Here is a 54,009-nt window from a genome sequence, read left to right on the forward strand (position 1 = left end):
CCGCATCGCGGGCCACGATGTGGATCAGATCCGACGCATCCGACTGATTGTCTCCAATACTGAAGGCGGTGAACGAGCCAGCGCCCGCGGCGGTGGACTGACCGATGAGCGCGGTGAGAAGGCCGTCCGAGAACACTTTGACGGTGCTGCCGCTTTCGACCGCGCCTGCGGAACCGGAAAGCTGGTCTGCCGTGCCCGGCAGATTCATGGTAACTGTGAGCTTCGTAGGGTCCGGCGCGGTGGGGGCTGTGGTGTCGGGAGGCGTACAAACAGCTCCCTCGTCCGTGAGGCCGTCGCAATCGTTGTCTTTTGAGTCGCAGATTTCTGTTGCGGGAGATCCGGCAACGGCATCGCAGACCGTGCCGGCTCCGTCCGTTTTGCACACGTTCGTCCCCGCCCTCCCACATTCCCCGACACCCGCCGAGCACACCTGCCCTTTGTTCGTGAAGTCCTCGTCCGTTTTCGCGTCGCAGTCGTTGTCGGCGCCGTCGCAGGACTCGACGCCGGGCGACACCGTGGACGCGCAGGTAAGCGCTCCGGATACGCATACTTGTTTGCCGGGCGCGCAGACGCCGGGTTGGGAGGAGGTACAGGAAGCGGAGGGGAGGTCTTCGTCTGTTTTGCCGTCGCAATCGTTGTCCTTGCCGTCGCAAACCTCGGCGGCGGGGACTGAGGGGAGAGCGGAGCAGCGGGTGCCCAAGCCATCGGGCTTGCAGATAACCGTTCCGCTGGCCTGGCAGGCACCCACGCCAGCGGTGCAAGGTTGGCCGAGGGAGGCCCCCCCACCCACACCCTCCCCCGCCAAGGGGGAGGGGGCAATTATGAAGTCCTCGTCGATGAGCTGATCGCAGTCGTTGTCTTTGCCGTCGCAGATTTCGGCGGAAGGGGCGCACGCGGGCAGGACGGTGAAAGTGACGGTCGCGGGCGTGGAATCTTTGTTGCCCAGCGCGTCGCTCGCGGCTACGTTCAATGTGTAGGACCCGTCCTTCGACAATCCGCCTGAGGCGGACAGGACGAATGGGGTGGAGCACGGTTTGGGCTCGAACGATTCGGGGCCTGTGAGGGAGCAACGGAATGTGCATGACGCCTCGTTGCACGCGAACGCGAAGGTGTACGGGTCGTTCGACGTGCGACGTTCGACGTTCGACGACACCACCGTCTCCGGTGGTGTGAGGTCCATTTCCTTGATCTCGATCTTGACCGCTGCCGGCGGCGTGACGCCCGCGGCCTTGAAGTCTTCCTTCACCTTCGTTTCCAGCTTCGTCGCGAGCGACTGGAAGGCCGCTTGCGCCTGCTCCTGCGTCGGCTTGGCCTGGGACGTTGCATCGGAAGCAATCTGAACGGCCTGGTCGAGCGTGATCTTCTTGGCTCCCTCAAGGGCCGGCGTGGCCAGAACCGTGGCCACTTCCACCAAGGTGGAGACTCCATTCCCATCCAGATCGGGAAGATCCACGTCGTTGAGGGCGATGGAGGTCTCCTCGATTTGGATCTCGAAGGAGACCGAGCCTGAAGGCTCGGCTACGGAACCTGCGGAAGGTTGACCTGCGGAGCCTGAAGGCTCCGCTACGGGAGGAGGAACCTTCATCTTCACGGTCGTCCTGACCTCGACGAGCGGGACATCCTGGTGCCGGCCGGGACGGACCCGCGTGCGGAAGGTGTTCTCGCCATCACGGGCGGCTTTCTTGGGTAGAAAGAAAGTGACCTCAAACGCAAAGGCAAGCTCGCCCTCTTCTGCCTGGCGACGCGCCGCCCCCCTGACACCGCCCCTCACGCCTCCGCGGACACCGGATGCCTCCGCCGCCCGGATGCCTCCTTGAACATCACCGCGCACTCCGCCCCGGATGCCCCCGCGGATCCCCTCGGCCACCAACTCGTCGTTGACCAGGATGTCCGCCACCACCTCATCCTGCTCGGCCACACCGTTCAGGGCCGCAGCGACCTCGGTGGAAAGAGGCACGGAAACCGCCATCGGAACGGCGTCCTCAACAGCCGCATCAAGCGTGGCAGATTGCTCGGTTTTTCTCAGGCAAGACGATAGGATTGCTGACACAACAAGGAAACAAATCCCCCGTGCGAACAGGCGGTCCCTTCGCTCTGGTCTTCCCGCCCTCCCGTGCATTCCGTCTACTCTACGCCTGCCGGCCCATAGGTCAAGCATGCCAGCCAGGACGGTGCGGTACTCGGCTCCAGAGCCGAGCCACGAAGGTGAGGCATACTTGGCCGAGTGCCCCGGGGGCCGATTCCATGTGGGTTGGGGCCGAACAAACCGGTCATGCAGAATGGGGGCGCAACCGTGGCTCAAAGAAAGATCACCTATGGGAATGATATGGCGGATGGTGATGCGACGTCCTTTGACGATCACGCGGTCCACCAGGAGGCGCAGGATGTTCACCTTTTGCTCGAAGCTCGGATTCTGAAGAGCCTTGACAACTTCCTCGCACAAGCCTTTCACGCCTTCGATCAAGTGTAGCTGTTTCCGTTCCTCTTGGCGACGCGCTTCGAGCTCGGCGAGACGGGTTCGCAGGTGCGTCTTCTGATGGGCGATCCGCTCTTTTCTTTCTTTGAGCCGGTCCATCTCGATCTGGCCGCTCTGGTACGCATCGAGCAGTCTCTCCTCCTCCTTCTCCAGCATCCGGAGCCGGATGTCGATGCGATTGTGTTCGCGCTCTTCGACCGTCTGGTGCATGGGGTCCGGGAGGCCCTGGGCCGCGTACTGAAGGATGAGATCCGGTCGGCTCAGGATCTTTTGGAGGGACTGCCACACGATCCGCTCGACGGGATCGGCCGGCACCCCGGGGGCCTTGCATCGATCGGGACGGTCCAGGGGATACCTCGCCGGGCAGAGGTAGAGATGCTGATCTCCGGTGCTGGGGTGGCCCACCAAGCGGCGCCCACACCCACCACAGATGAGCAGGCTCTTGAGGAGATAGGCGTGCTGGGTGTTGTGCCGCCGGGAGAACCGAGAATGCTTGTCGAGTCGCTCCTGCGCCTCCTGCCAGGTCTTCTCGTCCACGATCGCCGGACAGGGCACCGCGATCCACTCTTCCTTCGGGCGATGCGTTCGGCCCCGTTTGAGACCCGGCCGGATGTCCTTCCATCCCTGCCGGCCGATCGGATGCACTCGGTCCGAGAACGTCTCGCGGTTGGCATACCGCCGCCCCTTGTAGCACTCCTTCCGAAGCACGGTGGAAACATACCCCGACGACCAGTACCCCGGACCTTTGCGCATGGGCATGCGGCGTTCATTGAGGCGCCGGGCGATCTCGCGGGTGTTCAAATCCTGTTCCACCAACCCCGTGTACATCAACCGCACGGCTTCGGCTTCCGCCTCATGGATCTTGATCGCCCCGCCGATGCCGTCGTCGCTTTTTCGGATAAAGGCGTACCCAAAGGGGGCCCGACCGCCCGTGATCCGACCCTGCTTGGCCGCCAAGATGAGGGTACGTTCATACTGTGCGAACACCCCTTGCATCTGGAGAAGCATCTGGTCCTCCGGCCGGTCCGAGTACCGATGGTTCAGGAAAACCACTTCAACTCCGGCCTTCTTGAACTCATCCAAGAGGACCATCTGGACCACGAAGTCGCGGGCCAACCGGTCCGGCTGATAGACGTAGAGGAGTTCCATCCTCCCCTCGTGGATGTCGTCGCGAAGCCGCTCCAAGGCCGGGCGGTGGAGCACCGTTCCGCTCTGGTTCACATCCACATACTCGCGTTCGGACTCCACCTCGTTGCCATCGGCCTTCGCCCGCTCCCGCAGGGCATCGACCTGACTCTCAATCGTGTGACTCTCGTCCTCCGGACGAGGCGAAATCCGGGCGTACAAGGCGCTAATCTTCATCGTATCCTCCTGAGGCTTTGAGCAGGGGTTCCGTCTCGACGCATCTTCCCGTCATCGACGGATCGTTCGTTTTCCTCCGGTTCATCCCAGGAGGGGAGCGCAAAATCCGATAGGCCCGCCTCAAATACGCCTCCGCCTCGCGGTGCCGGATCTCTTCCCATTCCATCTCCCACGCAGTCTCCTTCTTCCTTGACGCGATCCGAGGCATGGAACACTCCTCCCGCCCCCCCGAACCCTCACCTCTTCCTTTTCTTCTGTGAGTCGGTCAGGGGAAGGGGAAGATTCGGCGGGCGTTCGTTTCAGGCGCGGGGGGAGAAACTTCTTCTGATACAAAAGGGGGTAGATACAGCCCCGCGCTCCTTCACGAAGAGATCGCCTCCAACGGTAAGCGATGTGATGCCGACACTGGCACACATCCCAATAAGGCGCTTTACATTTGTTCGGCGGGAAAACCAACTTCTGAGGATGCTTGAAGATCTCGAACTCGATATAGGTTTTTATTGAGCTAAGATTGGGGGCGTAATCCGCACAAACTCGGAATTCGAGGGCCTCCCGGCCTGTAGGACCCGTTTGCAGCGTTTCCGCAGTTCTCAGGATGTCGACCCATTACGCTCAGTGTGTCATGCGACCGATCTTGTACCAGTTCCCACCCACGTCAGAATTTCAGCGTGAACTGGAATCGGAGGGGATTATTCAAGGGGTCAACCAGGAATAGGGTGGTGCCGACCGCGATGTTGTACCAGAAGTGTGCGGCCACGACAGGCGCAAGACGGTGTGAGCGCTTGTCGAAGAGGAGTCCCAGGTAGAGTCCCCCAAGAGTGCCGTTCAGAAAGCGATCCGTTTTTTCCGTGGACGTGCCTGAGGGGAGGGTGTGGGCGAATCCAAAGAGGGCGGAGGCGAGGAGTATGCCCGGCCAACGACCGGTACTGTCCTGAAGTTCTTCCTGAACCATACCTCGCCAGAAAGCCTCCTCGGCCGCAGCCGTCATGATGGACCCCGAGACAAGTTCGCTTCCGTAGAGGGCTGTGCCGGAAGATTTGGAGAACGTATGGTCGGCGCGTTCGATGGTCCTGATGTCGTCGTAACGAGAGGCGCGGCGCGTGAGCGCTTCGATCGTGGTGGCGGAGGAAGCGAGGATCCATCCGAAGTGGACCCAAGGGTCGCTGAGTGTGGTGGGTGAGAAGGGGGCAAGAAGGAGCCGCCCCTCGGAGGGCGGAGCGTTGGCCAGGCCGTTTGTGCGGGACTGTCTGAATGAATGCCGGGCGGCAAGATAGGTCGTGGCGATGCTGAGCTGGTAGGTTTTCTCGGCCAAGTGGTAGGCGATGTTTTGATCGGCATATGAATAGTCGGTGGCGGAGCGATCAAGGATGTAGCCTGTCGCGACGAGCGCTGCGGGAGCCGCGGAATACGCTGCGGCTCGGGAGTAGTCGCCAAGGTATGCGTGCCCTGCGCCGGGAATCAAAGACAGGAGCATTGCACGAGACATGCTGCGATTCGCGGGGCCGTCGACGTAGGCCGGGTCGACCGTCCTGGTCGCTTCCGGCACCGCTTCGGCATCCTGCCGGCGGGAAGGATCTGCCAGGGAGAGCCGGGGGCCGGGGGAGCAAAGGATACCGGTGATGAACGCGGTCGTTGTGACGATCAATCGACAGCGCTGTTGGGGGGCCATAGGCTTTATGGAGAATTTATCACAGAAGATGGTCGCGGAGTTGAGCCGACAGGGAACGGAATGGATGGTAGCTGGGCCGGTGCCGGGGATTGGGTGAGCTACAATAGAGGCATGTTGGCGCATAGAAAAGGTGGCGCATGATGAAGCAGGCATTGGTGAGCCCCTTTGGATTCGTGTGGCTGTGGCTACGGGTAGGCTTTATCCGGGCGGCGGCGATCCAGGTGTTTCTTCTGGTGTTGGCGGGGTTTGTTGCTGCGATGGGTCTATGGATGTTTACGGGGCAGTGGCTCTGGACGCGCCTTGGTATTCCGGCTGCGATTCAGGTGGGGATTGCGGCTTCTGGATGTGGTGCGATCGTTGTCGGATTCTATCCGAGGACGGCGAAGAGGGTTTGGCTTGTATTCTCCTCGGTAGTGGGCTCATGGGCGGTGCGCAGGGGTGAAGGGTTTGCAGTCGAACGTTCGGTGGTGTGCGTGGGGATGGTGATCGCCGCGCTGGCATTCTTGTCCTTCTACCGGATTGAGTGGGGCCGGAGTGGAGGGGCCAAGTGTGGGGTGGTCAATAGCGTAGCAAGACTCGCGGGAGAAGGAGATGAACGGGAAAGGTGCGGCCTGTCGGTTGAGGCGCTAGGAACCTGGGCTGATCAGCGAAGCCTCATGGGAATGGGGTGGCATGGAGCTGTGCGGTGTGTGTCGAGGCCTTGGATTGGTTCGAAAGTGGCGTGGGTGAGTGACCATTTTAGTGCAACGGATGGAGCGGCGAACTCTTGGAATTGGATGCGCCAGGCGGAGGAAAAGTATGGAACGGGTTGGTGTGGCCGGGTGTTTGGCGCGTGGGGGGCTGGAGCTGGAGCTTTGTTTGGTCTGTTCCTCATAGGGATTGGGTGGTGGGTTGCAGTCGTTCGGGTAAGGTTCAGGAGGCACCGGAAATCAGGCATGGGTCGGGCTGGCTACATGAATGTTGCATGCGTTTCGGGAATTGATACAGGTCCCGGAGGGATTTGTCGCTACCTGCGCTAGTCCCCCGAATTATCTCAGGTCCCGGATGGAATTATCTCAGGTTAGCTCAGATTGGTTTTGTTACCCTGAGATAATTCCGGAATTATCTCAGGTGCCCGAGGGAATTATCTCAGGTTGGCTTTGTTGCGAAGTTTCGGGCGGTTAGTGAATTATCTCAGGGGGGATATTTATCTCATTTGATCGTATTTTTGCCCCGACATTAGGAACAGGGCGCCGCCTTTGGCGGCGCCGAAGAGGGGAAAAGGAACAGAGAAACAGAGGAAAAGAGCGGCAGTTTTGCGCGCGTGAGACTGGGAGGAACAGGGGGGGGAGAGGGGACAGAGGAACAGCTACCCCACCCACTCACCCTTTTGAGGGTGAGGGAGGGGACTAATACCTATACGGCAAGGAGGAGCAATGGGACGGAAGAGATAGGAACACGGGGCGTGGGGCTATCGATGAACGCGGGGGGGACGGACAAGGAGGGGGTGGGCGCGGATCAGGGAGAACATGAAGAAGGGCTTTCCACCTTCAGTGTGAAAGCCCAACAAGGGGAAGGAGGAACGAAATGAGAAAGTACGAGCTCTCGGTTTCCGAGGACCGTTACGGGGATCAGCACTGCATTGGCTTGGTTATTCGCAACCGGGTGAACCACCAGCTGGTGGTGATATCCGGTTCTCGGCGAAAGCGAGGTGACCTGTGGATCTCGGTGAGTGCGTCGCCCGCGTCGCTTCTTGCGGTGAAGACGGCGTCAAGTCTGGAGACGTCGAAGAATGGGTACGAGGAGGGGATGTGCCGGTTCGAGTTCAGGGGGACGGTGGATCCACGGGCGAAGAAGTTTCGCCATGCGGTGCTGTTTGTGGCGCGGAAGCTTCTCGGTCTTGAGGGGGTTCAGCCAAGTGTCCGGAGTGGGCGGATGGTGACGGCGGAGCCGGCGCTGCGCGCCGCCTAAGGGGTTTGGATGTCGAGGCGTCCTGTTTTGTATCTCGACATCGATGGGGTGATCCTGACCGAGGAGAAGGGTGGTGACGAACGTATCAGGCCCGGTGTCGCGGAGTTCCTGACGTGGGCGACGGCGCACATGGAGGTCATTCTGCTGACGTGCTGGCAGGAGAAGGAGATCCGCGGGAAGCTTGCGCCGCGTCTTGAGGCTTTGGGTGTTTCGACGGGCGACATTGGGGTGGCGCCGTGGGGTGTGTTGAAGACGGATGCCATGGATTTCTCGCGGACGTGGTTCAGGGTTGACGACCACGTAGAGCCAGCGGAGTGGACCGTTGTTGAGGGACACGGCGCGGCAGACCGGATGATCGTGGTGGATGCCACGGACGACGAGCAGCTGGCGCGTGCGTTCGACAGGGTGCGCGTGGGCGTGGAAATTGAAGTGCGTGGCGGCGTGGAAGGACACGCGAGAACTGCTGTAGCCCTTGGCTAGGTGTGAGCAGTCCCGAGATCTGAAACCGAGGGGAGCCGGTATCAAGGCCGGTCCGCGCATGAGGGTTTGGAGCGGGTGGCCGCGTGGAAGGACATGCTGAGGCCTCCAACGAGGTCGAAACCCCGCTAAGCCCGAGGGTAAGCGCCTGTGAAAGTATCGGGCACTGAACAATGGACGAACCCGTATCAAGCCGGGTCCAGCCGCTCCATAAATTACATCGAGCCTTCATTCCTCCTGGAAAGTGAATCCCACCCACCGCGCGAATGCCGGGGGCGCGTCTGCCGAGAGGTGGATGCGTCCCCGAGGCATTCCTTGGGAGACGGGTAGGGCGGTGAAGGAGGAGGCCTGTTCGAAGGCCGTGCACTGCCGAAAGTCTAACGAGAGAAGGACGGTCATGACCAAGGGGCATTGAAGCGTGTCCGCGCGTCCCCTGGGAGTCACCAGCGCGCAAGGTGAGACGATCGCGATAGGGTTTTCGGACCCCGATTGTTTCCCAGCTTCGAGAATCACGACGGTCTGCTACGCCTCGATTGGGACGAAGGGGTCGAGGTGGGGCAGGCCGATTCGTTTCATGTTTGGGGTCCGCTTCGGGGGGGCCAACTGCTTTCACTGGAGGGTGCGTCATGCGGAGAAGTTGGTTGTTCCGTTTCTTGCGCCGGCAGTGGGCGCGCGTGGAATGGCTGGTGATCGGCGTGGAAGTGTGGATGTTGGCCCGACCGATGGAAAGGAGACGTCATGTGCACGTGTGGACACGAGCGGGGCGAGCACAGCCCGCTTGAGGGCTGGTGCTGGGTGATGGGGTGTCCATGCGGCGTCTTTCTGTCGATGTGGGCCGGAGTGGAGTGGGCGTGATGGGAGCGAGGGTTGAGCGATACGACGGGAGCCGGTTCTGGGCCGTGTATGACGCGGCGGGAGAGCTCGTATGCGTGACCGTGTACAAGAAGGGGGCGCTGGAGGTGGCGCGGCGGCTGGGGAGCCCCGAAATGGTCGGGGGGCAGGGGCGGGTTCCAAGCGTGGGCGGTGAACTGGAGGAGGTGAACAATGGCGGACATTGAGGATGCATCAGCTGAGATGGGGAGTGCGCTCAGTTCGCTGTGTCAAGCCCTGTCGAACTGGGAGAAGGCCACCGGGACAAGGTCGGTGGTCGTACTGCGTGCGCAGGGGGGGCGCACCCTGCGTCTCTTGGATGGAAAGGCGGTCAACCTGAAGACGATCAGCGATGAGGAGCTGTTTGAGTTGGTTCAGCCGCGAGGATCATCGACCGGTGACCGAACGGGATCGCAGGAGGGCGCTGAATGATTGAAGTTGTTGGCGACCTGTTCGACCAGGAGGCGGACGCCATCTGTCTGACGACCAACGGGTTTGTGAAGGCGAACGGCGAAGCGGTGATGGGGCGCGGCTGCGCCAAGCAGGCGGCGGATCTCTGGCCGGAACTGCCAGGGATGCTGGGTTCGCGCATTCAGAAGGAGGGGGTGCGGGTTACGCTCCTATCTGAGCAGGTTGTAGGCACGCCTGGAGGCGTGCTGGGCAGGTTCCGGACGCCGTACCACGTCGTGGCATTTCCCGTGAAGCCTGACCGGTGGATGAGCACAGGTTCGAATGTCGTGAGCCACCTGCGTAGTCGCTTCCATCGGGGAGCGATGGTGCCGGGGTGGGCACTCAAGGCGCTGCCGAGTCTGATCGATCAATCGGCAAAGCAGCTCCGAAGCCTCACGGAGGTGATGGGGTGGCGGCGGGTGGTGTTGCCGAGACCCGGTTGCGGAGCAGGGGAACTCGGGTGGGAGGAAGTTCGACAGATTCTCAACCGACACCTGGATGATCGGTTCGAGTCGATTACGTTCGGTGGCAACGGGAGAAACGGGAAGTCAGATGGCGCAGCGGCTGTACTGTGACGGGAGCTGCCTCGGGAATCCGGGTGGACCGATGGGGATCGGGATCGTTGTGGTCGACAGGCGCCCTTCCCGGCTCTCCGAGATATCGGAGTCCTACCCGGAGGGAACGAACAACCTGGCGGAGCTTCTGGCGCTGCACAAAGCAGCGGAAATCGCGCCTCGCGGGTCCGAGATTTACACCGACTCCGACTGGGCGCGGGGCGTTGTCACACTGGCATGGAAGGTGAAATCACACGCGGGTCTCGTCAGCGAGACCCGGCGGCTGGTCATGGAGAAACAGCTCGTGGTGAAGCGTGTACCCGGGCACAGCGGAAATACGTTCAACGATCGCGCGGACTTCCTCGCGCGGGAGGCCGCGGAGTCGCAAAAGAGGGCGGCGTAGACAGGAGCAATGAGTCCTGAGCAATGAGCAATGAGTTTCGGAGAGGAAGGAATGGGTCTCTTCACTCGTTGCCCGTTGCTCGGCACTCGTTGCTTTCTCATAAGGAGGAGTAAGCGATGGAGGCACTGGCGCGTGACTTGGTGCGGTTGACCGTCGGAGTCGCGGCGGAAGCGGCCGCGGTATCGGTGGTCGGACTCAGGTTCGCGCGGACGAAGCTGTCCGAGCGGGCGAGGCGTAGCAAGGAGGCCGGGTCGGCCATCCTGGCCGCTTCCGGCACCGCTTCCGCGTCCTGCGGGCGGAAGGCGGGGCTTCCGGCCGTGCGAGCGTCGGGGGCATCCGCGATGGACGCCGAGGGAAAGTGGCGCCGGATCGAAAGTGAGGCCCGAGCAGGCAGGCGCGGCGAACGTGCCGATCCGCGCCGGACAACGAGTGCGGGGAACGAGTGGGAACGCAAAACGGAGGTTACGCTGATGAAAGTCGCATGTGCGATTCTGTTGGAGGTCTTCCTATTGGCGTCCGTGGTGTGGATGTACAACGCGACCATGCCGGAGTACGGACAGACGGGGGCTATCGTGGCGTGCAGCGTGCACGGGCTCCTTGTTGTGCCGTCAACGACGCTGGCCATCATATGGCTGGTGCGCGAGCGGGGGCGGCGCCCGGGGGGAGGCGGCGGGCGTCGGGGTCCGAGGACCGAGCCGTCCCTTTCGCTCCGCTCCAGGGACGACGAGATGAAAAACCATGGGAGCCTTGCGTCGAGGCCGGAGCGGGCGGCGGGCGACAATGTCCTTGCGTTCGAACGACTGACCGGAACGTAGGCCGAAGACGACGAGGACCTCGGGCGCGAGAAGCGAGCGCACGAGCGCGGTAAAGCTTCAAACAAGTCAGTCGGCTGCATGGCGGCCGATGAACAGACCGACGAACATCGGAGAAAGGAGGTGATGTCTATGTTGATGGTATCGGGTACTGGGAGACTCACGGCGAAGCCGGAGCTTCGTTACAGCGGGGCGGGCAAGGCCGTCGCGACGTTTCGCGTCGCGGTGAACGAGCTGATTCCCGGCAAGAAGGACCCCGTCGCGAGCTTTTTCAACGTGGTCAGTTTCGGCAAAGCGGCCGAGCGACACGCCGAAAAGATCGAGAAGGGCCAACTGGTCGAGGTGCACGGGCGTCTGCGTGAGAACCGGTACGTGAAGGACGGGCAGAAGCGCAGCCGAGTCGAGATCGTGGCGCTAAGCGTCATGCGTCTCTCGAAAAACGGCAACGGCAATGGCAACGGCCACACGGCCGAGCCGCCCACGGAACAGGATCTTCCGGTCGAGCCGGAGTAGTCGCAGAAGGTAGGGGGTCTCTCGATAAGGGACCCCCCCTTCCGCTTCCAGCCTTCGCAGCCGCTGCTTCGGCGGAGTAGGCCCGCTCCAGGGACGATCCCCTTCGCTCCGCTTCGGCCCCCTCCGGGGACGGTGATTGGAAGGGCATGGGGATCGGCACCGGGACGACGACAGGAATCGATATGGGATCTTCGCGTCGCGAGATGAAATGTCATGGGGTCCTTGCATCGCCCGCCGGCGCCACCGACAGGGAGGCGGAGCCAAGCCAGATGCAAAGCAGCCGGTCCGGCAGGTAGGGGACATGGCTGTGACCGGCAAGGAAATCAAGGGAGGAGACCATGGGAGTACATGCGGACATCATCGTGATTGGTCCGTTCATCCACCTGAAAAAGGAGGGTGCTCTGGTCTACGGCCCGGAGCGGTACAAGGATGTGCCGGAGAACGCGCTCGTTATCGGGGCGGTTGCCGTAGCGGCGACATCGGAAGAATCCAGGCTCCTGGCCAGGATCTCGAATGTTGAGCCGTGGGACTTGGGGAACCATCGGGTGCTGCACCCGAGTGCGCCGCAAGCTGGGGAGCAGCATGAGGCGATCGGAGACGATGAGGCGCGGGTCGTCTACCACAGAATTCGGCGACTGGCCGGCAACCCGAAAACGGTGATGTGGTTCCGGCCGAGCGGGTAGAGAGGAGGATCACGCAATGCTGACGCTCAAGGGCTACGGTGACTGGCTCTGTGATCGCGCATGGCTCGTGACCCAGGGAAGGCCCACTTTGCGGGGTGCCGTCGATCGAATGGTCGTGCTCAACCGGCACGCGCGGAGATCCTGGGCGCTTCATGCGGGCCTCATCTACGAGCTCAAGCGCGACCTCATTGAACTTCTCTACCTGCAGGGTCATGCGACGTCCGTAGGGATGGATCGCCAGACGCTGAAATGTCGCCGATGCGGCGGGTCAGGCAAGTACTTCCATGAGAGCCCGTCGAACCGGAACTGCTCGACACCAGCCATATCAACAGAGTGTCCGGGGTGCAGGTGCTGGAATTGCAGGGGCGGGATCTACGCGGAGCACCTCCTGTATCGCTTTGTATTTCGCGTGGACGGTATGACGGTGGTGTGGCACCAACCCGTGAACCTTGTCCGGTTCCAAGTGAAGGTCACGGATCATGGGGTGAACGCCTATGAAGCGGGTCCCGAGAATATGGGGGCGCGGGCCATAGACGTGAGACGGGGGCTGCTGATCGTGGAAAAGTTTCTGTACCGTGCCTGCGGGGCAAAGCGCGGACGCGTGGTGGCGGCGGTATACGAGAGAGGCCGGCCGGTATGGGAGCGGCTGGAGTCATGGGTCTGGGGCATCAAGGAAAGAATTTATCGCCTCTCAGTTTCCATCGGCAGGCGCATGGGAGGGTGGGGGAGAGATACAGCCCAGGATCCCACCACCTGCCACCAGGTCAAAGACCTGCCTTCCGGTCCGCCTGAGGCGGACAGGTGGTGGGATGATGAGATCCCCTTCTAGGGCTGGGGGAGCCTACTCCGCAGAAGCATCCGCTTCTGCTGCGAAGGTTGGAACGTGTAGGGGCATCAAGCGGTCAAATCGATGGTCGCCCAGAAAATTACAGTGAAGGAGGTCGCATTATGTTGACAGGAACAGTGCTCGCCGTCGAGGGCCAGGTGACGGCGGGAAGCGTGAAACAGCAGGACATCCTGCTCCGAGACGAAAAGGGGACCAAACGCCGGCTCCGGCTCGTGGGTACGAAGGCGTTCGGGAAGACACTGGAAGGCCAAACCATCAAGGCCGACGGGTTCAAGGTGGTGGAGGGCCGGATCCTGATGGGTCCGGGCGGAAAACTGACCCTGATCCACGGCGGGAAGGACAGCGTCGGGGCAAGCGCCAAGCCGGAGCAGCCGAAGGCTCCCGAGGCGCCGCGGCGATCCCCGCTGGAAAAGGCGTTCGAAGTGATGGACACCTGCACCGAAGAGGCCCGAAAACTCCTCGGGGAGATGCAGGTCACCACGGGGACGCTCGTATCCATGGGGATCACGATGGCGATCTACGCGTTCAAACACCGATCGAGCGGGAGGACCGCACAGGAGCTCATGAAGGAATCCCTCGACAGGGCCAAGACCCTCGCCGCGAAGTACTCCCTGTGCGATGATGACGTCGTGAAGCTTGCGGACAGCGCCTTCGTGACGGTTACGAGAAATCCCGGGTAGGACGGGACTCGGGAAGAGACTCGTCCGGAGTGCGGGGACGCACGCCGGGGTCAGTCACATTTTGTGTTCGGTCCCATGGAAGGGGCCGGGCACGCCCCGCACCAATCCTTGCGACCATCCATTCTTGGGCGAGGTGTGCAGCCGACCAGGCGGCTCTATGCTCTGCGAAGCGCTACGCATAGCAGAGTCGCCTTCCCACTGTCCGCTTGGGAAAGGTATTCGTCGGGATTGGTGCGGGGCACGCACCTTCCAAACGTGAGCCGGCGTCCCGTGGGAACCACTTCCTGTGGGACCGGTCGCAGGTTCTAGCCGGCGCGCTGGATGCGGCGAATCAGCATGAAAGCCCGGGCGATACAGATCAGATGCCAGGCCTGAAGGTACGAGGTCACTCCGTACACCACGAGCCAGGAAGCGAAGGGGAGATGGAGCGCCTTGCCGAAATAAAGCTTTGCGCCGAGGCCGGCGACGACGATGCAAAAGAGCGCCAGCATAGAGGAGAGAAGGTCGCCACCACGCGCGAGGACCAGTCGGCGGTCGGCGCGGGCGAGACGGGGCGGGACTCCCCACATCTGGAAGCCTGAGAGGATCAGCCGGTCGATCTGTTTACGCATGCCGAAAGTATACACCTTGGACGACGAGTCCGGCTTCCAAGCCTGGAAAAGGGCCTGTCCAGTGGCACGCGGGATACGCGATTCCCCCGCGTGAATCCCTCCCCCAGGGGAAAGGGAAAGGACGAGAGTCAGCCGCGCAGAAGATCACTCAATCCGTTGCACTCAAAGGGTCACGTGAACGGCACAGGGAAGCATAGGACCGGCTCGAAAGGCGCACGTCTCACACTAAGCGGTGCAGAAGCCGAGGGACGTGGAGCGGTGGGAAGAAGGAGGACAAGTGGCTGAAAAGGTGAGTTCCGAAACGGAGGAGCCGGTACGCGTGAGGATTTACGACCTCGTGCAGGGACCCCTGTGCGTGTCGGCCCGAGACGGAGACCGGGTGTGCGATCGAATCATTCCCCTGCTTCGTCAGGGCCGGAAAGTCGTGCTCTCGTTCGATCAGATCGAAACGGTCATCGCGGCGTTCCTCAATGCGGCGATCGGCCGACTCTATGGAGAGTTCCAGGGAGAGGACATCCGCAAGCTGCTCTCGGTCGAAGAGATGCAACCGGAGGACCTCCAGACGCTGAAACTCGTCGTGGAGAACGCGAAGGCCTACTTCAAGCAGCGTGGGGCGTCAGCGGAGGCCGGGGATGTGCGTCTGCGGTCATGAGCGGCATGAGCACGGACGGGAGGACCTGGTCTGCATGATCTGCCAGCCGGGAGAATGCGACGGCTACCGTCCGGACATGAGCCTGTACCCGGATCGGGGCGATCTCATCGAGAAGATGGCGACGGGGGGAATACAGGATGGCGGTCAGGCGGGGAGGAGAACACTCTATCTGTTGCAGCCAAAAGGTCACGCAAACGGGATGGGCCTGCCCGCGCCGTTGCGGCAGGCGGGGGAGGACCAGACCGCCTGGGAAGGCGCACGTCTGACACTAAGCGCTCCAGAAGCAGGGCGGCCCGGTCGTGTCCTGATTACACGGAAAACGTGAAGCATATTGTCAGCTTTTCCGGTGGCGTCGGATCGTGGGCGGCGGCAAAGCGAGTTGCGGTGCAGTATGGGACGAAGGACCTTACCCTTCTGTTCGCTGACGTACTCATGGAGGACGAGGACCTTTACCGTTTCATTGCTGAGGCCGCCGGAAATGTCGGGGGCACACTCATCCGCTTGACGGAAGGTCGCGATCCATGGACGGTATTCTTCGATCAGCGTTTTCTGGGGAATAGCCGTGTAGATCCGTGTTCGAAGATTCTCAAGCGCAGAATGTTGGACAGGTGGCGCGATGCCCATGTCAACCCGGCGGAGGACATCTGCTACATCGGCATCGACTGGTCGGAGGCTCATCGCCTGGACAGATTGCGCAAACGCTGTGCGCCGTTTCGGTATGAAGCACCCCTGTGTGAGGCACCGTATTTGACCAAAACGCAGATGCTGGACCTCTTGAAAATCGAAGGCATCAAACCGCCCCGGCTTTATGAGATGGGTTTTCCCCATAATAATTGCGGTGGGTTTTGCGTCAAGGCGGGTCAGGCGCAATTCCGGCGCCTCTTGACAGTGCTGCCGGAACGCTACGCTTTCCACGAGAAGCGCGAGCAGGAGATCAGAGCCTTTCTGCAGAAGAACGTGTCTATTCTCAGGGATCGACGCGGCGGAAAGTCCGAGCCGCTGACACTGAAGGATTTCCGGGAACGAGTCGAGCGAGACGCAGAAGTCGGCGACGCATTCGAGTCGGGCGGATTCGGGTGTGTGGGATGAAATGCCATTTTGAGATTCGAACAGGACCGAGCGGCCCGGAGCGGTCGCCAAGAAGGAGGACCAGTGGCTGAAAAGGTGCTGACCAAAGGGGAGCTCGCAGCCGTGATCCCATTTGAAGAAATGGACAGCGCATTCACCGTCTTCAAGACCATGGATGAAAAGGGTCTCTTCGGGGTACCGGTCATTTTCGACCAGGACGAACAGCGGCTGAGTATCTACCGGGCCACGGCGGAAGCACCCGACGCCGGCTCAAGGGGAACGGGCTTGGCATCCCCGGCCAAGCCGGTCGGCAGCTACCTGGCCAAGATCTCCACGCGGGATATCGTCGAAAAGGTCCGCCGGCGAATGGAGGAGGGCGGGCATTTCGTGTTCGATGTCCCGATCGGGGAACTCGGCCGGTGCATGGACGGGTTCGCTTTCCTGATGCCGAAAGAGGGCCGCTACTTCCGGTTCGGAATCCGGCCGATGGACATGGAGTTCCACGTCGTCGGGGTCCAGGGCCAGGAAATCCAGCCGAGCGATCGGTCCTGGTGGCAGGACGTGTCCAGCGACCCCTTCGGAAAGCTTGACCACCTGCGCCGGCCGAAGGCGGCGTAGGAAGAGGGGGGATCGGATGCCGTCCCCTCCGCTTCGCTCCACGGACGACGACATGAAGAATCATAGGGTCCTTGCGTCGCGCCGGGCGTTCATCCCACCACCTGCAACAGGCGCGGATGCGCCTCGTTCCGAGGCGGTTGCAGGTGGTGGGATCATTCGCGGGAGCAACAGCCGGCTCGAACGGTACGATGACTGCCCGAGCTGGTTCAAGATGCAGTACCTGGACAAGATCCCGGCGCCCACAGTGACCCCGCTCGTCGTCGGCATCGAGTTCCACGCGTTCGCGGAGACCTACGTCAGGCACTGCATTGAAGCGGGCGTGGAATCGGACTTCGATTGGGGAACGGCCAAGGCCCTCGAGTTCGGCAGGAACCTCCACGAGGATGAAGCGGAGGACGCAGCCCGGATCATCGGGCGATTCATCCGGGACTACCGGGTCGAAAACCCGGCGGACCACGTCGGCGTGGAGCTGGGAGCAGCCTTCGACCGGGACTGGTGCGAGGTGCCGTGGGACGACCGGCGAAAGGTGTACTTCCGATTCAGACTGGACCACGTCCTTTGGGAACGGACGGTGGGGGGCGACGAGATGGAGGGGGAAGACAGCGGAAGCCGAACGCTTGTGATCGAAGATTTCAAAAGCGACCGGGTCATCGAACGCCATCAGACGGTCGGGAGTTCCAAACAGCTGAAGAGGTACGCGCTGGCCGCGGCGCTCATGTGGCCGGAGAGCATCGGCCCGGAAATCCGGGTCCGGCTCTTCTACGCGCGGTTCGGGGCGCGGCGCCAGGCCGTGATCCCGGCGGCCGAGCTCCCCTCCATCCGCGATGAAATCGACGCCCGCATGGCGGAGATCCAGGCCGAGCGCAAATGGGAGCCCAAGGCGGGAGCCCACTGCGCGTTCTGCTCGTACCCGACGCGGTGCAAACTCTTCGGCGAAATCTGGGGGTGGGGACCGCTCGCCCTCGGGACGAGGGGGGACGCGGAAGACGCCGCGAGGCAGCTCATGTTCATCCGAGGACTCGAAAAATCCTACACGGAGCGGCTGAGGGCCTGGGCCGGCGCCAACGGAGACATGGACCTCGGAGACGGGTCGCATCTGGGGCTCGTTCCGATCAACAAGGTGGTCCTCAATGAAAGCGACAAGGTGGTCGAGGTCCTGAAAGGCCTCGGCGTCGGCGAAGAAGGCTGCCGGAAGGCCCTCAAGAGCACGCAGGCCGGGATCGAAGCGGCCCTCCGAACCCTCGGCCGGGGCAAGGCAAAGGATCTCCTGCCGGAGGTCCTGGAAAAGGCCGGGACGAAAGATACGCAGATCCGGTTCCAACGGTACAAGGATCCGGAGGCCGAGGCGAAGGCGGCAGCTGCCGCGGAGGGGGAGGCCGCATGATCCCACCACCTGAAACCGACCCGGAACGGGTCCGCCGCAGGCGGATTCCGCGCCCCTTTCAAGTGGTGGGATGACGGGGGGTCATTTCGGCCCACGCGCGTAGCCACGCCGGCGCGTCAGGGAACTGCATCCATTGCAGTAAACGGGTCAGACGCACGAAAGGGCCCTTCGGCAAGCTCAGGACCTCATAAGGCCCTGAGTCAATCGAAGGGTGAAGCGATGACACAGGTGAAATTGCAAATCAGGAGTCTCCAGTAGATTCACGGCGGCGGGCGGCGTGTCAGCGCCGGGGTATTGACGACGGTCCCTTCGGGGGCGCCCGTGAGCGCGTTCTGAACAGCGCGATTGGAATGGAGCCGGGTGGGGAATCCGGCCCCGCCGCGTGAATCTGCTTGGCGGTGTGGTTGACGGGCAGGGGACGGGGTGATAAGTTATGAACATGGATACTGCATCGCTGGCAATGAGTGTATTCTTTCTGATCGTGCTCGGCTTCTGCGGCTTTGCGGTCGTTATGGGCCGCCAGTACGAGCGCCAGCAGAAGCAGCGGCTTCAGTAGTCGTCAGGCCGCAAATTCTCGTTCGCGCTTCCCCCTCCCGGTCTTGTTCTCCTCGGACGCCTCAGATTGAAAGGGCAACGCTCGTAAAATGAGGGTACGCGACACCAAGGTACAGCACCCATTTGGTGAAGAGGAGACTCAGTGCCCTTCCTGTCGTCAGAGGCCTGAAATTGTCTCGTGCGGAACGGTCGTGCTTGCCGAGTCAGGCAAGACGGTGTGGACGGCGTTTTATGAATGTCCGTCCGGGCACCGGTGGACACCGCACATGGTGATCATCCAGCTGGAGAGTGGCCGTAAGCCGCGCGGGGACGTGAGCGAAACAGGTTGCCTGAGGCTGGATTGGTATCAGCGACCAGATGGGCGCTGGAACGCCGATTGTCAGTGTGGATCGACACTCGCGGGATTTCTGCTGGATTCGCGGGCCGGGGCCGAGAAGGATCACATGACAGACATGGAGAAAGAGCGGGAAAACCGTCCCCATGATCATCCTGCTTGCGGTCGGACCAAGGCGACGAAAAGGAGAACATGACCCCTGACCAACTGAAGGCCATCCGAGTGAAAGCGATGCGGCATGAGCCCGTTCAAGAAAAGGACGTCATCGCGCTCTGCGACGCCCTTGAATCGGCGTGGCTAGAGCGGGATAAACTCATCGAGGAAGAGACCGAAGGGAATGACCGGCCGATCGAGGAGCTGCTTGATGCCTTGCTGAGATGCGACCGGCCGGAGGATCGGGCGGCTCTTGGATGTCGCCTGCCGTTAAGGGCCTGATGGACCAGCACGAAATTCAACGTCATGTGTGCATCCGACCCGACGGCGTGATCGAGTACCAGTCGATTCTTGATCGCGGGACATGGACGGAAGACGAGAAGGACCGAATCCTCACGCTGGTGGAGGATTACATCATGAACGATGAGGGTGCCGAGACCATAGACTGGCCTGGGGTGTGGCGGGAATACGAGAGCGGGGCCTGTGGCGCAAATGGAGGAAATACATGAAGCAACACAAGGCGGTAAAGGTGCTGAGTCTGCTGCTCAAGGGGCGCAGCGTCGAGAGCGGTGGACGTACGTGGGCGATGGGCGAGGACCACAGCCTGGGAGTCATCGGCAAAGACATGACCACCGGAGAGGAATGCGTCCTGCGGGTCGATCTCAACATCAGGGGATTCGTTGAGCTATGCGAAACGATTCCGGACGACAAGCTATTTGTCATGGGGGCCGAGCAGGTTCTGACGGAGCTTCATGCAGGCCGGAGGTAAACCTGGGGCCGCCCGGAGCACACGACCTGGAGGGGGAAGAAAGGACGGCGGGGAAAGGGTGGTTCTATGCCGTTACCATCCAAGGCGCAAGGCGGTGAAACGCGCTATCAGGTGGGTGGAGACGAGTTCGGTGCATGCCTACCCGATGGATCTGGGTCCAAGATGCCGTGAATGCGTGAGCCGAGCGGAGAGAGAGAAGCCGTGGCTCGTTATCGACTATCGCCATCTGAAGGAGCCAATGCCAAGGGCCTACTGATCACGGTCAGGAGGGGGACCTGGTGAGGACGGGATGGCGCGGCCGAGCGAGGCCGTGGGAAAGCACCATACAAGTACTACGAAAGGAGAACCCATGGGTTCCTGGGAAGAGACGGGGAAAGACATCGGAAGGGAGGCCGTGCGGGGAGCGGGAGTCTTCGTGACGGTGAACGTGCCGGCCCTCCTGGGAAAGCTATTCAAGAGACTGGGACGGAAAGTGGAAGGGCGAGAGCCCGTACGAGGAAAGCCCCCAGCCCCGGCCGACCCAAGGCCTCCGGGAGGAGAGCCACGCTTCCTGGCGTAGACCGAGAAAGGAATTCACTGGTCGTCTGCACGATCAGTGTACCCGCGAGGGAGTCGGGAGGGTTCGATCGGGAGTCCGCGGTTCGGAGGGGCATTCGTTCACAGATGGCCCAAACCATGGTCTCGATGACCATCTCGAAGGGGATCACGGGATTGGGACTCGGCCCGGAAACCGATTTTGCGGAGCTGTGCATGGAGATGAAGGTCCCGTTCGTCGCGGCCATCGCTTACGATGGATGGGAGAGAGACTGGCCGGAAGAATCGCGCAAGCACTACTGGGACCTCCTGGAGAAAGCGGAGGACGTGGTCTTCGTCTGCGGGCGAGGCTACGGACCGTGGAAGATCCCCCAACGAAATAAGTGGATCATCGGGCAGGCGGAAGCTCTGATCGCCGTCTGGAATGAAAGAGCCGGACTCGTGGGGGAGTGTGTGAAAGCCGCGGTGGGAAATGGGCTGCGGGTGAAAATCATCGATCCAAGATGGTACGGCCGCGAGGGCCAACAAGCGGCATGATCCCCCCACATGAATCCGACGCGAAAAATGGGGCCGGCTCGGCCGTTTCAGGTGGTGCGATCAACGGGGGTGAAGCTTCCCGGGACGCGCGCCGCCCGGTTCTGTATGAGCTGTTGGTGGAAGTCGAGTCACGCCTGTCGTCGGTCTTCAGACGGCGAGGATACCTGAAGCCGGAGGACTGCGCGCAGAAGGCGGCCGGGGTCCTCGTGCTGATAGCGCAGTACGGAGCGGGGGATGCGCTGGGGGGATCGCTCTTAATGCGGTTCAATCCGAGCAACATCCCGACACTTTGGGTCTGGCTCCGGGGAAGAAAACAAGGACTTGTGAAAGACGTGCCTCAATCCATCGATGGGATGCTCAAGTGTCTTCGCTGGAGAACCGGCGACATGGAGGTGGACTATGTGATCGAGGAACTGGAAAAACTTTCAGCCTCAGGCGGGACGTACAAGGTGTTCGAGACCGAGGGCTGGGGGCCACTGACGGAGTATCTGCGAGAACACATTCTCGGGGCATTCAGCTGGGATGAACCGCTGTTGTGAGACGCGAAGGCTCGCGTGGCGATCAAGACAGAAGGAGCGGAGGCGATGATCCTGGAGTTCTCACAAAATGGGTACATCCGCAGAGAGTTTGAAATCACGGACACGCCCTCCGCACGGGAGCTGGTGAACACCCTGAACCACAAGACCCTGGGGCGGGGCGGGTGGTACTGGCGTTCCTATCGACATTCGCCGTGGGATGGATCGAGTGAATGGACCATGAGAGACATCGCGGGTTGCGTCAGGAAAGAGGCCCCTCGGGGCGACAGGAGGTTCGATTGAGCACCACGGAGTCCAAGACACCAGAGACGGGCGCGGACAAGGAAGCCATGCAACACCAGTGCGAGAATTGCGATCGATTGCTGTCGGACAGGCAGGTGGTCCCTCCCGTTGGGATCCGGGACTATTTCGACCGGGTTTCACCGGGCGAGATCTCCCCGTCCGGCGAGTGCATGGCGTGCGGGGCGCTCACCCATCTCACGGAGCCGGTCGGCCCCGTAAAGACTCTGGTGGATGCCGCACGGTGGGCGGAGGACCGCCTGGCCTCGCTGGTTGACTCGACGTCGCCCGAGAACTACGCGAGCGATTCAGAAGCGTATGAGAATGATGTGAAGGCTCTTGGCAAGCTGCGATGCGCGCTCCGGCAGTTCGAGAAACAGACAGGGGACACCCCATGCCCACCATCGTCCTAAGGACTACGTCCACCGACGAACACTTCAACGGCGACTGCGACTACGGCGCGGTTGAAATGGCCACACCCCTCGTGACCCTGTGCCTGCGCAGGATCGGGAGGCTCCGCAAAGCCAAGAAGGGTGATCCCGATCTGTTCGAAATGTACTATTGGGATCAGAGCGTCGTGTTCTTCTCGTGGAGCGATGACCTTATTGAACGCGAGGACACAGAGTTTGAGGACGAGGTGGACAGGGTGCTGGCGGATCAGGGAGTGTACGTGTCGAGGACCCGCATCCAGATCCCGGAGCAGCACATCCAGCGGGTCGAGTGCGTGCAGATGGTGGTACGCGATGACGCGGTGGCGTGGACGGCCATCCCGAAACACTCGGACGTGTACGTTACGACCCACGAAATCAGCGTGCAGCAGCTCCGCGAGATGGCGGCCGCAGGGGGGAGCGTGGCCGAGGCCCAGGGGCGAAGTTCGGGCACGGCCGCGGCGGAGGTGCGATGAAGCTCGTATTCGCGGATCGAGACTCGAAGCTCTGGAACGAGGCGTGGGCCTCCCTGGGGGCCACGTCGGAACCGAACCCGGAATCGGGGGAGGACTGGCAGTACATGGGGACAGCCGAAGCGGAAGACGGACATTGGTACCATGAGTTTCGGCACCGTGACCATCCCGTGACGGGGACGAGGGAGTATCGGCGATATCGCTCGTTCTATCCGGAGTTGGCGGCAAGCCTCACGCCGGTGGGGGCGTGATGTCGACGAAAGCCGCGCCCCTGGTCCTACCGGATCCGCTGTTTACCCGAGAGCCTTGGAAGATTCGCCGAAGCGAGGCGGGTGGGTTCTACTGCCAGGGGGATCTCAACAGCGGGTCAGTCGAGATGGTCTTCCACACCGGGGACATCCGCCAGGCAGACGCGCGCCTGATTGAAGCTGCCCCGAAACTCTACCGGGCGTGCGTGCTGGCCCTCGAGGTCATCCGCCGCGAGCGACTGGAGGGCTACAACGGCGAAGACGAATTCGTGGATCCGGATGGCGTTCTCGGAATCGGCGATGTGCTCAAGGGAGCGATTGGCTCGGTGCATCGATCAAACCATAGCGGGGACACCACGGAGGTGACGCAACAACGGACCCTTGAGAGACCGGGATTCGGATTCGATAAGGAACGGCGGGAACGATGAACAAGGCGGCGAACCTTCGCGAGCGACTGCGAAGATACGAAGACGAACTGGCGCGAAGTCGGGCGCAGTGGCGGTGGGGGGAGACGCGACGGTTTCAGTCCAGCAGCAGAAAGCTCGCGCGAAGGGCGTGGCTCATCGACCACATTTCGTGCATCAAGGTGGAACTTCGCCGCCTGGAAAAAGAACCTGAGGGCCCGGAACAGATCGGCCGCTGAGGATAGCGGCCGGCAGAGCCAGGTCGCGGGGCGCAAAGAGTGATGGACAAGTCCGATCCTGCAAGGGAAACGCTTCCCGAAGTGATCACGGATACGCAAGGCCGCACGGTCGCAAGCCGGATCCAGACCCCATTCGGCGAAGCCTGGGTCACCAAAGACCGCGGAACGGCGCTCAAGGCCGGTCTCGTAGGAACGGACAAGAAGACACAGCTCCCCGTATATTACATTTCAGACGATGAGGCTTTGTTCGTGAAAGACCTGAGCGAAGCCGGCAGGGCGAAGTACCACCTGTTCAAGACGATTTTCGATTCCCCCGCCGGGGCAGGCGATCCTCAACCCCTGAACACGCAGTCAGGCCCACCCAAAGAGCCCAAGAAGTAGATCATTCAATCCCCCCTGGGGAAGAAGAACAAGCCGCATCGAGAACGGAGAAGCCGACCTTGATTGATATGGATCAAGAGTCGCCGACCGAACATATGCGCTGCCAAGCCCCGAAGAACTTCAACGGACCACCACGAAACGAGGAAGCAATGAACGACCAAGAGGCATCCGCGAGCGAGGTATTCGGCCCGGTCATCTGCTCATATACTAGGGCGCAGGCGTTGGAAGACGGCGTCCTTGTGGACGTGAGCGAAACCGCGAAAGAAGCCGGGATCCGATACCCCGTAGCTCTCACGCGAGCCGTCTGGGGAAAGTATGTGGAAATCCCACCCGGTGTGACGGGCCAGGACGAAAAGGGAAGACTGTGGGACGTCCTATGGATGCTGCGGTGGCAGATGCGGCGAGCCAATGGATCGACATGTCTTTTCAAGCTTCATGTCCGTAGCGACAACAGGGAGGTCACACCCCCGCTCGTCACGCTCAAAGCGATCTGCAGTCCAGGCGATACGCCCGAACCCGTCATCACGATCATGCTGCCGAACGAAGACTAGCTCCGCCGGCAGGATGCCGAAGCGGTGCCGGCGGCGCCCCGTCCCCATGGGAATTCATCTCGCCGTCCCCGGAGCGGAGCGAAGGGGGAAGCGGCCAGGCCGTGGTCCATGCCGCGCCGTCCTGGGCGCGGCGACATTGCACGGCCCCGTACCTTCCCTGGCACGGGGATGGCCGACCCGGCCCACCGGCAGGAAATCGGTGCATTGGAAGTCAAACGAACAAGAAAGGAACGGATGACGATGGCAGCAAACCGCGAAAACAAGGGAGTTACGCGATGAAGACAGCGGCGAGAAGGCTGGGGACGGTGCTCGTCGGGCTCCTTTCCTGGACATGGACGGAGATTCGGACCTGGCAATTCAGGCGTTGCGCCTTTCGGCTCGACCGGTTCATGGCGGGCGGACCTCTTCGGCTGGACATGGCGGAGTGGAAGCAGTTCGAGGCGGCGCAAGAAGGGGTCCGGGGACTCGTCAGCGAAATGAGTGCCATGGGCCTCCAAGGCCTGAAGGAACGGGCCATGATCCGACGGGCGACGCGCAAACACATAATGAAAATCAAGCCGAACGTTCCCCTGGGCGTACGGATCGAGTGTCTTTGGACGGGGCTGCGCGCAAAGGCGAGCTCGTGGTGGCGGAACGTCCTGGAAGAGGGTGAACAGTGGAGAAGGGGAAAGCAATGGGATCAACCAAACGTCCAGGAAGAGTGAAGCGGATTCAGGCCCGCTCGAAAGCCGGCAGCCGGCGGCGACGGCACCAGTGCGAGAACTGCGGACGCCGGCTGACGGACGCGGGGATCATTCCTCTGCGTGAAATGTCCGGACTTACGGAGCGGCTCTCCGCCGGGGAAATCGTGCCTTCAGGGGAGTGCCGGAGGTGCGGAGCCGTAACGCACCTGGTGGAGAGCCCGATCAACGACCTTGTTAAGGCCGCCCGCGAGGGTCTTTACCACCTGGAAGGTGTTTACGACACCACGTCCGATGAAGACTACGGGGGGCGATCGCAAGTGCGCCAGAGCGACCTCCGGACGATTCAAATGCTGCGCCGGGCGCTGGGACATTTCGCGTAGCAGGATATGGCGAAGGAGCGGGTCATTTACGCCGCGGACCTCTTCTGCGGCGCCGGCGGGACCTCGACGGGTCTGGCGCTGGCCTGCCGTCAGCTCGGCGTGGAGATCGACCTCCTGGCGATCAATCACTGGGACACGGCCATCGAAACCCACCGGACGAATCATCCATGGGCCAGGCACCTCCACTCACGACTCCAGGACGTCGACCCCAAGAAAGTCGTCCCCAGCGGGCGACTCCATCTCCTGGTCGCCAGTCCCGAGTGCACGCACCACAGCCGGGCCAGAGGCGGCCGGCCGGTCAACGACCAGCTGCGCGCGTCCGGGTGGCTCGTCCTCAAGTGGCTTCAGGAACTCTATGTCGAGAACGTCCTCATCGAGAACGTCACGGAGTTCAGGGAATGGGGGCCGCTGGGCGCGGATGGACGGCCCCTCAAGGGCCAGAAAGGAGAGACCTACCGGGCTTTCCTGAACGCCATCCGGTCGCTCGGATATCGGGTCGAAGAAGGGGTGCTCAATGCCGCCGATTATGGAGATGCGACGACGCGGGAGCGGCTGTTCATCCTGGGGCGGCGTCCGGCACACAAACGGATCGAGTGGCCGGTCCCCACGCACTCGCGAGAAAAGACAAAAGGGCTCTTCGGGACGCTGAAGCCCTGGCGTCCGGCGAAGGACATCATCGACTGGTCCCTACCGGGGGAGTCGATTTTCAGGCGGAAAAGACCGCTGTCGGCGAAGACCCTGGCGCGCATTGAAGCCGGACTCAGGAAATTCGGCGGGAAGGCGGCGGAGCCTTTCCTCGTGCTCCTGCGGGGAACGAGCAAGACACGCAGCGTGAAGCTGCCCTTGCCGACGATCACGGCCGGAGGCGGACACGTAGGTGTTGTTCAGCCCTTCCTGCTGGCCATCGATCACCACGGTGGAAACGGCCAACAGGTGAGAGACGTAAAGGATCCGGTTGCCGCGATCACCACCAAAGCGCGCATCGCGCTGTGCGAGCCGTTCATTCTGTCGCACCGGACGTTCAAGAACGAGGCGGTGGATTCGATCCATCGGCCGCTACGAACGCTCGTCGGCACGGGCCGGGACATCAAGGTGGTACAGCCTTTTGTGATCTCGGCGGGAGGTCCTGAAGGACAGGGACGGAAGCCGAAGAGCGTCGGAGAGCCTCTCAGCACCGTTCTCACGGAAAACCGATCCAGCCTTCGCAGCCGCTACGGCGGAGTAGGCAGGGCGCTCGTCCAGCCCTTCATCGTTGAAGTCGGGCACGGCGGAGCCGATAGCCACCGGGCCCACTCGGCCGAGGCCCCACTGGGGACGGTCACCGCAGTAAACCACTACGGGGTGGTGGATCCCCATCTGATCAAATTCTACAAGGACGCGAAAACGCAGAACCAGCCGGTGACACGACCACTCGACACGATTACCACACGGGACCGGTTCGGACTCGTCCATCCCCTCCTTGGGGAGGGCAAGGATGGAACGCGCTACGCGATCGACATCCTGTTCCGGATGCTGAGGCCGGGCGAACTTGCGGCGGCCATGGGATTCGGCAGGGACTACCGATTCAGCGGCACCCAGAGCGCCCAGGTGCGGCAGATCGGCAACGCGGTACCGGTGAAACTGGCCATGAACCTTTGCCTCTCGCTCCTCAGCGAGGTCGCCGCGCGAATGGAAGCCGGCGGGAAAGAGACGAAAGAACAAGATGCGAAACAGGCAGCGTGATTCGGATCGAAATGAACCGGACACGAGAGAGACGAGCGCGTGCGAGCGCCTGCCGTGCAACATGCGGCCCATCCGTGGGCCTCTTCCTCTCACGGTACTGCGCCATCCTTGGCTGGTGCCCACTGGCGCGCCTTGCCGGGCATGGTAAAATGAGCTTCGTGACTGCTTCGGAGACCATGACGAGAATCGCTCGGGACCCGCACATCTGCGGTGGCTCACCTTGCGTCAAGGGTACCCGCATCCCCGTGTCTGTGATCCTCTCACACTTGGCGGCAGGAGAGAGTTTGGATGAACTCCTTGGCGGATTTCAGGGTTTGACCCGTGAGGACGTTTACGCCTGCCTGGCCTACGCCGCCATGAGCCTTTCCGATCAGCAGGCCACGCCTTGACGCCCGCCTGCCGGCGGATCATGTGCCACCTCCCACGTGAAGTTCTTCGTTGACGAAAACGTCTCACGAGATGCCGTTGAGGTCCTGCGTTTTTTCGGTCATGACGTCACCTATGTGAATGAGACGGCCGACCGGGGCCGCCCTGACACTTGGGTGTTTGAGAGGGCCCAGAAGGAGGGAAGGCTGATCGTGACTCGAGACCGTGCTCTGGCGGGAAAGTGCAAGAGTGGATCAACCGGCGGCATCTTGATTGCCGAGGGCAATCTGACTCGCGAGGAGGAAGCCCGTTTGGTTCGGAAATATCTTTCTGTCTCCGACCCTGGGCACATTCGAGGCAAACTGGTCGTTCTCGTACCGGGAAAAGCTCCAGAGTATCTGTAGGATCAACGGGGCCGATTGCCCCGGCCGGCGCAAGCTCTTCAATCTCTGACGGGGCGCTTCACGTCCCTGGTTTCCCCTTTTGTCTCCATGATTCCGGCGTCCCGTTCGGAGGTGAACGGGACGCCGGAAGATGAACCTTTGCCTATCGCTCCTCACCGAGGTCGCCGTGCGGATGACGGGCGAAGAGGGAGACCCAGGCCACGACGGGGCTCGCCTCGCCGCGTAGGTAGACCCGGAGCGGAAATGTCAGGTGGCGCGTAGGGCTGGCTCGGGCTCGTGATCCCACCACCTGAAACCGGCCCAGAGGGCCGAGAAGACCTAACCGCCTTCGGCGGTGTTTCAGGTGGTGGGATGATGCCGATGAACGACGGAGCATTTCCTGAAACGGAGGGATGATGGAAACAGGAACCAGGGCAAGACGGGAAGGCGACTCGTGGGTGATTCGAAGGAACGGCGAAATGGCCGGGGTGCTGCCGGGAGGGTCTTCCGAACAACACATCCTATTTTGCATGAAGCTCGCGGGAAGCGGGCGTCCCATCATCCAGGAGAGTCATCCGGCGGAAACCCTGGCCGAATTGCGGGAGCGGACGGGATACGGGTTCTGTTCCGGGCCGAACTACTGGTTCGGGATGGCCCTGGAGAGGGGCGAGTGGGACGAGTACGGCGATTTCGCGCGTTGCCTGGAATCCGGCCGCAGTTACCTCTACGGGAATAGCGTGTCGCCCGAAGCGATGGCCAGGAAGAAAACGGCGCTCACGCGAGAGTTCGCGCTGGCGGCGCGTTTCTGTTTCGACCATCCGGACGTTGAACTGTCGCTTGAAATCCGAAGCGGGCGCTCGGGCAACATCGTGAGGGATTATCGGATCCGGCGGCGCGGCGAATACGTCGAAATCGAGCTCCCGCACCATGACGCCGGGGGCGAGCGGGGCTGGATCACGCGCGACTGCAAATACAGGCATCTCGTCAACGTGGACTGAAACCGAAACGAAATGCGCATGAATTCCAAAGGAGGCGTTATGCCGGACGTACTGACCGAGGAAGAAAAGGCCGTGGCCCGTGTTGGCAAAAAGCTCGAAGCCATCAAATTGTTTCGGGCGCGCACGGGAAGCAATTTGACCATCGCAAAAGAAGCCGTAGAAGTGTTCCAGCGCGAACACGGATACGCCGAACCGGGCGGGGAATACGTCCGAAGGTTCGGAACTTTCAATTGTCGCTTCGAGGATGAAATCAACGCCGAAATTGAGGCCGGGTCGAAATTCCTGGGAGTCCATTCGATTCAAGTCCAAAAGATCGGCGGAACGGATACGGAACTGCTGGTGCATTTTCAACGACCTTGCGGCCGATAGAGGGCTGCCATGAGCGCAAAAGAAGAAGTCATTTGTGAGGCGCGCAATGCCGCACATGTCACCGAAGATGCAGAAGGGGTCAATAAGGGTTTCGTGGATGACGCCGACCGTCATCTTTTGGAGCTTCTTCTGATCCGGGAAAACGAGGCTATGGAAAGGGGACAGGTCGCCGACTCCGTGATTCGAAAGATCCTGGAGTCCGGGTTGGAATGTTTCCGCCGGCATCTGCCGGGAAATATCCGGGCCGGAGAGCGCGGGGACACGGCGCAGGAGACGACATGAAAAACATCGAACGAAGCACGGGGACACCGATTCGCGTGAACGGGCTCCCCACCGGGTTTCTTGCCGGGGGCGGTTATTCAGGATGCACGGACAAACTGGACCGAACGGTCCAAGCGGCGGCCGAACTGCTCACGCGCGAATTCGGATGCAAGATTCAAATCCGGTTCAATTCCGACCGGGAAAGCGGCGGGGCCTTTATCGAACCGCCGCCGGCGGGCGAGTTGGGAATTTGCGCGGGCTATTTGCTCGTGCCCCCGAAAGGAATGAGCCGGGGAAAATGGATGGGCCTTCCCATCGGAACATGGCGCGAGGTCGGACGCAAACGGTTTTACGTGGCGTCCAACGTCGGAGTGGGGATGCTTCGAAATCCTCTGATGGCCGATAAGGGATACGTTAAGGACGAGACGGATCACCGCTATTCCTACCGATTCCACCGCAATATCGCGGGTGCGCTTGTGTGGATTCTCGAACACGTGGATCGGGCCACATGGACGACACTGCACACAACCGGGAAGGAGGAGATCAATGGCTGACGCCTTCCCCGGCCGTATCAGTCATGAAAAGTCGGCGGCAAGCAACGTACTGACCCATACCCCGTACCGATTCTTGTATCAGACGACACCGCGCATCGGCGGTCCCGGCTGGGCCTACGGGTGGGTGTCCTATCAGAATCCTTCCGGTCTGCCGGGCCTTGTTCGATCTTTGGAAAGAGAATCCCGGCGGTTGGGAAATGAATGCCGGTTCCGGGCCGACGAAGTGCATTCGGAAGATTTCGACCATCCGGACAATAAGAGGGGAGGACAATGAAACCGACCAAAAAGGAAAAAGCCTGGCTCAAGAAGGTGCAGGCTCTCACCGACGAATGCCCGGCCTGCGGGGGATCCGGTCGGGCGGAGGAAACGGTTGAAAACGAGAATCCTTGTCCGGTGTGCGCGCCCGTGCGGATTGCCGTCCATCGAATCAGGAAGCTGGACAAGCCGCTCGAATCTTTCTCGCTCTACAGCGACGATGACGACGTGGTTCTTTTCGATACCGAGCGAGCGGCGTCGAGAGCAAAGGCCCGATGGGAAAAGGCCGCAGCAAACCACGTTCGGGGTCCTTATCGGCATTTCGGTCGAATCTAACCGAAAGGAGAAAAAATGATTCTCACTCAACGCGCATTCGACAGCCTCTCCCTCGCCATCGGGCGGGTGGCACAAGCCCTGGACGCGCCGACCTATCGGCCGGCCTTCCTGATTCCGAGCTCGGTCTACGCGCTGACGGACCTGGCGCTCAAGTCGGGTTATCCGGAGTACCACGACAAGGTTCACGTCGCAGACGGGGAAAACCACGTGGCGTTCACGGTGACGAACGGCAACGCCATGGTACGCGTGACGTTCCCGCGCGAGACCGTGGAGGAATATCCAATGTTCGACGGCGTACCGGCAACCACGCTCGATTCCGAAGCAGTGCTTCCCGTCGATACGTTGAGGGCGTTCCTCAAGACCGCCAAGGATGGCCCCAGAAGCCTCCCGATCCTGAGGAAGGTCGCCTGCGCAATCAACGGCGACATCACCTTCGCCCACACGGACTTGACCACACCCAAGGTGGTCAAGGTACCCAAGTCCGACAAGAAGTTCCCCGTTGTGGACAAATGCATTCCCAGGAAGAAGCCCGTTTTCAGCATCCACCTCAATCCGATCCTGCTGGTTGAAACGCTTCAAGTCATGGTGAAGACGCTATCGGAGCGGCCCGTTCAACCCTGTTTCACGTTCGAGTTCTACGGCGAAGAGCAGCCCGTCCTCATCAAGGCAAAGAGCCTGGATTCAGAGACCACGGAACTGGGACTCGTGATGCCGATGCGCGACTGATCATTCCAGATGAACGAGGGTATGGAAAGCGTCACGAACAGACCGGCAGGGCAAGCCGAAGAGGCAAGAGGGCCGCACGGCCTTCATCCGAGGAACAAGGAGAAGAGACCTATCCTGAAAGAAGCCGCAAGCATAGGGCAGTCCATCGTAGAGGAGGATTTTCGGTGGAGCTTGCAATCCAGCCGAGGATCGATTCGGCGTTCGGCCCATAGACTCATGGAGCACATGCTGCAAGGAGCCGAATTCGAGGAGGTGTGGAAGGAGTACGCCCGCCTTTTCTGGACGGATGCGATCGACCCGCCGGTACAGAGCGCCGTGAAGGAAGGACTGAAAGCGTACTGCGCAGGGCACAATCCCGCAGCCTATGGGGGAATATCTCACCCGGAGCAGGGATCATGAGACAACAAGGCGTGATCGGCGGCCCGCACAGGCGGCCCGCCGGAAGAAGGCAAAGAGAACAGACAGCGGAGAAGTTGCGGCGCGCCCTCAAGGCATTCATGGCCGAGTATGACGCGCCAGGCCGGGAAAATAGAAAAGAGATCAGGCTTGGACGCGCAGCCCTGGCCGGGACCAGGAAGCGGCAGAAGCACAACCGGAAATGAGACCCCGATGAAAAGGATCCGACCCATCGTCAATCCAGACCTTCGACGCGCGCTGGAGGCATTCAAGGACCGCCCCGGAGGGGACGGGCGCTACGTTGCCGCGTACTGGGAGCCCAACGGGGATGAACTATGCCTGGACAACGGGAGGCGGCTCGAATGCGGCCTCTCGGACAACTGGGCGTGGCTTCGATTCCTGCGGGACCCGGCAAACCGGTACGAGCTTGAGAAGGTACAACTTGGTAACAGCGAGCACACGGCCAATGACTGGGTCGTGTTCGACCTGAAGACGAACGTCGTCTTCGTCGCCGATGCCGGAGGAGCAAAGGCATTCGTGCGCCGCCCCCTTCGCTACGCTCCGGGGACGGCGATATGAAAAATCATGGGATCCATGCGCCGCCAGTGGGCGCACTGAAATCAGATGGAAGAAAGCACTGCCGACAGGGCAGCAGGAAGGAGACCTCAAGATGAAAGACCAGGAAACACAGGTTGAAGCCCGCACGGGCGAGGAACCGGAAAAGCCAACCGATGCATCCCCAGTCGGTGGGGAATCATCGCCCCATACGCCGGGCACTGGGGATGATGAGTCGAATCGCGACGAGACCGCCACGCCGGTGGACCCGTCCTGCGCAGTCCTTCCTTCGCCCGCCGAAGCGGGCTTCGCGAAGGCGGGAGCTGCTACGGAGGGGGAAACGACGGAGACAGAAAAAGACAAGGCTGAGACGGACACGGACGATGAGCCCGCTGACGACGTACCATCCCCGGCCGCGGCGGCCGGCGGCGAGGCGCAGGCACTGCCAGAAGGCGAGCGAACCGGAAGGGAAGTCATCCCCTCCGCTGCGCTCCACGAACGAGGAGATGAAGAATCACGGGGGCCTTGCGTCGTCGTGACGCTTCAGTTTGCGGACCAAGGCGTCTTGATGGTGGTCTCGTCAACACTGGCCGGGGCGCCCGTCCTGGGACCGCGCAAGGTCCGGGCGGAGGACATGGGTGAGACACTACGGAGCGTTGTGGCGGGTTACCGACTCGACCTGGAGAAATTCAGGCTCGAGAAGAAAGCCAAAGAGGAAAAACAGGCCCGAAGGATCAAGACGAACACGGCTTCACGTGCCGGCATCACACCCAGTGCGCCGGCGACGAAAGCGGCGGTGCATACGGCCGGCCAGGCCACGGCTGGAACGCCCCCCGTGACAGGATCTCCAGAGAACGGGCCGCCTGCCGGGACAAAATCGGGTCAGCCGAGCCTCTTCTGAGAGGACAACGAACCCATCCGGAAGAAAAGGAATACAGGAGCACAAGATGGAAACACCACAAGAAGGCAAGACCAAAGAAGCACCCCCATCCCAGGGACAATTGGAAATGAGGAAACGGGTGTTCGTCTACGACGGCAAGCGATTCCCCGATCCGGATCCCGGCGCAAGCATCACGCAGGTGCGGGACGTCCTGCGCGGGGCGTTTCCGGAGCTGGCCGAGGCGGAGACGCAAACCAACACCCTGGCGGACGGCACGGAGGAGATCACCTTCCGGAAAGTCGCGGGACGAAAAGGCCGCTAGAAGCCGTCGTTCGGCGGCAGCGGCCATGGCGAAAACGGGGGCGATCAGCCGGATCCTGAACGGACTCATCAAGGTCCCGGCCGACCCCATGAGCGAACAGGTGTGGGAGTTCCTCAGAATGGAGCCCTCGGCAGGAGAGCTGATCAAGCGGGGCGATGAAATCCTGCAAGCCGTCCGAACGCTCGAAAGGCGAGTAGGGGGCGTGGAGGCCATCATCAAGCGAATCCAATGCACTCGGGCCATTCCTTCGAAAACAACGCCGCCAGGCCTGTAAGTCTATCGGCCATCCGGGGACTCCTTCTCGCCGGCACCCACCGGCTGAGGTACAGCTGGATGGCAGAACAGCTCGAGTCCCTTCTTGAGGTAAAGAACTTCCTGCTGGCCGCGCAGCGCCACCTGCCGGCCCGGGCCGAGTACCTGGGAAACGTGCTGCGGCAAAGAGGAGCGCTCAGCTGCTTCCTGGAGTTCTTGAACGCCCTCAGGGAGGAGGACGTTCTCCCCATACCGGACTACATGGGCGAAGAGGCGGATGAGATCACGACGACGATCCCCCTCAACGTCATGGGGATCCATTACGACTCGCTTCCGGACTTCGGGAAAGCCGCGTGCCTGGCGGCGGCGATGTGTAGCGACGACCCGTCGTTCCTCGGTCCTCTCCATGACGCCGCCTGCGTTCCCCTGCGAGAGGAATTCTGCGTCTGGGGCGGAGTCTGCTCAGGGCAAGAAGACCTCAAATGGCTGCGAGGCGTCAAAGCCGGGCGGCAGTGGAGACATCTCCCAAGCCTCCTCACCTGGGTGCTCAAGAAGGGCGGGAACGCGTTTGTCGACTACTCCGATGAGGAGTTCTGCGAGATGGGGGAGCCGAACTGGGACGACATCGATCACGTGGTGAAGGAGTACGCCCGCGCCAGGAGCATTCTCGGCCGCGCGACCTGGATGCGCGACCGTGTGGATGAAGGAGGAGCGCCCCGCCTCAAGGAAATGGCCTGCATCCTTGAAACGGGGATGAACAACTTTCTGAAGGGACGATTTCATGACAACCGGCAGCTCACTCTTTGGCCTCATCCCGGACATTGAGCACGCGGCTCAGGAACTGCGGGCCCGGATCGACGTCTACGACGAATCGATCCACGTGGCCGTCCGGTCCGAGCGGGGAATCCGCCGTATGGAAGTCGCACCGGAAGATCTGGCGCACGCCTTCCAGGGAATCGCGCTCACAAGCGGAATCCTGCCCAAGGGCACGGTCTTCTGGGCATCGCGAGGGACCGGGACCCGAATCGGCGTCGAAATCCCACCGGGCCGCCGGGACGTCACGTGGCGGGAAAGTAGCGGGCGGATCCGGTCGGGTAGGATTCCATATCCCCGACTTCTATTTATCGGAGAGGAGCGGTCCTACCGTCTCTACGCCCTCAAGAGCACACCACTGGAAAGGTCCACCGTCCTTTGGGAGGCGCCTTTCCCGAACATCTACGCCGACGGAAGGATCTGCCGGGGAACAGCGCCCTTCCCGGACGCGCATCCGCAAACGATGATGAAAGCCTTCGACGTCTTCATGGAGAGCGAGTTCAACGCGGACCTGTCGGGAAGGCGTTGCCATTCCTACCCGGAAGACGTCCGACGACTTTGGGAGGGAATACGAGGTCGAAGGCGCTTCCCGGAAATCCAGTTGATCAAGACGCACCTGACGCTGGGAGACCTGATCGGAAAGGACCATGGACCCGACTTGCGATAGCCAAACTCGAGCATGGCTCAGAAGCTTGGTGGACTACCACGTCTACACGGGAGAGTCGCTGCCGCCCGTTGCAAGCCTGGCGGGATACGACTACGTGCTGGCGGGAAACGGCCTCTTCAAGAGGGCACAGAACGCGCTCCTATCGGCGACCATCCGGACGGCCGCGTTCAAAGCGCCGCTCCTTCCCACCTTGGAGGAAAGCCTGTCGCTGACGCATGGAAGAGTTCCCGGAAGGCTCATGGGACTGGCACTCAAGGAGAGCCGAGAAATGGCGGAGGAGATGTCGCCGCGCGAGACACTCTTCTTGATCCGGTACGATCCAGAGGCGCAGACGTATACCCTCGAGCATCCCGAGACGGAGGTTGGCACGTTCGCCGGCGTGGAGTACAGGGTTGAGGATCCCACAAACATTCTGGTCGACCTTCACAGCCACCACAATATGGCGGCCTGGTTCTCCGAAACGGACGACCGCGACGAGCAGGGACTACGAGTGTACGGAGTACTGGGACGAGTCGGCACACGGCCGGAGCTGGCGCTGCGAGTGGGCATCTACGGACACCATGGTGCGATTCGAGCAGAAGACGTTTTCGATGGCGTAACGTCACTCGTGGAAGAGGACGGGGGATCCGAGCCGCGCGATCTGAAAGAGGAAGCCGGGAAAGGAGATCCGACCTCCCGGGATCCCGACACGGAGGGAACACTGGTCCTTACGGGGAAAACCGCACAGGGACTATTCGAGCAGCTCAGAAGGTGCTGGGAAGCCCTGACCCCACGAGGACGAAGATGAAAAGAGGGGGACAGGTCATCGTCCCCTCCGCTCCGCTCCACGGACGACGAGATGAAAAATCATGGGGGCGTTGCGTCGACTTTTCGCCTCTCTGGAGAATGGTCTTCAACACACGAGCAGAGTTTTCGATTCTCCACGTGGGCTGCGGTGGAACAGGCAGTTTCCTCTCCGGAAGCCTGGCGAGACTCGCCCATACGGCGAGGAGAACAGGACTAACCCTCGACGTCGTATTCATCGACCCGGACACGGTCACGGAAGCAAACGTAGGACGCCAAAACTTCTGCCCCGCCGACGTGGGGCGTCCAAAGGCAGAGGCTCTGTCGGAGCGGTACAACCGGGCGTACGGGTGGAACAGCACGGCGGTGGTCGAACACTTCAAGGTGTGGGCAAACGACCATAAAGCCAATCGACACATCGGGGGACTCGTTGTCGGCTGTGTAGACACGGCGGCCGCGCGCCGGGAAATCGCGGAGTGGATCCAAGGAGCATGGGGGGGATGGTTCTGGCTGGACCTCGGCAACCACCGGCTGTCGGGACAGGTGCTTTTCGGAAACTTGGCGCGCAAAATCGGTCCCCCCGATCGAGTGGAAGGAGTTCGACTCCTGAAAGGTCTGCCGCTTCCCTCCTTTCAACACCCCGATTTGCTACAGGACGAGCCGCAAGAGGCCGGGTCGGCCATCCTAGCCGCTCCCGCCTTCGCGACTCGTGCTACGCAGCGAAGCCCTGCTTCGCAGAGTGGCAAGCCCGCTACGGCGGGCGAAGGAAGGTCCGGCACCGCTTCCGCGTCCTGCGGGCGGAGCGACACACCGACGTCCTGCGCCGCGCGCATCGAGCGAGGCGAACAGGGGCTGTTCGTCAACCAAATGGCCGCGGCCGTAGGGGCGGAGTACCTGTACGACATGCTGGTCACGGGGGAGATGAGGCGCTTCGCCACATACTTCGACCTCGAAAGCGGTTCGATGAGATCGCTCGCGACAACTGAGGCCAACCTTCGGCGGTTCAGCCGCCGGGAGAGAAAGCAGGACGGCAGCAAAGCGACCCCACTTCAGGCAGCCGCCGCATAGCCGGCGGCACACCCATCACACGAAAGGACAGGACAATCATGCCAGAGATTTGCGCGTCAGTGGATCCCAACATCATCAGGGAACTTCCACGGTTTTTCGGCAGCTGGGTCTGCGCCCTCGGGGAACTCCTGCAGAACGCCTACCGTGCGGGGGCAGGGAAAGTCGATATGATGGTCGACAAGACCTCAGGGCTCCTGTCGATCACGGACGACGGCGCGGGCATGGAAGAACCGGGAGTCCTTCTCCGGGCGGGAGCCAGCGGCTGGAATGGCACCGTGGTGGATCCTGCAGGGCTGGGATTTTTCGCCCACCTGGCCTTCGTCACGCAGACGTGCGTTACATCGGGACGCCCGGGGCGACGATGGCGTCTAACTCTGACGCCGGAGATCCTAAGCGGAGGGCCGGCGACCTGGGAGAACGTGACTGCGACGGAAGCGCAGAGCGGCACGCGAATCGAGCTCACGCTGAAACCCGGAGCGATCGCACTCAAGGACGAAGAGGTTGAGGAAACCGTCCGATCGGCACGAGCCTACTACCCCTTCAGGCTCACACTGAACGGACGGGTCATCGAGCCCCGGAGCCGGTTCCAACCGCTGCTCACCGTAGAAACGCCGGCGGGACCGGCCAAGATCGGTCCGCGACCGGGAGCGTACCGAGGCGGATTCCATGCCGTATGGGAACACCGCGTGATCGGATCGGAGATCGGCGGATCCTCCGCCTTTCAGAACGGGATGCAGGCGGCCGCGAAGAAGTGCCGAAGACCCATGCTTGCGAAGGAACTCATGTGTCTGCATTGGGAGTGGTTTGTAAGTCCCGACTGCGGGGTGAGGCCCAGGCTTCCGGAGAGGAGCGAGCTGATCGACAACGAAGCCCTGAAGAACGCCTGCGGGTCTCTCCTTGATGCCGTCGTCACCATCGTTGAAAAGGCGATCACGGGGGCCGGTGACCTGCCCGACAAAATCGGGGCAATGGACGACGATCTGTGCAAGCAGCTGGGCGGCGGACTGCTACCCAAGGAACTGATAACCGGCATCTGGCACACCATCTGGGAGGAGCTCATACCTGGGTACGTCAGGGTAAGCTGGAATAATCCCACGGACTTCGAGTGCTGGTACCGGGAAAACAACGGGATCATGGTCCGGCGATTGGGAAGGTATTTCTATACGCGCAGGGCCGTCCTGACCAGCTCGTCCGACCTGGAGCAGACACTGAACCTCCTGGGACACGATACGTCGTTCATACCCGGGGCCGTGAGCCCCAGGGTCATCATCAGGGGGCTGAGGCAATCGAACGAAAGCCCCGATGTGGCCTTGGCGGAGTCGATCGAGGTGGAAGGAATCGGGTCGATTCCGTTCATCCTGAAAGACGTCGAGGAAGAGCGTGCCGAAGCGCCGTACGCCGAGGACGAGTCTGGGAGACCCTTGGAGGTGGAGAAGCTCATCGTGTACGCAGGCAGCCCGGAAGAGTTTATCCGGGTGCTCGAAGGGGGCGACGAACGGTTTTCAAACGCGTTCTTTCTCGCCCGGCACTACTTGGGGGACGAGTGGGAATGGTGCGACGTCGATGGCGAGGACGTCTCCATAAGTCACGGTACGATCCGCGAGGAACTGATCGAACAGGTGACCAAAGGATTCCGTGCTGATCGGCTCCAGGCCACCGAGCGGTATTTCAAGACGAATGCCGCAGTGGACCGGGTACGAACGGTTCGGGAGGACCTGAGCGCGGCCACGAAGGAAATCGCGCATCCGTTCATGTCCGACAAGCGCGAGATCGAGGACTTGCTCGAAACGGCGGCGACTAATCTTAGGAAGGCCGAAAGACTCGTCCTCAAGGAATGCACAAGACTCAGGAAGGAAGCCGGGATGGCCTCCTCAGAGGAGGCGGGCGGCGTGCCGGCCTAAGAGGCCGGTAGCGCGAGCTCGGAACAGGTCCAAGAAGAAAACAAATGCCGGCGGCAAGCCGATGGGCCGCGGGACATGAGACGGAGGAACCACGCGAAACGGACGAGGAAGAGGCCCCCTGATCGTAGCCTTCGGAGGAGGCGTGAACTCGACGGCGATGCTGATCGAGATGCACGCCCGGGACATCCGCCCGGACCTCATCCTATTTGCGGACACCGGCGGCGAGCGGCCTGAGACATACGCCCACATCATCGACTTCAATGAATGGCTGACAGACCACGACTTGCCCGGCATCCAGGTCGTCCGGGCCGTCCGGCGAAACGGCAAGACGCACACGCTCGAGGAGAGCTGTCTGAGACTGAGGCAGCTCCCGTCGCTGGCGTTCGGCGGGCACTCCTGTTCGCTGCGGTTCAAGAAGGAGCCGCAAGACAAGTACGTCAACCACTGGCGGCCGGCCGAGGAGGCGTGGCGCAGGGGCTCCCGGTGCATCAAGGCCATCGGGTACGACGCCGGCGAGACGCGCAGGACGTTCCGTGTCCCGGAAGACGATCGGAAATACGAATGGTGGCACCCGCTCGTGGAATGGGGACTCGGACGGAGCGAGTGCATAGAGATCATCGCACGGGCGGGCATCCCGGTACCGAGAAAGAGTTCGTGCTTCTTCTGCCCGGCCATGAAGAAACCGGAAATCCTGGGTCTCAAGGAGGAACACCCGGATCTCCTGCGAAGGGCGCTCGATGTGGAGCGCACATGGCAGGAGAGCGACCATGAAAAGAAGAGCACCCGCGGCCTCGGACGCCGGTTCGCATGGAGCGAGTTCATGGCGGCGGTAGAGGCAAGAAACAGGACGCGAGGACTCTGGGAGGAAAAGGAACTGCGGGCTGCCGCATGATGGACGCGGGAGGGTAAGCAAGGAGATGAGCCGGCGAACATGAGGGTACACACGCAAAGCGGCGGGCAAATGGCGCTCCTGTGGGGTGCCGATGGAAACCGCGCCCCCTGCACTTCCCCCTCCGTAGCAGCTACTGCGGAGGACGGGTCGCTCCGGGGACGAAGAGTGGAATCAGCTTACAGTCCTTGCGCCGCGCCAGTCGTTTCCGCGCCTATCCTGACAAGTGAGCCGTCTGGATACGGAAGGAACGGGGCGCAGGAGCCCGTGCGAAAGCTCCTCCGGGAAATCCACGTGCGCTTCGAAGAGAGGAAGAACTGTGAGTTTGTCGACCCCGGGCGAGTCCTTTCGTCAAAGGACGCGTACACGGCCGTCAAAGCGCTTGCCACATGGGACCGCGAAGCCCTGGTCACTCTGTTTCTCAGCAGCCGGTGCGACGTCATCGGCTACGAGATCAGCGGCGTAGGCGGAATCAACGCGTGCGGGGTCCGAGTGAACGGGCTCCTCCGAAGCGCGGTCCAATGCGGTGCAGCGAGCCTCATTGTCTGCCACAACCATCCGTCCGGAGACCCCCAGCCGAGCGAAGAGGATCGGAAAGTGACCGTTCAGATACGGGATGCGTCCAAGATTCTTGAGCTGACGCTTCTCGACCATATCATCATCGGGCACGACAAACATTTCAGCTTCGCAACGGAGACGGAGCTCCTCAAGACGGACAACAGACTTCAGCGAAGAGCTCGCCGGAGAAACAGGCCACGAAGGGCGTCCTGGTCGGTAGGGCCGCTCGGACTGTAAGGAAAAAGAGAGCAGACGCATTTCACGGGAGAACCACATGACGGGGTATTCATGCAAACTCGACATCACACTGGGCGGGATTACGCCACGGGAGGAGGGCTGGCTTAGAAAAGAGCTTGAACCACGCCCCCTTCGCTCCGCTCCGGGGACGATGAAAGGAATTGCCATCGGGTCGTTACATCGTGTGGAGGCAGATCGCGGGTTCCGCCGGAAATGCGGAACCCAGTGCTGCGCCTGGCCGCCCTTCTGGTGGTCCCTCGTGACAAGCTCGACGGTCGCCGCCAGGAAAGGACGGCAGAACAAGGTCCTTCGGGTCCAGTGCGATCGAAGCTGCGCCATCCTGCCCCTCTGTCGGCTGATTCAACGTTTTCTAAAGGACTTCCGCCCAAAGGAGTGCTTCGGGTTTGGGTGGTCGCACAACATAGTAGAGCTGGCAGGAGATGCGCCGGGCGGTGGGGCCGCCTTCATCACGCCCCGGCGAATCGCATACATCAACACGGCGGGCTGGCTGCGAGTGCGAAAGGAAGCCTTCGCAAAACAGACGGATCGAACTGACAAGCGAAAGGCAGGTGTTTCGTGAGCGATCGGTGCCGTTTCGAAATCGAGCTGCGTGAGGAGGACCTCGAAGTCGCGGAGAAGATCCTGGATACGGAGCTTGACGTCATCGAGAAAAGATCAGGTCTCGGCGGCACAATCGTGCGAGCGGTGGATGAGTCGGCGGACGTTGGCCATTACCACGGACGGGACCGACTCGCAAAGACCGGCATGGTCTACCGGGGCCACCACGGACCCGGAAATGAATTCGGGGCATGCGCATTCGTCGGGTTTGGAGGCCGCGACCACGACGTGCCTGTCGACCACAACGGCACCCCCATTGTGACGGTTGGCCGGAATGGCAGGCCGCTAAAAAAGGATCTCGCGCTGATCAGGGACTACGAGACGGCGTTGAGGCGTGCAGCAGAGACCCTGGATGGTCACGATTCGAGAAAAGAGTGAGACGCACCAGCGGCGGCAGGGAAACGCTCGATTACTCGATGTCACAGTGCCATGGAGGGCAGAGCATGGAAGACGGCGTCGGCGGTCAGCAAGCCGCATAAGATGAGCAAGGCGCCGCCGGCGAGTCATCGAACCGTCCAATCAAGCGGGGAGGGAAGCAGCATGAAAATAAACCGTCCAGGTGTCATTGAGCTTGGGACGTTGGGCATCCGGATCGATCTCAGCAACGGGGGCGCCGGGACGATTCGTTCCGATCTACATGAACCCCAGCCCGATGCGTGGAGCCCGGAGGAGAGGGAGAGATGGCTCCGTTACGACGGGGCCATGCATGCGATCGAATCGTTGGTCCTCGCCCATGCCTGCGCGGGCGTAGACGTGATGGATGCCGCCTACATCGAGGGGATCGAGACGGCGGTTGAAGCGTGCTCAAACGTGTCATGAACCGCAGGCGGTCGGGGGCATGATTCGCAAGGCGTCGCGGAGCAGTGCGGTCACCGCGCCGCAGCTTGACGATGGTGGGCGCCTTCGGCGTCGTTTGATCCGGAGGACGTGCCTACGAAATTGCGTCCGTCCAAACCCAAGCGGGCAAAAGGTACGTATCGGTGTTGGCCTACAGCGCTCGGGGCCGGATCATCAGGCAGTTCCTCACCGATGCGGATGCCGCACGCGAAATCGGCACGATGTTGCCGCGGGTGGATGGCGGTCCGCCCGCTGCGGCAGCGATGACATTCCCCCATGAGCGGAGTATCCTTGGGAAAGGAACGATGAAGAGGAAAAGCCAATCTGTGAACGGAAATATCCGCAAAATGGTTCGCCGGATCGTCGCGCAATTCCGTCCGGAACAGGTCTACCTGTTCGGATCTCGTGCGCGAGGGAGCGCAAAAAAGGACAGCGACGCGGACCTGTTGGTGGTCATGCCGGTGAATGGGTCGAAGCGAGAGAAGCGAATCCAGATCGGGGTGGCTCTTCACGACATCCCGATGGCGGTTGATGTGGTTGTGGTAACACCGCAAGAGATGGAAAAATGGAAAGACATTCCGGCCATGATCCCCAGGGTTGCTCTCAAGGAAGGGAAGCTCCTGTATGCCCGAGCCTGCCTTAATCCGTCGGCAAGGGGTTTGATCGCGTAGGGGCGAGCTTGCTCGCCCTCTTGGCGGGCCGCCAAGGCAGCCCCTACGCGGCCCACCCAACGGGTGAGCCGGTTTCCCTCGGCAGCCGGGCGTTGTCTACGGATTAGGGGCCTGATGCCCTTCTTGAAATCGTGCGGCCTTGGGTGCAGAAGGCGGAGAACGATCTCAAAACGCGGCCCTGACGTTGCGCTCCGAAGAAGACTGCCCGACCGACACCGCCTGCTTTCATGTTCAGCAGTGTGTCGAGAAATACATCAAGGCCTTCCTGACGCTACGAGTGATTGACTTCCCGAAGGTGCATGACCTGAAACAGATCATTGCGATCTTGCCCGGTGATTGCAGAATTCCTTTCACGGTGGAGGAACTGCGACGTTTGACCGACTATGCCACGATGCGTCGCCGGGCGAAAGCCTGAGCGCCGAGAGACTGTTCGAGATTATCTCCAGGTAGATCCCCGACAAAGCCATGGAGGCGGTTGACCGTCGTCCCGTCTGCCTGTGCGTCCCTGCATGCAGACAGGTCGCCCAGTTGGCCGTTACGGTTCCATCCCCAGCATTTGAGCGTTCCATCGGAGGCCGCTCGAGCAGGATCTCGCGCTGATCAGGGACTACGAGACGGCGTTGAGGCGTGCAGCAGAGACCCTGGATGGTTCCGATTCAGCATCAGCGTAAAGCGTGCCACCAACGGCAGGCAAGCATCGGACACAAAGAAGACAGCAAACACTATGAAAAACCTTCCACAAGGAGCAAAGGCGACATGACCGTTGACACGCCTCCCGACCGACTCCATCGCAGGAGGGTAGGGGTCCACACCCCCGAGCCCTGGGTGGCCCGAAAGATTCCGGAACAAAACCGAAAAGGGAGAGGCGCACGCCCGCTCCTGGACTACGCTTTTGAAGTCAACCCACAGGAGATGTATGCGAAACCGGACGGCTCGCCGGCGTTTGTCATCTGCCGAATCCCGTTCGGCTCGGGTGAGTACCTCTCAGACCAGGAGGAAGCCAATGCGCAGCGAATCGCCGCGTGTGTCAATGCGTGCAAGGGTCTCGACTCGAGGGCGCTCAGCGAAGGAAAGCTGGCGGAGGTGGTCAACGCGATGGACCGTGTTCTCGACTGCCTTCGGGTAAACGTGGGACTCGGAGACGCCCGGCTCATAGGTGAGGAAACGCTGGAGAAAGCCCGTGAGGCCCTTGAGGCCCTGCGAGGCCCGGGGAGGGGACACTGGTGGAAAGCCGAGAGGGAGCGGGAAAGGAACGAGACATAAATGTCAACCGATGCGGACATGACGTCCGAGCCTGAGCGCACCCCCACGGACGCAACCAACAAACCGGATCTGCGAGAGTCCGTTATCCTCATGGAAAACATCACAATTGAGTCAGAGGGGACGGACGGAAAAGGTTATGAGAAACTCATTCGCGGTGGAGAGACCGTCGGGTATCTCCTACGACTGAGAAGCGGCTGGGGCCTCCGGCACTACAGCGACAAAGGGGGATGGCGCCTGGAAACCAACCCCGCAAAAGCACTCCAGATCATTCGGGGGGAGCGCACACCAAAGAAGCATCCCGCCACAACGTTGGCCCGCGCACCCGGACAGACCGAGTAGAAACAGAACAAGTCCACCCCCGTCCAGGCACACACCGTCAGGACGGATCCACCCCATGAAACCAAGAGCGAGAGACAGTTCAGCCAGGAACCGGAGAAACGAGATGACACCAATAGCAGCAACCGCGGAGAGCACTTCAGAAGTCACACCTCCCGGAGACCAACTCATTCTCATCGAGGTAAGGAAGAAGCAGGCTGCCATGCGGCGGGTCGCCGTGAGGGACATCGTCCTTTCCGGACCCGCGCCCGACGTAAAAAAGCTGGCCGACTCGATCGGTCGGGTCGGACTCCTCCAGGCGCCGACCCTTGAGGCCGCTGGCGACGGGCGCTACCGGGTTCGGGCGGGCCGCCGGCGCGTGTGGGCCCTTCGATCGCTTGGCTGGGAGATGATCGACGCAAGGGTTTACGACGAGGGGGACCTGAGCGAAGTGGAGCGCGTAGGGATTCTTCTCACGGAAAATGGGAACCGATCTGAAAACCCCGTGGCTGAACTGGCAGCGATCGAGAGGCTTGTCGCCTCCGGACTTACGGCAAAGGGCATCGCGAAAAGCCTGGGGCAACCCAGCACATGGGTAAAAGCGCGGCTCGCCCTTCGAAACCTCTCACCCGACCTACGGAAGGCGCTTGAAACGGGGACGCTGACGCTGAGCACGGCCCTGCGCGCAGCGAGACTCAATAAAGAAGAGCAAGGCGCCCTGGTCGAGAAATGGCAGGAGGAAGGAGCAGAACGGATCAGCCTCGACGCCGTGGAGGCCATGAAAAAGAAGGAACCGGTGTCCGTTCCCCTCCGGATGTTCGCCACCGACCCGACCAAAGGAAACGAGCCGCTGGAGCGGGTGCGAAGAATCAAGGAGGGCCTACGGGACCTTCTGAAGGAACTAAAGCACACGGGCAATGAAGGGGCCGCGAAACATGCGCAAGAAGCCTACGAGTGTCTTGGACGCCTGCGCGCGGCCCTCGAAACAAAGGAAGGAAAAGACTGATGGCACGAGCACTGGCCGTCCCGCGCGGTTGCGGGAGCCGAAAAGGGGGCGGCATTTACCTGGAAACGGGAATGAGCCCCTACGGGACCCCCATCGAGGAACTCCTGATTGACCCACCGCTCAGCGAGAAAGACGGAGGGTCCCCCAATTGGTTCAGACCCCACCGGTCCCCCATCCTGTTCGAAAAGGACGGCGCCTGGCATGTCCTCATCTGGGTGGGAAAAGAGTTCTACGAGAGCGTCTGGGATTTCATTGAGGAGGTGCGAGTCGCCGGCGTCTCACGCCGGGTACCGGAGCATCTCGATTTCTCCAAACTGACGGCGAAGTCGCGAATGTTCTTCGTCCACCCGACGGCTTGGACGAGGGCGGAGACCGAGTCGGACCCGCTCTGCTTCTGTCCCAAGAAACTCCACTTCACCCTTCGACAGGAGCCCTCCTGTATCGGGGGATCGCTCTATCTGACGCCCCCCACGCTCGTGGAGAACAAGACCAAGTGGAGAGGTCTCCCGTGCGGCCACCGGTACAAGGTCTGCGGCCTGGCGCCCGGTGACGACCTGCCGGGTCTTGTCGAATTGATCGCCAAGATGCAGGTCGGACCGGGCATGTTCCTCCAGACTGCGATCACGGGGATCGCGCTCGTGCGCAAACACGACGGCTCGTTCGATCCGAAGGTCGCGGAACATGTCCGCAAGGCGGAGCAGATCGAGGTGTTTGAAACGGACGCGTAGAGGCGAGCGGCCGTAGCCCGGGCGGCTGGAGCCGAACGAGAGGGACACGATGGGAAGGACAACGAAGGCTTGGGTCTGGACGAAGGAAATGGATGCCTTGCTGAGAGAAGCCTACCGTGTGCGTCGAAGAGGGATAACCGCCAGGCTCGAAAGAGACCTCCACGTCTCAAGGCACTCCATCGGGAAACGGGCACGGCACCTGGGGCTGACGCGACCGGCCGAAGCGGCGTGGACCCCAGCGGAAACAAGGATCATCGAAGAGCTGGGATACCTGAGCGTCTGGCCCCTGCAGAGAAGGCTCTTCAAGGAAACGGGCGTACTCCGATCGCTGGGCGCGATCGCCATGAAACGCAAGAGGATGAGGCTCCGAGGGGAATTCGGGGGATACACGTGGAGTCAGACCGCCGAAGGGCTGGGCGTAAGCCCCCATAAGGTCGCTCGCTGGTGCGAGGAAGGAAAACTGCGTTCCATCGTGAGGAACCCGGAGGCAAGCCATACGAGCGATGAGCGTCACTGGATCGAAGAGCGGGACCTGCGGTCCTTCATCATCGAGCATCCCGAAGAGCTAAGACTCGGTACCGTTGACGCACCCTGGTTCATCTCGATCCTGACCAAGGATGGCGGTGCGACGGCAGGCCAGGTACGCCGGACCGAACCCACGCGCAAGGATTTCACAGCGCAGACCACCGTCGTGCCGGCCCTGGCAGCGGAGCGGGCGGTCGCCGCCCTCGCAAGCCAGATTACGGAGACCTTGAAGGGGCGCGTGCCGGTCTATGTGTGGGCAAACATCACGGAAGAGATTCTCACGAGCGGAACGCTTCCGGCCGCTCGCCGGCGGCGGGTCATGGAGGACGATACAAGCGAGGAAGCGGCATGGGTACGGGCGCTGGAAGCGCTGCACCGACTACGGGAGCCGCTCTCCAAGCTCGGGGCGCAGCGGCTCCAGAAGGTCCTCTCCCTCGTTCGACTCACCCTGGGGGGCGTCCAGCCGGAGTCGCTTCTCGAAGCGGCCTAGCAACACAGCCCAAGCAGCACCCACTGTTCCGCATCGCCGAGGACCGCAAGCCACCCACCCATTCGGGAGCAATGGGGACGTCGCGGCCGTGCCACAGACCATTCAAGAGGAAAACCCCACATGAAAAGAGAGAACGATCCCCTTCAAAACCTCGTCAGCGGCGCCCTCCGCGGAGAACCGGCCGCCGAGAGATATTTTCGGGAGCTGGGCGAGAAGGTCGCCCGCACCATTATGGGACCCGCAACGCGAGGGGTGCTGGGGACCCTCCAGCAGGACCTCGGAAACGAAGGACCCGCCGCAAACGATCTCTTATTCCGGGCCGCCGCAACGTTCGGCCTTATCGAGGGCGGACGGATCCTGAGCGGGCAGCAGTAGGACCGGAGGCCCAAGTTGAAGAACCTTACTGCCTCGGAGAGCACGGGGACGGAGCCCCACCCGGAGAAACAAGAGACTCGATCATTCCTAAGAATCGGCGGGGCGCACGTTTACGTGGCGGATATTCTCACCCAGCCGGCAGGCAACATACATACACTCGTGCTCGCGCGGTTCTACGGGGCACGCGAGGCCGTCAAGGCCGTGGCTTCCGGGCTATGGCTTCGAAAAGAGGTCTTCTTTTGTCGCGACGAGAATGCGGACGGGAAAGTCCTCGAGCAACTGGAGCAAGACCACTACATATCGACCGAGGAGGGCATCGCGAGGCTCCGGCTTGAACTTGACCTAAAGTACGAGCGAAGCCACTCCACCGTCCGGACGGGCGTCAGCATGATGACCCTCCTTCACCCTCAGGCGTGCGGACAGATTGCCGAAGAAAGGAGCTTCTACGTCATCGTTCCAAGAGGGGAGGACCCTCTGGGAGCCTTCGTTCGCGCCGCCAACCGGGCCGTCACCATACCCATTCCGAGTCACCTCGCCGGGCCCCTCTGGAAACGGATGCAGACACAGAGAGACATCATCCCGCTACATGGGAGAGGACAGTTCGAAGGGTTCAGCGTCCGCACCACTCCCAGGATCAAGGAGGACGTCACGCGGATCGTCCGAGCGCAGGCGAAGGTCGTGAATATCGAAGACGCGCGACACGCCTCGAAAACTCCACCCCGAGCAAAGGGCCGCGGGGAGAGACCGATTCGCCAAGCGGCGTAAAACGCCGGCGGCCCTAGAACGAAAGGAGCAATCCCATCCACGGAGAAGGACAGATTCGGCTCGGATTTTATCCCGCGCCCCCCAAAGTCGTGGAGGCGTTGCGGACAGCGGTCCACAATCCCGGGACCACGTTCGCAGCCCTGGATCCGTGCGCGGGAGAAGGAGCAGCGCTCGCAGGTCTGACCGGCGGAACCCGGGCCATCACGTACGGAATCGAACTTGATCAGGTGCGGGCGCGGCGCGCCGGCGAGAAGCTCCAGCACGTGCTCCACACGAGCCTGTTCGACACCTTCATCGAACCCGGCAGCATCTCGCTCCTTCTTCTCAACCCGCCCTACGACGATGCCGGAGGCCGCCGGCTCGAGGAGCGATTCCTGCGACGGGCGTGGCCGGCACTGAAGCCAGAGGGGGTTCTCGTTTTCATTGTGCCGGAGATTCTCCTCAGAGACTACCAAGTACGCGTTGTTCTTGGATGCCGGTTCCACTCCATCAAGGCCTACCGTTTTCCCGAGGGAGAGTACGAACGATTCCGGCAAATATTCGTCATCGGCAAGCTGAGGGCCGACCCGGATTGGCACAGGCGTGAGCACGACATCCCGACCGAGCCCTTCGAGAGCTTGGGCAAACATCTTCGGGTTTCCGGACCCTGGAGCATTCCGTACGGAAAAGCGCTCTCAACCTTCACCTGCACGGAGGTCAGCGAAGATGACGTAAGGGCCGAGCTCGAAACGGGCACTTCGGCCCGGTGGCTCGCCGACAAACTGCGGGGAACCTTCGCGCAGATGGAACGACCCCTCATGCCCCTCAAGAAAGGCCACATTGTGCAGCTCCTCCTGGGCGGATTTCTGGACAACACGGTGATCGAGCTTCCCGGAGAGAAAGGTCCCAGGCGGGTGGCCGTCAAGGGATTTTCCCAAAAGCACACGCATACGTTCGAAGACGAGGAGAAGGGCAAGACGATCATCCGGGAATACATGCAATGCGGAGTCAATATCCTTGACCTCGCCACGGGACAAATCGAGGAGATGAGATTTTGAGCGCTGCCGTTGAAACCATCGGACAGGAAGGCCCATGGCCGGGACACACGCCCACGGGAGAACCCAGCGCCGGAGAGGACGGTCCGGTCGAGGTAAGCGGAAGTTCCGCCCTCCGGTTTATTGAAGAGCACGGAGACCTTCTCCTTAACCGTGTTGTAGACGCCTACCCCCCACTGTACGGGGGCACGGTACCGCCCGCCGTGGCAAACCACGTGGCCGGGCTGAAACGAACGCCTTTCCCCGCGCAGCAGCACGCGATCGCGGCGCTGTGGACGAGGCTTGGGGAGGCCCACGGGGTCGACGCGCCTTTTGTCGGCGAGATGGGCGTGGGGAAAACCTTGTGTGCACTCGCCCAGGCCCACATCCTAATCCAGGAGCAGTTCGGCGGCCTGGGGCGGATTCTCGTCTTATGCCCATCCCACCTGCTCAGGAAATGGCAGAAGGAGGCGCAGGACACGATCCCCGCGTGCGAGACCTACATCCTTCGAACGCTCTCCGACATCGACCATGTGTTTCAAGGGAAACTGAACGGTACCCAGGTCCTTCTGTTATCCAAGGAGACGGCCAAGTTGGGGATGCCACGGCATGCAACTTTCTGGCAAAGTCGATCCAAGAGGAACGGCGTCTTCTTCTGTCCCCACTGCGGAGCCGGTGAAATCACCTACCAGGACCCGAACCGCCCGCACACCGAGGACCGGGAGACCCATCCGCCCAATCCGGACTCGAAGAAATTCCCCTACTGCGCCGAGTGCGACGCACCCCTCTGGACCTGGACACGCCTGCCCGGGGGGAGGGCCCGGTACCCGCTGGCCGAATACATCGCACGGCGCCGGTACGGGATTCAAGTTTTCATTCCCGACGAAGTGCACCAGTTCAAGGGAGGCAACACGGCCCAAGGCGCGGCATTCTACCGGCTCTCGCGACAAGCGAAAAAGATGATCCTTGCGACAGGAACGATCGTCAACGGATACAGTTCCAGCCTCTTTTACCTGCTGTACCGAATCTCACCGGAGGTACGAAGGGAGTTCGGGTTCAATGAGGTCCAGCGATGGATCGAGCTGTACGGTTGCACGGAGAAGATCATCCACCACGAGGAGGGAGACGCGGGCATCGTGACACGCAAGCACGCGGTGCGCGAGACCGTGCGGGAGAGGCCCGGCATATCGCCGCTCGTCTTCAGGTATCTGCTGAATCGGACCGTGTTTCTCTCGCTTCGGGACGTCCACGAGGCCCTTCCCGACTTCGAGGAACTCCCCGTCGCCGTACCGATGAGCGACTCCCAGAAGAAGCTCTACGAGGAGATCGAAACGGGCTTCAGGTACCTCCAAGGCCTCGACCGGGACCCAAAAAGCATGGGGCTCTTCCTGCAGGTACTTCTCTCCTGGCCCGACAACCCGTGGAAGTCGGAAGCCATCGTCAACCGGGAGATGAAAGAGGTCTATCATGTACCCGCCCTTGAAGGGACAAGCGAAAGCCGGGAGCTCCTTCCCAAAGAGGAAAAGCTTCTCGATGTAATCCGTACGGAAGCCCGCCAGCGGAGGAAAGTGTTTCTGTTTGCAACCTTCACGGGAGTACGAGACGTCCAGCCGCGGCTTGCGGAGGTCCTCACGCGAGCGGGTCTGCGCGTGACTACCCTACGGTCCGACACCGTGAAGGCGGAGGATCGAATGGAATGGATCGAGCAGGCGTCGAAGTCGAGCGACGTGATCATTGCGAATCCCCGTCTTGTGGAAGTCGGTCTCGACCTGATCGACTTTCCAACGCTGATCTACTACCAGTCCGAGTACAACCTGTACACCTTGAGACAATCCAGCCGCCGCTCCTGGAGGATCGGGCAGACCCGGCCCGTCAAAGTCTATTACTTCTACTACACGAGGACCGCGCAGGAGAAAGCGACGGCTCTGAGCGGCAAGAAGCTCGCTGCCGCGCTGATGATCGACGGCGAGTCCATTCCGGAGCAGGGGCTGGCGGCCGGCGAAGGATCAAGCATCCTGTCGGAGCTCTCGGACGCGCTCATGAGAAATACGCAGCTCCCGGATATCCGCGAGATATTCGCGAAGTCCCGTGTCCAGGGAGGACTGAGCGCGCCCCGCACCAATCCCAGCGAATACCTTTCCCAAGCGGACAGTGGGAAGGCGATGCCGCCTGGTCGGCTGCACACCTCGCCCGAGAATGGATGGTCGCAAGGATTGGTGCGGGGCGCGTCGGCGGCCCTGCCTGCCGCGACGGCGCAGGCAGGGAACTCGGCCGAGACGGGAACCAAGGGCGCAGAGCAAAGCGCCATCAACCATGTCGGGACGGAAGAAGTACAGCCTCCCACACCCAAGGCCAATAAGCGGGGGCAGTTCCTGCTCTTCTGAACACCCCCATCGAAAGGAGACCCAACCCATGCAGTTCGAAATCACACCCACAAGCTTCCTTACGGCCTCGGCGTTTGTCGCGGGGCTGTGCAAAGGCAGAACGTCCAGCATGCCCGTCCTGAAGAACATGCTCATTCAATCAGCGGGGCCCGACCGGCTCGAAATAGCGGCCACGAACATCGAAACATTCGCCAAGGTGAGCGCCCCGGCCACCGTGGGCGCCGAGGGCAGCCTATGCGTCCCCGGAGACCTCATCATCGACATGATGCGGGAAGGAAAGCAGCTCAAAAGCCTCACGATGAAGGCACTCGAGAAGGGCCATGCCCGCGTGCATCTGGGCGACGCGGAGTATCAGATCGTGGGAATCGACCCGAACGACTACCCCAAGATGGAGGCGGCCCTCGGGGATACTCCCACGGCAAAGGCCGCGCTCCAGGGAGAAGCCCTCACCACACTCCTCAAGCGGATCTTACATTCAGCGCCACAAGACGCGTGCAACTCAGGGAGAGGCATCCTCCTCGAGTTCGAGAAAGGGCACATACGCGCCACGACAACCGACGGGCACAGACTTGCATCCGCGACGGCTGAAGCCGTGGTGGAGATCCAGCCCGGACCGGAGGGAGCACAGAACATCATCCTTTCGACGGAGTCGGCGCGCAAACTTGCCGAACTGGGGGGAGCGACAATCGGCTGGGTGGAGATCGTGGTCGGGAAAACAGCTCTCAAGGCCACCGCGGAGGGAAAAGACGGACTCAAGGTTACCGTTGGGACGAGGCTCATCGAGGGAACCTTTCCAAAATGGAGAGACGTCGTGCGCAAGACACATACGACGACGGTAACCGTCGAAAGGAACCATCTCAAATCGGGCCTTGAGCGGGCCTCGATTCTGGCCGGGCCCCTCACCCAGGGGGCGCGGATGGAGTTCACTGAGAAGGGGTTGGAAGTCACGCTCAAGAACCCCGACGCCGGCGAGATGAGGGAATCCCTGGCCGCCTGGCAGACGGGGCCGGACACCGCGATTACGGCAAACGTGGCCTATTTGCTCGACGCACTCGGCGGAGTGACGAATGATCAGGTGCAAATCGCGCTCGCCGGACCGGAGGGCGCTGTGGACATCCGGAATGCCGGCGACACGCAAGTCGGTTACGTCGCGCTCGTGATGCCGATGAGACAGTAGGGAGGATACAAAGGAATGGAGCAAGCAGCCAAGAACGAGGCAGCGAACAAACCGGCCACCCTTTCCCTTTGGGGCAGCGGGGACCCGGCAGCCGGGGCCGGCGCCGACCCGACAGTAGGCCCCCGTGCGGAAGGGGAGCGTGGGAAACCCCCGCTCGCTCTCAAACGCGGCGACATTTGGCCCGTGTTCACCGACCCTCAGCCCTGTTGCATCTGCAGCACGGGCGTAACACTCGAAGTCGAGAGGGCCTACGCATTGATCGACGGCAAGCCGGGATGGAAATACACCGCCAAAGGATGCTGCGGAAACTGCGGCGACAGCATTCGAAGAGATCTCCCCGAGATGACGGACGCGGCATTCGAGCCCCCCTACTGGGCAGGGGTCTTTCACGCGTACATCCTGGAGGAGATCTGGACTCCGGGTACACCCACAGTTCGGCAAGACTGCATTCGTCGGTACCTCCGCCACGAGCTTGGGGCAGGCGGTGAGGAAGCGGCTTTCCAAGCGGACCTCAAACACCTCGTGCCGCGCGATATATGGCCCAAGGTGAGCGACTTCTTCAGGCGGGTCGACCGGCGATGGGTCGTCCAAGACCCGGTCGGCGCGGCCGAGGTCATGACGCGCGAAGGCCGGTGGTGTTTCCAGGTCGAAAACGGTACGCCGCAGGAGGAACTGGCCGCTATTCTTGCCGCGCGGAGGAACGCGACGCACAGGCCGCCCCCTCCGCTTCACTCCGGCGGCGACGAGTTGAATCGCCATACGGTCCTTGCGTCGACCGTAGAAACGGCAACTTCGGAGGAGAAGAAAGACGAAGCCGCCTAAGAGCGACCTCGAGACCCTCAAGGCCGTCCCGATCCGGGACGTAGCGGCGCGGCTCGGCCTCCTGACGGCCAATGGCCGGCAGGCCCGGTGCTTTCGCGCGGAGAATCACAGCCACGGCGACCGGAGGCCGAGCCTGCACCTCCACGTCGGCAAGAACCGGTTCAAG

74 protein-coding genes and 1 pseudogene (2 of these 75 running past the window's edge) are annotated in these 54,009 nt (G+C 61.7%); 71 read left to right on the forward strand and 4 right to left on the reverse strand.

Features of this window, described 5'->3' with window-relative positions; genetic code table 11:
• The 3 genes from HYT87_12790 to HYT87_12800 all read right to left on the reverse strand — a co-directional run.
• Positions 1–3,838, reverse strand: the 5' portion of a protein-coding gene (locus HYT87_12790) for a recombinase family protein (GenBank protein MBI2060639.1). The gene continues 3,464 nt to the left of window position 1, outside the view; 3,838 of the gene's 7,302 nt are visible here — the first part of the coding sequence; the start codon lies at positions 3,836–3,838; its stop codon lies beyond the left edge, outside the window.
• Entirely contained in the window at positions 3,828–4,046 is a 219-nt protein-coding gene (locus tag HYT87_12795) for a hypothetical protein (GenBank protein ID MBI2060640.1), read from the reverse strand. Before HYT87_12795 ends, HYT87_12790 begins: the two co-directional genes overlap by 11 nt.
• A gap of 447 nt (positions 4,047–4,493) precedes the next feature.
• Positions 4,494–5,384, reverse strand: a complete 891-nt coding sequence (locus HYT87_12800; protein ID MBI2060641.1) for a CPBP family intramembrane metalloprotease — start codon at positions 5,382–5,384, stop codon at positions 4,494–4,496.
• Positions 5,385–7,073: 1,689 nt separating this feature from the next.
• Here HYT87_12800 and HYT87_12805 point away from each other — a divergent pair.
• From HYT87_12805 to HYT87_12855, 11 genes are all read left to right on the forward strand, one after another.
• Complete coding sequence (locus HYT87_12805; protein ID MBI2060642.1) at positions 7,074–7,457, forward strand: hypothetical protein; 384 nt, start codon at positions 7,074–7,076, stop codon at positions 7,455–7,457.
• Positions 7,458–7,466: 9 nt separating this feature from the next.
• Positions 7,467–7,937 (forward strand): hypothetical protein, encoded by a 471-nt coding sequence (locus HYT87_12810; GenBank protein ID MBI2060643.1) that lies wholly within the window; start codon positions 7,467–7,469, stop codon positions 7,935–7,937.
• 806 nt (positions 7,938–8,743) lie between these two features.
• Positions 8,744–8,992: a hypothetical protein gene (locus tag HYT87_12815; protein MBI2060644.1), complete on the forward strand. Its 249-nt coding sequence runs from the start codon at positions 8,744–8,746 to the stop codon at positions 8,990–8,992.
• Entirely contained in the window at positions 8,979–9,236 is a 258-nt protein-coding gene (locus HYT87_12820; GenBank protein ID MBI2060645.1) for a hypothetical protein, read from the forward strand. The genes HYT87_12815 and HYT87_12820 overlap by 14 nt, the downstream gene beginning before the upstream one ends.
• Positions 9,233–9,829 carry a hypothetical protein gene (locus tag HYT87_12825; GenBank protein MBI2060646.1) on the forward strand — a complete coding sequence of 199 codons (597 nt, stop codon included), beginning with the start codon at positions 9,233–9,235 and terminating at the stop codon, positions 9,827–9,829. Before HYT87_12820 ends, HYT87_12825 begins: the two co-directional genes overlap by 4 nt.
• On the forward strand, positions 9,807–10,211 hold the full coding sequence (locus tag HYT87_12830; protein MBI2060647.1) for a hypothetical protein: 405 nt from the start codon (positions 9,807–9,809) through the stop codon (positions 10,209–10,211). Before HYT87_12825 ends, HYT87_12830 begins: the two co-directional genes overlap by 23 nt.
• A 116-nt stretch (positions 10,212–10,327) precedes the next feature.
• A complete protein-coding gene (locus HYT87_12835) occupies positions 10,328–11,026 on the forward strand; it encodes a hypothetical protein (protein ID MBI2060648.1) in 699 nt (232 codons plus the stop codon).
• 135 nt (positions 11,027–11,161) lie between these two features.
• The gene (locus HYT87_12840; GenBank protein MBI2060649.1) at positions 11,162–11,536 is read left to right on the forward strand and encodes a single-stranded DNA-binding protein; all 375 of its coding nucleotides are present in this window, start codon (positions 11,162–11,164) and stop codon (positions 11,534–11,536) included.
• Positions 11,537–11,874: 338 nt separating this feature from the next.
• Positions 11,875–12,219: a hypothetical protein gene (locus tag HYT87_12845; GenBank protein ID MBI2060650.1), complete on the forward strand. Its 345-nt coding sequence runs from the start codon at positions 11,875–11,877 to the stop codon at positions 12,217–12,219.
• A gap of 16 nt (positions 12,220–12,235) precedes the next feature.
• Entirely contained in the window at positions 12,236–13,048 is an 813-nt protein-coding gene (locus tag HYT87_12850) for a hypothetical protein (GenBank protein MBI2060651.1), read from the forward strand.
• A 119-nt stretch (positions 13,049–13,167) separates the two neighbouring features.
• Entirely contained in the window at positions 13,168–13,746 is a 579-nt protein-coding gene (locus HYT87_12855) for a hypothetical protein (protein ID MBI2060652.1), read from the forward strand.
• A 305-nt stretch (positions 13,747–14,051) separates the two neighbouring features.
• On the opposite strand, the gene HYT87_12860 is transcribed toward HYT87_12855, so the two are convergent.
• A complete protein-coding gene (locus HYT87_12860) occupies positions 14,052–14,357 on the reverse strand; it encodes a hypothetical protein (protein ID MBI2060653.1) in 306 nt (101 codons plus the stop codon).
• Positions 14,358–14,676: 319 nt separating this feature from the next.
• On the opposite strand from HYT87_12860, the gene HYT87_12865 reads away from it, so the two are divergent.
• The 60 genes and pseudogenes from HYT87_12865 to HYT87_13160 all read left to right on the forward strand — a co-directional run.
• Positions 14,677–15,009 carry an STAS-like domain-containing protein gene (locus tag HYT87_12865; GenBank protein ID MBI2060654.1) on the forward strand — a complete coding sequence of 111 codons (333 nt, stop codon included), beginning with the start codon at positions 14,677–14,679 and terminating at the stop codon, positions 15,007–15,009.
• Positions 14,990–15,334: a hypothetical protein gene (locus tag HYT87_12870; protein MBI2060655.1), complete on the forward strand. Its 345-nt coding sequence runs from the start codon at positions 14,990–14,992 to the stop codon at positions 15,332–15,334. The genes HYT87_12865 and HYT87_12870 overlap by 20 nt, the downstream gene beginning before the upstream one ends.
• A complete protein-coding gene (locus HYT87_12875) occupies positions 15,331–16,098 on the forward strand; it encodes a hypothetical protein (GenBank protein ID MBI2060656.1) in 768 nt (255 codons plus the stop codon). The genes HYT87_12870 and HYT87_12875 overlap by 4 nt, the downstream gene beginning before the upstream one ends.
• A 63-nt stretch (positions 16,099–16,161) precedes the next feature.
• Positions 16,162–16,695: a hypothetical protein gene (locus HYT87_12880; GenBank protein ID MBI2060657.1), complete on the forward strand. Its 534-nt coding sequence runs from the start codon at positions 16,162–16,164 to the stop codon at positions 16,693–16,695.
• A 16-nt stretch (positions 16,696–16,711) separates the two neighbouring features.
• Positions 16,712–18,079 carry a PD-(D/E)XK nuclease family protein gene (locus HYT87_12885; GenBank protein ID MBI2060658.1) on the forward strand — a complete coding sequence of 456 codons (1,368 nt, stop codon included), beginning with the start codon at positions 16,712–16,714 and terminating at the stop codon, positions 18,077–18,079.
• Between the two features lie 1,081 nt (positions 18,080–19,160).
• On the forward strand, positions 19,161–19,403 hold the full coding sequence (locus HYT87_12890) for a hypothetical protein (GenBank protein MBI2060659.1): 243 nt from the start codon (positions 19,161–19,163) through the stop codon (positions 19,401–19,403).
• Positions 19,379–19,630, forward strand: coding sequence for a hypothetical protein (locus HYT87_12895; GenBank protein MBI2060660.1), 252 nt, complete (start codon positions 19,379–19,381; stop codon positions 19,628–19,630). Before HYT87_12890 ends, HYT87_12895 begins: the two co-directional genes overlap by 25 nt.
• The gene (locus tag HYT87_12900; GenBank protein ID MBI2060661.1) at positions 19,627–19,890 is read left to right on the forward strand and encodes a hypothetical protein; all 264 of its coding nucleotides are present in this window, start codon (positions 19,627–19,629) and stop codon (positions 19,888–19,890) included. The genes HYT87_12895 and HYT87_12900 overlap by 4 nt, the downstream gene beginning before the upstream one ends.
• 349 nt (positions 19,891–20,239) lie before the next feature.
• On the forward strand, positions 20,240–20,449 hold the full coding sequence (locus tag HYT87_12905) for a hypothetical protein (protein ID MBI2060662.1): 210 nt from the start codon (positions 20,240–20,242) through the stop codon (positions 20,447–20,449).
• Between the two features lie 125 nt (positions 20,450–20,574).
• Positions 20,575–20,961: a DUF1273 family protein gene (locus HYT87_12910; protein ID MBI2060663.1), complete on the forward strand. Its 387-nt coding sequence runs from the start codon at positions 20,575–20,577 to the stop codon at positions 20,959–20,961.
• Positions 20,958–21,500 carry a hypothetical protein gene (locus HYT87_12915; protein MBI2060664.1) on the forward strand — a complete coding sequence of 181 codons (543 nt, stop codon included), beginning with the start codon at positions 20,958–20,960 and terminating at the stop codon, positions 21,498–21,500. Before HYT87_12910 ends, HYT87_12915 begins: the two co-directional genes overlap by 4 nt.
• A 15-nt stretch (positions 21,501–21,515) precedes the next feature.
• On the forward strand, positions 21,516–21,779 hold the full coding sequence (locus tag HYT87_12920; GenBank protein ID MBI2060665.1) for a hypothetical protein: 264 nt from the start codon (positions 21,516–21,518) through the stop codon (positions 21,777–21,779).
• Positions 21,776–22,189 carry a hypothetical protein gene (locus HYT87_12925; GenBank protein MBI2060666.1) on the forward strand — a complete coding sequence of 138 codons (414 nt, stop codon included), beginning with the start codon at positions 21,776–21,778 and terminating at the stop codon, positions 22,187–22,189. The genes HYT87_12920 and HYT87_12925 overlap by 4 nt, the downstream gene beginning before the upstream one ends.
• Entirely contained in the window at positions 22,171–22,680 is a 510-nt protein-coding gene (locus tag HYT87_12930) for a hypothetical protein (protein ID MBI2060667.1), read from the forward strand. The genes HYT87_12925 and HYT87_12930 overlap by 19 nt, the downstream gene beginning before the upstream one ends.
• Positions 22,677–22,928, forward strand: coding sequence for a hypothetical protein (locus HYT87_12935; GenBank protein ID MBI2060668.1), 252 nt, complete (start codon positions 22,677–22,679; stop codon positions 22,926–22,928). The genes HYT87_12930 and HYT87_12935 overlap by 4 nt, the downstream gene beginning before the upstream one ends.
• Positions 22,928–23,353, forward strand: coding sequence for a hypothetical protein (locus HYT87_12940; protein MBI2060669.1), 426 nt, complete (start codon positions 22,928–22,930; stop codon positions 23,351–23,353). The genes HYT87_12935 and HYT87_12940 overlap by 1 nt, the downstream gene beginning before the upstream one ends.
• Positions 23,350–23,568, forward strand: a complete 219-nt coding sequence (locus tag HYT87_12945; protein MBI2060670.1) for a hypothetical protein — start codon at positions 23,350–23,352, stop codon at positions 23,566–23,568. The genes HYT87_12940 and HYT87_12945 overlap by 4 nt, the downstream gene beginning before the upstream one ends.
• A gap of 42 nt (positions 23,569–23,610) precedes the next feature.
• The gene (locus tag HYT87_12950; protein ID MBI2060671.1) at positions 23,611–23,949 is read left to right on the forward strand and encodes a hypothetical protein; all 339 of its coding nucleotides are present in this window, start codon (positions 23,611–23,613) and stop codon (positions 23,947–23,949) included.
• Between the two features lie 149 nt (positions 23,950–24,098).
• The gene (locus HYT87_12955) at positions 24,099–24,500 is read left to right on the forward strand and encodes a hypothetical protein (GenBank protein MBI2060672.1); all 402 of its coding nucleotides are present in this window, start codon (positions 24,099–24,101) and stop codon (positions 24,498–24,500) included.
• A gap of 275 nt (positions 24,501–24,775) precedes the next feature.
• The gene (locus HYT87_12960) at positions 24,776–25,204 is read left to right on the forward strand and encodes a hypothetical protein (GenBank protein ID MBI2060673.1); all 429 of its coding nucleotides are present in this window, start codon (positions 24,776–24,778) and stop codon (positions 25,202–25,204) included.
• Positions 25,201–25,563, forward strand: a complete 363-nt coding sequence (locus tag HYT87_12965) for a hypothetical protein (protein MBI2060674.1) — start codon at positions 25,201–25,203, stop codon at positions 25,561–25,563. The genes HYT87_12960 and HYT87_12965 overlap by 4 nt, the downstream gene beginning before the upstream one ends.
• A gap of 6 nt (positions 25,564–25,569) precedes the next feature.
• The gene (locus tag HYT87_12970) at positions 25,570–27,285 is read left to right on the forward strand and encodes a DNA cytosine methyltransferase (protein MBI2060675.1); all 1,716 of its coding nucleotides are present in this window, start codon (positions 25,570–25,572) and stop codon (positions 27,283–27,285) included.
• A 176-nt stretch (positions 27,286–27,461) separates the two neighbouring features.
• Positions 27,462–27,674, forward strand: a complete 213-nt coding sequence (locus tag HYT87_12975; protein ID MBI2060676.1) for a DUF433 domain-containing protein — start codon at positions 27,462–27,464, stop codon at positions 27,672–27,674.
• A gap of 36 nt (positions 27,675–27,710) precedes the next feature.
• On the forward strand, positions 27,711–28,055 hold the full coding sequence (locus tag HYT87_12980) for a DUF5615 family PIN-like protein (protein MBI2060677.1): 345 nt from the start codon (positions 27,711–27,713) through the stop codon (positions 28,053–28,055).
• Positions 28,056–28,492: 437 nt separating this feature from the next.
• The gene (locus HYT87_12985; GenBank protein ID MBI2060678.1) at positions 28,493–29,032 is read left to right on the forward strand and encodes a hypothetical protein; all 540 of its coding nucleotides are present in this window, start codon (positions 28,493–28,495) and stop codon (positions 29,030–29,032) included.
• 39 nt (positions 29,033–29,071) lie between these two features.
• A complete protein-coding gene (locus HYT87_12990; protein MBI2060679.1) occupies positions 29,072–29,401 on the forward strand; it encodes a hypothetical protein in 330 nt (109 codons plus the stop codon).
• A gap of 9 nt (positions 29,402–29,410) precedes the next feature.
• A complete protein-coding gene (locus tag HYT87_12995) occupies positions 29,411–29,683 on the forward strand; it encodes a hypothetical protein (GenBank protein MBI2060680.1) in 273 nt (90 codons plus the stop codon).
• Positions 29,680–30,216, forward strand: coding sequence for a hypothetical protein (locus tag HYT87_13000; GenBank protein ID MBI2060681.1), 537 nt, complete (start codon positions 29,680–29,682; stop codon positions 30,214–30,216). Before HYT87_12995 ends, HYT87_13000 begins: the two co-directional genes overlap by 4 nt.
• Positions 30,209–30,490 (forward strand): hypothetical protein, encoded by a 282-nt coding sequence (locus HYT87_13005; protein MBI2060682.1) that lies wholly within the window; start codon positions 30,209–30,211, stop codon positions 30,488–30,490. Before HYT87_13000 ends, HYT87_13005 begins: the two co-directional genes overlap by 8 nt.
• Positions 30,487–30,807: a hypothetical protein gene (locus tag HYT87_13010; protein ID MBI2060683.1), complete on the forward strand. Its 321-nt coding sequence runs from the start codon at positions 30,487–30,489 to the stop codon at positions 30,805–30,807. The genes HYT87_13005 and HYT87_13010 overlap by 4 nt, the downstream gene beginning before the upstream one ends.
• Positions 30,808–30,822: 15 nt before the next feature.
• On the forward strand, positions 30,823–31,533 hold the full coding sequence (locus HYT87_13015; GenBank protein ID MBI2060684.1) for a hypothetical protein: 711 nt from the start codon (positions 30,823–30,825) through the stop codon (positions 31,531–31,533).
• A 225-nt stretch (positions 31,534–31,758) separates the two neighbouring features.
• Positions 31,759–31,932, forward strand: a complete 174-nt coding sequence (locus tag HYT87_13020) for a hypothetical protein (protein ID MBI2060685.1) — start codon at positions 31,759–31,761, stop codon at positions 31,930–31,932.
• A 210-nt stretch (positions 31,933–32,142) separates the two neighbouring features.
• On the forward strand, positions 32,143–32,508 hold the full coding sequence (locus tag HYT87_13025) for a hypothetical protein (GenBank protein ID MBI2060686.1): 366 nt from the start codon (positions 32,143–32,145) through the stop codon (positions 32,506–32,508).
• Between the two features lie 91 nt (positions 32,509–32,599).
• On the forward strand, positions 32,600–33,385 hold the full coding sequence (locus tag HYT87_13030) for a hypothetical protein (protein ID MBI2060687.1): 786 nt from the start codon (positions 32,600–32,602) through the stop codon (positions 33,383–33,385).
• Between the two features lie 46 nt (positions 33,386–33,431).
• Positions 33,432–33,686, forward strand: coding sequence for a PRTRC system protein C (locus HYT87_13035; GenBank protein ID MBI2060688.1), 255 nt, complete (start codon positions 33,432–33,434; stop codon positions 33,684–33,686).
• 25 nt (positions 33,687–33,711) lie between these two features.
• Positions 33,712–33,960, forward strand: a complete 249-nt coding sequence (locus tag HYT87_13040; protein MBI2060689.1) for a hypothetical protein — start codon at positions 33,712–33,714, stop codon at positions 33,958–33,960.
• Positions 33,961–34,019: 59 nt separating this feature from the next.
• On the forward strand, positions 34,020–34,763 hold the full coding sequence (locus HYT87_13045; GenBank protein ID MBI2060690.1) for a hypothetical protein: 744 nt from the start codon (positions 34,020–34,022) through the stop codon (positions 34,761–34,763).
• Positions 34,720–35,418, forward strand: coding sequence for a hypothetical protein (locus HYT87_13050; GenBank protein MBI2060691.1), 699 nt, complete (start codon positions 34,720–34,722; stop codon positions 35,416–35,418). Before HYT87_13045 ends, HYT87_13050 begins: the two co-directional genes overlap by 44 nt.
• 25 nt (positions 35,419–35,443) lie before the next feature.
• Complete coding sequence (locus tag HYT87_13055) at positions 35,444–36,205, forward strand: hypothetical protein (GenBank protein MBI2060692.1); 762 nt, start codon at positions 35,444–35,446, stop codon at positions 36,203–36,205.
• Positions 36,202–37,269: a ThiF family adenylyltransferase gene (locus HYT87_13060; GenBank protein MBI2060693.1), complete on the forward strand. Its 1,068-nt coding sequence runs from the start codon at positions 36,202–36,204 to the stop codon at positions 37,267–37,269. The genes HYT87_13055 and HYT87_13060 overlap by 4 nt, the downstream gene beginning before the upstream one ends.
• Before the next feature lie 38 nt (positions 37,270–37,307).
• Positions 37,308–39,170 (forward strand): ATP-binding protein, encoded by a 1,863-nt coding sequence (locus HYT87_13065; GenBank protein MBI2060694.1) that lies wholly within the window; start codon positions 37,308–37,310, stop codon positions 39,168–39,170.
• Positions 39,171–39,312: 142 nt separating this feature from the next.
• Positions 39,313–40,062, forward strand: coding sequence for a phosphoadenosine phosphosulfate reductase (locus HYT87_13070; GenBank protein MBI2060695.1), 750 nt, complete (start codon positions 39,313–39,315; stop codon positions 40,060–40,062).
• Between the two features lie 264 nt (positions 40,063–40,326).
• Positions 40,327–40,854: a JAB domain-containing protein gene (locus HYT87_13075; protein MBI2060696.1), complete on the forward strand. Its 528-nt coding sequence runs from the start codon at positions 40,327–40,329 to the stop codon at positions 40,852–40,854.
• Positions 40,855–40,891: 37 nt separating this feature from the next.
• A complete protein-coding gene (locus HYT87_13080; GenBank protein ID MBI2060697.1) occupies positions 40,892–41,434 on the forward strand; it encodes a hypothetical protein in 543 nt (180 codons plus the stop codon).
• Complete coding sequence (locus HYT87_13085) at positions 41,431–41,850, forward strand: hypothetical protein (GenBank protein MBI2060698.1); 420 nt, start codon at positions 41,431–41,433, stop codon at positions 41,848–41,850. Before HYT87_13080 ends, HYT87_13085 begins: the two co-directional genes overlap by 4 nt.
• A gap of 162 nt (positions 41,851–42,012) precedes the next feature.
• The gene (locus tag HYT87_13090; GenBank protein MBI2060699.1) at positions 42,013–42,291 is read left to right on the forward strand and encodes a hypothetical protein; all 279 of its coding nucleotides are present in this window, start codon (positions 42,013–42,015) and stop codon (positions 42,289–42,291) included.
• A gap of 161 nt (positions 42,292–42,452) precedes the next feature.
• A complete protein-coding gene (locus tag HYT87_13095) occupies positions 42,453–42,980 on the forward strand; it encodes a nucleotidyltransferase domain-containing protein (protein MBI2060700.1) in 528 nt (175 codons plus the stop codon).
• Positions 42,981–43,119: 139 nt separating this feature from the next.
• Entirely contained in the window at positions 43,120–43,395 is a 276-nt protein-coding gene (locus HYT87_13100) for a HEPN domain-containing protein (GenBank protein ID MBI2060701.1), read from the forward strand.
• A gap of 341 nt (positions 43,396–43,736) precedes the next feature.
• Positions 43,737–44,243 carry a hypothetical protein gene (locus tag HYT87_13105; GenBank protein MBI2060702.1) on the forward strand — a complete coding sequence of 169 codons (507 nt, stop codon included), beginning with the start codon at positions 43,737–43,739 and terminating at the stop codon, positions 44,241–44,243.
• Entirely contained in the window at positions 44,244–44,582 is a 339-nt protein-coding gene (locus tag HYT87_13110) for a hypothetical protein (protein ID MBI2060703.1), read from the forward strand.
• A gap of 199 nt (positions 44,583–44,781) precedes the next feature.
• Positions 44,782–45,564: a ParB N-terminal domain-containing protein gene (locus HYT87_13115; protein MBI2060704.1), complete on the forward strand. Its 783-nt coding sequence runs from the start codon at positions 44,782–44,784 to the stop codon at positions 45,562–45,564.
• Positions 45,564–46,292, forward strand: a complete 729-nt coding sequence (locus HYT87_13120; protein ID MBI2060705.1) for a hypothetical protein — start codon at positions 45,564–45,566, stop codon at positions 46,290–46,292. The genes HYT87_13115 and HYT87_13120 overlap by 1 nt, the downstream gene beginning before the upstream one ends.
• A gap of 49 nt (positions 46,293–46,341) precedes the next feature.
• Entirely contained in the window at positions 46,342–47,307 is a 966-nt protein-coding gene (locus HYT87_13125) for a hypothetical protein (protein MBI2060706.1), read from the forward strand.
• Positions 47,308–47,427: 120 nt separating this feature from the next.
• Positions 47,428–47,682: a hypothetical protein gene (locus tag HYT87_13130; GenBank protein MBI2060707.1), complete on the forward strand. Its 255-nt coding sequence runs from the start codon at positions 47,428–47,430 to the stop codon at positions 47,680–47,682.
• A gap of 15 nt (positions 47,683–47,697) precedes the next feature.
• On the forward strand, positions 47,698–48,447 hold the full coding sequence (locus HYT87_13135) for a hypothetical protein (GenBank protein ID MBI2060708.1): 750 nt from the start codon (positions 47,698–47,700) through the stop codon (positions 48,445–48,447).
• Between the two features lie 98 nt (positions 48,448–48,545).
• The gene (locus HYT87_13140) at positions 48,546–49,484 is read left to right on the forward strand and encodes a class I SAM-dependent methyltransferase (GenBank protein ID MBI2060709.1); all 939 of its coding nucleotides are present in this window, start codon (positions 48,546–48,548) and stop codon (positions 49,482–49,484) included.
• Positions 49,481–51,844, forward strand: a complete 2,364-nt coding sequence (locus HYT87_13145; GenBank protein MBI2060710.1) for a DEAD/DEAH box helicase — start codon at positions 49,481–49,483, stop codon at positions 51,842–51,844. The genes HYT87_13140 and HYT87_13145 overlap by 4 nt, the downstream gene beginning before the upstream one ends.
• Positions 51,845–51,872: 28 nt before the next feature.
• Positions 51,873–53,021 (forward strand): DNA polymerase III subunit beta, encoded by a 1,149-nt coding sequence (gene dnaN, locus HYT87_13150; GenBank protein ID MBI2060711.1) that lies wholly within the window; start codon positions 51,873–51,875, stop codon positions 53,019–53,021.
• Positions 53,022–53,036: 15 nt separating this feature from the next.
• Positions 53,037–53,843, forward strand: coding sequence for a hypothetical protein (locus HYT87_13155; GenBank protein MBI2060712.1), 807 nt, complete (start codon positions 53,037–53,039; stop codon positions 53,841–53,843).
• Between the two features lie 31 nt (positions 53,844–53,874).
• Positions 53,875–54,009: pseudogene (locus HYT87_13160) on the forward strand (hypothetical protein); it runs 84 nt beyond the window's last position.

The organism is Nitrospirota bacterium (assembly GCA_016180645.1).
GTDB lineage: Bacteria > JACPQY01 > JACPQY01 > JACPQY01 > JACPQY01 > JACPAV01.

Excerpts from the sequence above, each read along its gene's own strand:
- HYT87_13000 (MBI2060681.1), top strand. The coding sequence starts at position 29,680 with ATGAAAAACATCGAACGAAGCACGGGGACACCGATTCGCGTGAACGGG.
- HYT87_12940 (MBI2060669.1), top strand. The coding sequence starts at position 22,928 with ATGTCGACGAAAGCCGCGCCCCTGGTCCTACCGGATCCGCTGTTTACC.
- HYT87_13090 (MBI2060699.1), top strand. The coding sequence starts at position 42,013 with ATGAAAATAAACCGTCCAGGTGTCATTGAGCTTGGGACGTTGGGCATC.
- HYT87_12830 (MBI2060647.1), top strand. The coding sequence starts at position 9,807 with ATGGCGCAGCGGCTGTACTGTGACGGGAGCTGCCTCGGGAATCCGGGT.
- HYT87_12900 (MBI2060661.1), top strand. The coding sequence starts at position 19,627 with ATGAAGCAACACAAGGCGGTAAAGGTGCTGAGTCTGCTGCTCAAGGGG.
- HYT87_12885 (MBI2060658.1), top strand. The coding sequence starts at position 16,712 with ATGCCGTCCCCTCCGCTTCGCTCCACGGACGACGACATGAAGAATCAT.
- HYT87_12970 (MBI2060675.1), top strand. The coding sequence starts at position 25,570 with ATGGCGAAGGAGCGGGTCATTTACGCCGCGGACCTCTTCTGCGGCGCC.
- HYT87_12990 (MBI2060679.1), top strand. The coding sequence starts at position 29,072 with ATGCCGGACGTACTGACCGAGGAAGAAAAGGCCGTGGCCCGTGTTGGC.
- HYT87_13115 (MBI2060704.1), top strand. The coding sequence starts at position 44,782 with ATGCGGCGGGTCGCCGTGAGGGACATCGTCCTTTCCGGACCCGCGCCC.
- HYT87_13020 (MBI2060685.1), top strand. The coding sequence starts at position 31,759 with ATGCTGCAAGGAGCCGAATTCGAGGAGGTGTGGAAGGAGTACGCCCGC.
- HYT87_12945 (MBI2060670.1), top strand. The coding sequence starts at position 23,350 with ATGAACAAGGCGGCGAACCTTCGCGAGCGACTGCGAAGATACGAAGAC.
- HYT87_13105 (MBI2060702.1), top strand. The coding sequence starts at position 43,737 with ATGACCGTTGACACGCCTCCCGACCGACTCCATCGCAGGAGGGTAGGG.
- HYT87_12950 (MBI2060671.1), top strand. The coding sequence starts at position 23,611 with ATGGACAAGTCCGATCCTGCAAGGGAAACGCTTCCCGAAGTGATCACG.
- HYT87_12845 (MBI2060650.1), top strand. The coding sequence starts at position 11,875 with ATGGGAGTACATGCGGACATCATCGTGATTGGTCCGTTCATCCACCTG.
- HYT87_13120 (MBI2060705.1), top strand. The coding sequence starts at position 45,564 with ATGGCACGAGCACTGGCCGTCCCGCGCGGTTGCGGGAGCCGAAAAGGG.
- HYT87_12910 (MBI2060663.1), top strand. The coding sequence starts at position 20,575 with ATGACCATCTCGAAGGGGATCACGGGATTGGGACTCGGCCCGGAAACC.
- dnaN (MBI2060711.1), top strand. The coding sequence starts at position 51,873 with ATGCAGTTCGAAATCACACCCACAAGCTTCCTTACGGCCTCGGCGTTT.
- HYT87_13010 (MBI2060683.1), top strand. The coding sequence starts at position 30,487 with ATGAAACCGACCAAAAAGGAAAAAGCCTGGCTCAAGAAGGTGCAGGCT.
- HYT87_12905 (MBI2060662.1), top strand. The coding sequence starts at position 20,240 with ATGGGTTCCTGGGAAGAGACGGGGAAAGACATCGGAAGGGAGGCCGTG.
- HYT87_13110 (MBI2060703.1), top strand. The coding sequence starts at position 44,244 with ATGTCAACCGATGCGGACATGACGTCCGAGCCTGAGCGCACCCCCACG.
- HYT87_12960 (MBI2060673.1), top strand. The coding sequence starts at position 24,776 with ATGAAGACAGCGGCGAGAAGGCTGGGGACGGTGCTCGTCGGGCTCCTT.
- HYT87_12930 (MBI2060667.1), top strand. The coding sequence starts at position 22,171 with ATGCCCACCATCGTCCTAAGGACTACGTCCACCGACGAACACTTCAAC.
- HYT87_13035 (MBI2060688.1), top strand. The coding sequence starts at position 33,432 with ATGGAAACACCACAAGAAGGCAAGACCAAAGAAGCACCCCCATCCCAG.
- HYT87_12860 (MBI2060653.1), bottom strand. The coding sequence starts at position 14,357 with ATGCGTAAACAGATCGACCGGCTGATCCTCTCAGGCTTCCAGATGTGG.
- HYT87_12835 (MBI2060648.1), top strand. The coding sequence starts at position 10,328 with ATGGAGGCACTGGCGCGTGACTTGGTGCGGTTGACCGTCGGAGTCGCG.
- HYT87_13065 (MBI2060694.1), top strand. The coding sequence starts at position 37,308 with ATGCCAGAGATTTGCGCGTCAGTGGATCCCAACATCATCAGGGAACTT.
- HYT87_13040 (MBI2060689.1), top strand. The coding sequence starts at position 33,712 with ATGGCGAAAACGGGGGCGATCAGCCGGATCCTGAACGGACTCATCAAG.
- HYT87_12890 (MBI2060659.1), top strand. The coding sequence starts at position 19,161 with ATGACCCCTGACCAACTGAAGGCCATCCGAGTGAAAGCGATGCGGCAT.
- HYT87_13030 (MBI2060687.1), top strand. The coding sequence starts at position 32,600 with ATGAAAGACCAGGAAACACAGGTTGAAGCCCGCACGGGCGAGGAACCG.
- HYT87_12935 (MBI2060668.1), top strand. The coding sequence starts at position 22,677 with ATGAAGCTCGTATTCGCGGATCGAGACTCGAAGCTCTGGAACGAGGCG.
- HYT87_12995 (MBI2060680.1), top strand. The coding sequence starts at position 29,411 with ATGAGCGCAAAAGAAGAAGTCATTTGTGAGGCGCGCAATGCCGCACAT.
- HYT87_12820 (MBI2060645.1), top strand. The coding sequence starts at position 8,979 with ATGGCGGACATTGAGGATGCATCAGCTGAGATGGGGAGTGCGCTCAGT.
- HYT87_12850 (MBI2060651.1), top strand. The coding sequence starts at position 12,236 with ATGCTGACGCTCAAGGGCTACGGTGACTGGCTCTGTGATCGCGCATGG.
- HYT87_13155 (MBI2060712.1), top strand. The coding sequence starts at position 53,037 with ATGGAGCAAGCAGCCAAGAACGAGGCAGCGAACAAACCGGCCACCCTT.
- HYT87_13060 (MBI2060693.1), top strand. The coding sequence starts at position 36,202 with ATGAAAAGAGGGGGACAGGTCATCGTCCCCTCCGCTCCGCTCCACGGA.
- HYT87_12840 (MBI2060649.1), top strand. The coding sequence starts at position 11,162 with ATGGTATCGGGTACTGGGAGACTCACGGCGAAGCCGGAGCTTCGTTAC.
- HYT87_12815 (MBI2060644.1), top strand. The coding sequence starts at position 8,744 with ATGCGGCGTCTTTCTGTCGATGTGGGCCGGAGTGGAGTGGGCGTGATG.
- HYT87_13045 (MBI2060690.1), top strand. The coding sequence starts at position 34,020 with ATGGCAGAACAGCTCGAGTCCCTTCTTGAGGTAAAGAACTTCCTGCTG.
- HYT87_12810 (MBI2060643.1), top strand. The coding sequence starts at position 7,467 with ATGTCGAGGCGTCCTGTTTTGTATCTCGACATCGATGGGGTGATCCTG.
- HYT87_13080 (MBI2060697.1), top strand. The coding sequence starts at position 40,892 with ATGACGGGGTATTCATGCAAACTCGACATCACACTGGGCGGGATTACG.
- HYT87_12870 (MBI2060655.1), top strand. The coding sequence starts at position 14,990 with ATGTGCGTCTGCGGTCATGAGCGGCATGAGCACGGACGGGAGGACCTG.
- HYT87_13050 (MBI2060691.1), top strand. The coding sequence starts at position 34,720 with ATGACAACCGGCAGCTCACTCTTTGGCCTCATCCCGGACATTGAGCAC.
- HYT87_12795 (MBI2060640.1), bottom strand. The coding sequence starts at position 4,046 with ATGCCTCGGATCGCGTCAAGGAAGAAGGAGACTGCGTGGGAGATGGAA.
- HYT87_12975 (MBI2060676.1), top strand. The coding sequence starts at position 27,462 with ATGACGAGAATCGCTCGGGACCCGCACATCTGCGGTGGCTCACCTTGC.
- HYT87_12855 (MBI2060652.1), top strand. The coding sequence starts at position 13,168 with ATGTTGACAGGAACAGTGCTCGCCGTCGAGGGCCAGGTGACGGCGGGA.
- HYT87_12915 (MBI2060664.1), top strand. The coding sequence starts at position 20,958 with ATGATCCCCCCACATGAATCCGACGCGAAAAATGGGGCCGGCTCGGCC.
- HYT87_12805 (MBI2060642.1), top strand. The coding sequence starts at position 7,074 with ATGAGAAAGTACGAGCTCTCGGTTTCCGAGGACCGTTACGGGGATCAG.
- HYT87_13005 (MBI2060682.1), top strand. The coding sequence starts at position 30,209 with ATGGCTGACGCCTTCCCCGGCCGTATCAGTCATGAAAAGTCGGCGGCA.
- HYT87_13125 (MBI2060706.1), top strand. The coding sequence starts at position 46,342 with ATGGGAAGGACAACGAAGGCTTGGGTCTGGACGAAGGAAATGGATGCC.
- HYT87_12895 (MBI2060660.1), top strand. The coding sequence starts at position 19,379 with ATGTCGCCTGCCGTTAAGGGCCTGATGGACCAGCACGAAATTCAACGT.
- HYT87_12825 (MBI2060646.1), top strand. The coding sequence starts at position 9,233 with ATGATTGAAGTTGTTGGCGACCTGTTCGACCAGGAGGCGGACGCCATC.
- HYT87_13130 (MBI2060707.1), top strand. The coding sequence starts at position 47,428 with ATGAAAAGAGAGAACGATCCCCTTCAAAACCTCGTCAGCGGCGCCCTC.
- HYT87_13025 (MBI2060686.1), top strand. The coding sequence starts at position 32,143 with ATGAAAAGGATCCGACCCATCGTCAATCCAGACCTTCGACGCGCGCTG.
- HYT87_13015 (MBI2060684.1), top strand. The coding sequence starts at position 30,823 with ATGATTCTCACTCAACGCGCATTCGACAGCCTCTCCCTCGCCATCGGG.
- HYT87_12955 (MBI2060672.1), top strand. The coding sequence starts at position 24,099 with ATGAACGACCAAGAGGCATCCGCGAGCGAGGTATTCGGCCCGGTCATC.